The 57,671-nt window shown below is 47.4% G+C and carries 50 protein-coding genes, 1 other RNA gene and 1 riboswitch (2 of these 52 cut by a window edge); of the genes, 27 read left to right on the forward strand and 24 right to left on the reverse strand.

The genetic code is table 11. The features are described from left to right. A protein-coding gene (locus BM283_RS05970; protein WP_217646448.1) for a sigma 54-interacting transcriptional regulator crosses the window boundary here: on the reverse strand, positions 1–539 show its 5' end (the start). The gene continues 829 nt to the left of window position 1, outside the view; only the first 539 of its 1,368 coding nucleotides appear in the window; the start codon lies at positions 537–539; the stop codon falls past the left edge of the window. Between the two features lie 687 nt (positions 540–1,226). On the opposite strand from BM283_RS05970, the gene typA reads away from it, so the two are divergent. The 4 genes from typA to BM283_RS05990 all read left to right on the forward strand — a co-directional run bounded on the left by typA (position 1,227) and on the right by BM283_RS05990 (position 6,232). Continuing rightward, the gene (typA, locus tag BM283_RS05975; RefSeq protein WP_090690824.1) at positions 1,227–3,041 is read left to right on the forward strand and encodes a translational GTPase TypA; all 1,815 of its coding nucleotides are present in this window, start codon (positions 1,227–1,229) and stop codon (positions 3,039–3,041) included. 29 nt (positions 3,042–3,070) lie between these two features. Beyond that, the gene (locus tag BM283_RS05980) at positions 3,071–3,709 is read left to right on the forward strand and encodes a DsbA family protein (protein WP_090690825.1); all 639 of its coding nucleotides are present in this window, start codon (positions 3,071–3,073) and stop codon (positions 3,707–3,709) included. Positions 3,710–3,928: 219 nt separating this feature from the next. Further along, positions 3,929–4,705, forward strand: a complete 777-nt coding sequence (locus BM283_RS05985) for a tectonin domain-containing protein (protein ID WP_090690828.1) — start codon at positions 3,929–3,931, stop codon at positions 4,703–4,705. Positions 4,706–5,107: 402 nt separating this feature from the next. Beyond that, positions 5,108–6,232 carry a type III PLP-dependent enzyme gene (locus BM283_RS05990; RefSeq protein WP_090690829.1) on the forward strand — a complete coding sequence of 375 codons (1,125 nt, stop codon included), beginning with the start codon at positions 5,108–5,110 and terminating at the stop codon, positions 6,230–6,232. Positions 6,233–7,301: 1,069 nt separating this feature from the next. Here the strand turns inward: BM283_RS05990 and BM283_RS05995 are convergent. Next, a complete protein-coding gene (locus BM283_RS05995; protein WP_090690831.1) occupies positions 7,302–7,700 on the reverse strand; it encodes a M61 metallopeptidase family protein in 399 nt (132 codons plus the stop codon). Positions 7,701–8,777: 1,077 nt separating this feature from the next. On the opposite strand from BM283_RS05995, the gene BM283_RS19360 reads away from it, so the two are divergent. Together BM283_RS19360 and BM283_RS06005 are read left to right on the forward strand one after the other, a co-directional pair. Further along, positions 8,778–9,017: a hypothetical protein gene (locus BM283_RS19360; RefSeq protein ID WP_217646449.1), complete on the forward strand. Its 240-nt coding sequence runs from the start codon at positions 8,778–8,780 to the stop codon at positions 9,015–9,017. After that, a complete protein-coding gene (locus tag BM283_RS06005) occupies positions 8,972–9,994 on the forward strand; it encodes a transposase (RefSeq protein ID WP_217646450.1) in 1,023 nt (340 codons plus the stop codon). The genes BM283_RS19360 and BM283_RS06005 overlap by 46 nt, the downstream gene beginning before the upstream one ends. 605 nt (positions 9,995–10,599) lie before the next feature. Here BM283_RS06005 and BM283_RS06015 read toward each other — a convergent pair. Continuing rightward, a complete protein-coding gene (locus BM283_RS06015; protein WP_090690950.1) occupies positions 10,600–10,845 on the reverse strand; it encodes a FitA-like ribbon-helix-helix domain-containing protein in 246 nt (81 codons plus the stop codon). Between the two features lie 350 nt (positions 10,846–11,195). Here BM283_RS06015 and hslV point away from each other — a divergent pair, with 350 nt between their 5' ends. The 4 genes from hslV to glgA are packed head-to-tail and all read left to right on the forward strand — an operon-like array spanning position 11,196 to position 15,813. Continuing rightward, on the forward strand, positions 11,196–11,717 hold the full coding sequence (gene hslV / locus BM283_RS06020) for an ATP-dependent protease subunit HslV (protein WP_090690836.1): 522 nt from the start codon (positions 11,196–11,198) through the stop codon (positions 11,715–11,717). A gap of 31 nt (positions 11,718–11,748) precedes the next feature. Continuing rightward, positions 11,749–13,077, forward strand: a complete 1,329-nt coding sequence (hslU, locus tag BM283_RS06025) for an ATP-dependent protease ATPase subunit HslU (RefSeq protein WP_090690837.1) — start codon at positions 11,749–11,751, stop codon at positions 13,075–13,077. A gap of 25 nt (positions 13,078–13,102) precedes the next feature. Then, complete coding sequence (locus BM283_RS06030; RefSeq protein WP_217646452.1) at positions 13,103–14,287, forward strand: acetyl-CoA C-acyltransferase family protein; 1,185 nt, start codon at positions 13,103–13,105, stop codon at positions 14,285–14,287. A gap of 38 nt (positions 14,288–14,325) precedes the next feature. Then, positions 14,326–15,813, forward strand: a complete 1,488-nt coding sequence (glgA, locus tag BM283_RS06035) for a glycogen synthase GlgA (RefSeq protein WP_090690840.1) — start codon at positions 14,326–14,328, stop codon at positions 15,811–15,813. Positions 15,814–15,831: 18 nt separating this feature from the next. Here the strand turns inward: glgA and rsgA are convergent, their stop codons facing one another. The 3 genes from rsgA to BM283_RS06050 are packed head-to-tail and all read right to left on the reverse strand — an operon-like array spanning position 15,832 to position 18,349. Next, the gene (gene rsgA / locus BM283_RS06040; protein ID WP_254776212.1) at positions 15,832–16,749 is read right to left on the reverse strand and encodes a ribosome small subunit-dependent GTPase A; all 918 of its coding nucleotides are present in this window, start codon (positions 16,747–16,749) and stop codon (positions 15,832–15,834) included. Continuing rightward, positions 16,746–17,084 (reverse strand): 4a-hydroxytetrahydrobiopterin dehydratase, encoded by a 339-nt coding sequence (locus BM283_RS06045; protein ID WP_090690844.1) that lies wholly within the window; start codon positions 17,082–17,084, stop codon positions 16,746–16,748. The genes rsgA and BM283_RS06045 overlap by 4 nt, the downstream gene beginning before the upstream one ends. Before the next feature lie 8 nt (positions 17,085–17,092). Continuing rightward, on the reverse strand, positions 17,093–18,349 hold the full coding sequence (locus tag BM283_RS06050; RefSeq protein ID WP_090690847.1) for a M48 family metallopeptidase: 1,257 nt from the start codon (positions 18,347–18,349) through the stop codon (positions 17,093–17,095). Positions 18,350–18,645: 296 nt separating this feature from the next. Between BM283_RS06050 and orn the strand changes: the two genes are divergently transcribed. The 7 genes from orn to BM283_RS06090 all read left to right on the forward strand — a co-directional run bounded on the left by orn (position 18,646) and on the right by BM283_RS06090 (position 27,923). Further along, complete coding sequence (gene orn, locus BM283_RS06055) at positions 18,646–19,191, forward strand: oligoribonuclease (RefSeq protein ID WP_090690849.1); 546 nt, start codon at positions 18,646–18,648, stop codon at positions 19,189–19,191. Positions 19,192–19,227: 36 nt separating this feature from the next. Then, positions 19,228–21,783 (forward strand): alpha-glucan family phosphorylase, encoded by a 2,556-nt coding sequence (glgP, locus tag BM283_RS06060; protein WP_090690852.1) that lies wholly within the window; start codon positions 19,228–19,230, stop codon positions 21,781–21,783. Positions 21,784–22,543: 760 nt separating this feature from the next. Continuing rightward, the gene (coxB, locus tag BM283_RS06070) at positions 22,544–23,524 is read left to right on the forward strand and encodes a cytochrome c oxidase subunit II (protein ID WP_175492046.1); all 981 of its coding nucleotides are present in this window, start codon (positions 22,544–22,546) and stop codon (positions 23,522–23,524) included. Between the two features lie 6 nt (positions 23,525–23,530). Further along, positions 23,531–25,534, forward strand: a complete 2,004-nt coding sequence (ctaD, locus tag BM283_RS06075) for a cytochrome c oxidase subunit I (protein ID WP_090690861.1) — start codon at positions 23,531–23,533, stop codon at positions 25,532–25,534. Between the two features lie 6 nt (positions 25,535–25,540). Further along, positions 25,541–26,131: a cytochrome c oxidase subunit 3 gene (locus BM283_RS06080; RefSeq protein ID WP_090690864.1), complete on the forward strand. Its 591-nt coding sequence runs from the start codon at positions 25,541–25,543 to the stop codon at positions 26,129–26,131. Between the two features lie 59 nt (positions 26,132–26,190). Next, positions 26,191–26,589 (forward strand): hypothetical protein, encoded by a 399-nt coding sequence (locus tag BM283_RS06085; RefSeq protein ID WP_090690866.1) that lies wholly within the window; start codon positions 26,191–26,193, stop codon positions 26,587–26,589. Between the two features lie 59 nt (positions 26,590–26,648). Further along, the gene (locus BM283_RS06090; RefSeq protein ID WP_254776214.1) at positions 26,649–27,923 is read left to right on the forward strand and encodes a c-type cytochrome; all 1,275 of its coding nucleotides are present in this window, start codon (positions 26,649–26,651) and stop codon (positions 27,921–27,923) included. Positions 27,924–28,003: 80 nt separating this feature from the next. On the opposite strand, the gene BM283_RS06095 is transcribed toward BM283_RS06090, so the two are convergent. The 9 genes from BM283_RS06095 to BM283_RS06135 form a co-directional block, all read right to left on the reverse strand. Further along, complete coding sequence (locus tag BM283_RS06095) at positions 28,004–28,894, reverse strand: cation diffusion facilitator family transporter (protein ID WP_090690869.1); 891 nt, start codon at positions 28,892–28,894, stop codon at positions 28,004–28,006. Positions 28,895–29,192: 298 nt separating this feature from the next. Continuing rightward, the gene (gene panC, locus BM283_RS06100) at positions 29,193–30,029 is read right to left on the reverse strand and encodes a pantoate--beta-alanine ligase (RefSeq protein ID WP_090690871.1); all 837 of its coding nucleotides are present in this window, start codon (positions 30,027–30,029) and stop codon (positions 29,193–29,195) included. A gap of 38 nt (positions 30,030–30,067) precedes the next feature. Continuing rightward, positions 30,068–30,859 carry a 3-methyl-2-oxobutanoate hydroxymethyltransferase gene (gene panB, locus BM283_RS06105; protein WP_090690874.1) on the reverse strand — a complete coding sequence of 264 codons (792 nt, stop codon included), beginning with the start codon at positions 30,857–30,859 and terminating at the stop codon, positions 30,068–30,070. 21 nt (positions 30,860–30,880) lie between these two features. Continuing rightward, positions 30,881–31,534, reverse strand: a complete 654-nt coding sequence (locus BM283_RS06110) for a deoxynucleoside kinase (protein ID WP_090690877.1) — start codon at positions 31,532–31,534, stop codon at positions 30,881–30,883. Further along, a complete protein-coding gene (folK, locus tag BM283_RS06115) occupies positions 31,531–32,055 on the reverse strand; it encodes a 2-amino-4-hydroxy-6-hydroxymethyldihydropteridine diphosphokinase (RefSeq protein WP_090690879.1) in 525 nt (174 codons plus the stop codon). The genes BM283_RS06110 and folK overlap by 4 nt, the downstream gene beginning before the upstream one ends. 8 nt (positions 32,056–32,063) lie before the next feature. Continuing rightward, on the reverse strand, positions 32,064–33,440 hold the full coding sequence (gene pcnB / locus BM283_RS06120) for a polynucleotide adenylyltransferase PcnB (protein WP_090690881.1): 1,377 nt from the start codon (positions 33,438–33,440) through the stop codon (positions 32,064–32,066). Between the two features lie 678 nt (positions 33,441–34,118). Beyond that, an RNA gene (gene rnpB, locus BM283_RS06125) (RNase P RNA component class A) lies at positions 34,119–34,409 on the reverse strand. Between the two features lie 48 nt (positions 34,410–34,457). Further along, entirely contained in the window at positions 34,458–35,780 is a 1,323-nt protein-coding gene (locus tag BM283_RS06130; protein ID WP_090690884.1) for a TolC family outer membrane protein, read from the reverse strand. Positions 35,781–35,868: 88 nt separating this feature from the next. After that, positions 35,869–36,534 carry a protein-L-isoaspartate O-methyltransferase family protein gene (locus BM283_RS06135; protein ID WP_090690958.1) on the reverse strand — a complete coding sequence of 222 codons (666 nt, stop codon included), beginning with the start codon at positions 36,532–36,534 and terminating at the stop codon, positions 35,869–35,871. A 64-nt stretch (positions 36,535–36,598) separates the two neighbouring features. Next, a riboswitch (TPP riboswitch) is annotated at positions 36,599–36,753 on the forward strand. A gap of 30 nt (positions 36,754–36,783) precedes the next feature. Here BM283_RS06135 and thiC point away from each other — a divergent pair. Both thiC and BM283_RS06145 read left to right on the forward strand, forming a co-directional pair. Beyond that, on the forward strand, positions 36,784–38,679 hold the full coding sequence (thiC, locus tag BM283_RS06140; protein ID WP_090690885.1) for a phosphomethylpyrimidine synthase ThiC: 1,896 nt from the start codon (positions 36,784–36,786) through the stop codon (positions 38,677–38,679). Positions 38,680–38,734: 55 nt separating this feature from the next. Continuing rightward, entirely contained in the window at positions 38,735–39,556 is an 822-nt protein-coding gene (locus tag BM283_RS06145; RefSeq protein ID WP_090690888.1) for an undecaprenyl-diphosphate phosphatase, read from the forward strand. 167 nt (positions 39,557–39,723) lie between these two features. On the opposite strand, the gene BM283_RS06150 is transcribed toward BM283_RS06145, so the two are convergent. Beyond that, positions 39,724–40,176 carry a rhodanese-like domain-containing protein gene (locus BM283_RS06150; protein WP_090690890.1) on the reverse strand — a complete coding sequence of 151 codons (453 nt, stop codon included), beginning with the start codon at positions 40,174–40,176 and terminating at the stop codon, positions 39,724–39,726. A gap of 261 nt (positions 40,177–40,437) precedes the next feature. On the opposite strand from BM283_RS06150, the gene BM283_RS06155 reads away from it, so the two are divergent. Further along, positions 40,438–41,121 carry a zinc metallopeptidase gene (locus tag BM283_RS06155; RefSeq protein WP_090690893.1) on the forward strand — a complete coding sequence of 228 codons (684 nt, stop codon included), beginning with the start codon at positions 40,438–40,440 and terminating at the stop codon, positions 41,119–41,121. A gap of 154 nt (positions 41,122–41,275) precedes the next feature. After that, positions 41,276–42,298 carry an NADPH-dependent aldehyde reductase Ahr gene (locus tag BM283_RS06160; protein WP_090690894.1) on the forward strand — a complete coding sequence of 341 codons (1,023 nt, stop codon included), beginning with the start codon at positions 41,276–41,278 and terminating at the stop codon, positions 42,296–42,298. A gap of 57 nt (positions 42,299–42,355) precedes the next feature. On the opposite strand, the gene xerC is transcribed toward BM283_RS06160, so the two are convergent. Next, positions 42,356–43,261 carry a tyrosine recombinase XerC gene (gene xerC / locus BM283_RS06165; RefSeq protein WP_090690896.1) on the reverse strand — a complete coding sequence of 302 codons (906 nt, stop codon included), beginning with the start codon at positions 43,259–43,261 and terminating at the stop codon, positions 42,356–42,358. After that, complete coding sequence (locus BM283_RS06170; protein WP_090690898.1) at positions 43,242–43,937, reverse strand: DUF484 family protein; 696 nt, start codon at positions 43,935–43,937, stop codon at positions 43,242–43,244. The genes xerC and BM283_RS06170 overlap by 20 nt, the downstream gene beginning before the upstream one ends. A 777-nt stretch (positions 43,938–44,714) precedes the next feature. Between BM283_RS06170 and BM283_RS06180 the strand changes: the two genes are divergently transcribed. From BM283_RS06180 to BM283_RS06190, 3 genes are all read left to right on the forward strand, one after another. After that, a complete protein-coding gene (locus BM283_RS06180; protein WP_090690902.1) occupies positions 44,715–47,180 on the forward strand; it encodes a beta strand repeat-containing protein in 2,466 nt (821 codons plus the stop codon). Positions 47,181–47,269: 89 nt separating this feature from the next. Next, positions 47,270–48,808, forward strand: a complete 1,539-nt coding sequence (locus BM283_RS06185) for a methyltransferase regulatory domain-containing protein (RefSeq protein WP_090690905.1) — start codon at positions 47,270–47,272, stop codon at positions 48,806–48,808. A 306-nt stretch (positions 48,809–49,114) separates the two neighbouring features. Continuing rightward, positions 49,115–49,324, forward strand: coding sequence for a hypothetical protein (locus BM283_RS06190; RefSeq protein WP_090690907.1), 210 nt, complete (start codon positions 49,115–49,117; stop codon positions 49,322–49,324). A gap of 182 nt (positions 49,325–49,506) precedes the next feature. Here BM283_RS06190 and BM283_RS06195 read toward each other — a convergent pair whose 3' ends face one another. The 5 genes from BM283_RS06195 to BM283_RS06215 all read right to left on the reverse strand — a co-directional run bounded on the left by BM283_RS06195 (position 49,507) and on the right by BM283_RS06215 (position 53,410). Then, on the reverse strand, positions 49,507–50,325 hold the full coding sequence (locus BM283_RS06195; RefSeq protein ID WP_090690909.1) for a sulfite exporter TauE/SafE family protein: 819 nt from the start codon (positions 50,323–50,325) through the stop codon (positions 49,507–49,509). 7 nt (positions 50,326–50,332) lie between these two features. Beyond that, complete coding sequence (locus BM283_RS06200) at positions 50,333–52,024, reverse strand: bifunctional protein tyrosine phosphatase family protein/NAD(P)/FAD-dependent oxidoreductase (protein ID WP_090690912.1); 1,692 nt, start codon at positions 52,022–52,024, stop codon at positions 50,333–50,335. Continuing rightward, entirely contained in the window at positions 51,996–52,385 is a 390-nt protein-coding gene (locus BM283_RS06205; protein ID WP_254776219.1) for an ArsR/SmtB family transcription factor, read from the reverse strand. The genes BM283_RS06200 and BM283_RS06205 overlap by 29 nt, the downstream gene beginning before the upstream one ends. Positions 52,386–52,509: 124 nt before the next feature. Then, positions 52,510–52,953 (reverse strand): DUF6691 family protein, encoded by a 444-nt coding sequence (locus tag BM283_RS06210; protein ID WP_090690917.1) that lies wholly within the window; start codon positions 52,951–52,953, stop codon positions 52,510–52,512. A gap of 25 nt (positions 52,954–52,978) precedes the next feature. After that, positions 52,979–53,410 (reverse strand): YeeE/YedE family protein, encoded by a 432-nt coding sequence (locus BM283_RS06215; protein ID WP_090690920.1) that lies wholly within the window; start codon positions 53,408–53,410, stop codon positions 52,979–52,981. Positions 53,411–53,534: 124 nt separating this feature from the next. Here BM283_RS06215 and BM283_RS06220 point away from each other — a divergent pair, with 124 nt between their 5' ends. The 3 genes from BM283_RS06220 to BM283_RS06230 all read left to right on the forward strand — a co-directional run bounded on the left by BM283_RS06220 (position 53,535) and on the right by BM283_RS06230 (position 56,589). Further along, a complete protein-coding gene (locus BM283_RS06220) occupies positions 53,535–54,395 on the forward strand; it encodes an MBL fold metallo-hydrolase (protein WP_090690923.1) in 861 nt (286 codons plus the stop codon). A 36-nt stretch (positions 54,396–54,431) separates the two neighbouring features. Beyond that, on the forward strand, positions 54,432–56,081 hold the full coding sequence (locus BM283_RS06225; protein WP_090690927.1) for a multicopper oxidase family protein: 1,650 nt from the start codon (positions 54,432–54,434) through the stop codon (positions 56,079–56,081). 121 nt (positions 56,082–56,202) lie between these two features. Beyond that, the gene (locus tag BM283_RS06230) at positions 56,203–56,589 is read left to right on the forward strand and encodes a surface-adhesin E family protein (RefSeq protein ID WP_254776215.1); all 387 of its coding nucleotides are present in this window, start codon (positions 56,203–56,205) and stop codon (positions 56,587–56,589) included. 63 nt (positions 56,590–56,652) lie between these two features. On the opposite strand, the gene BM283_RS06235 is transcribed toward BM283_RS06230, so the two are convergent. Next, positions 56,653–57,671: the 3' portion of an aminotransferase class I/II-fold pyridoxal phosphate-dependent enzyme gene (locus BM283_RS06235; RefSeq protein WP_090690931.1), read on the reverse strand. 283 nt of this gene lie beyond the right edge of the window; only the last 1,019 of its 1,302 coding nucleotides appear in the window; its start codon lies beyond the right edge, outside the window; its stop codon occupies positions 56,653–56,655.

The following is a 57,671-nucleotide window of genomic DNA, read 5'->3' on the forward strand; positions in this document are numbered from 1 at the left end:
TTCGCACGGGGATCCAAGGCATGCACGAGATTTGCCAGCAATTCCTTGCCAGTACCACTCTCACCAAGGATCAAAACCGACGCATCGGTGAAATGGGCCACTTCCACCACTTGACGTAGAATCGCCTTCAGAACCTGGCTTTCTCCCACTAATACATTCTGCACTACGGGTGAATTCACCAGACGGTGCACCGCCCCCCAGCGTTGAAGACGAGCAATGATCTCATGGATGAGGGTATTATCTTGCGAACTCACTAAGACGTCACAAGCGCCTGCTTCCAATAGCTGCCAGACGGCATCACCCGTAATAGTCGTGTTACAACAGGCAAGCACGGCTATCTGACCATTACGGCTAAGTTCGCGTAATTGTTTGCAGATCTTTGGCGTGACCTCATTACTAAACATCACGCCTGCCATGCAGGAAAAACTATTATCATAGTCGTGTACATCGATGTCCTGTTGATGCAATCGATCAACGATTTCATCAGCAGCTTGTTTCTGATAGCCATCCATCCAGCGAAACCAGACTTTGATAGTCATCTAGTACCTCCAGTATTCAGTATTCTCGAAGAGAGAGCATGCTTAAATAAAGAGGAAAATAGAATGTTTCTAAACTAACAATTGAATTCAATCTTTCGAGTTAACGTCAGTGTATGCTATTGATCTAGAGAGGATTTTCTCTGGCTCGATGTCTCGCTCATCTCATCTCTTCTGTTATGAGTAATGCTGTCAATATTGATCATTACTCTATGCAATTAGCTTTAAGCCTCAAGATACTAATGAATAACAAATAGGCAGGCAACCCTACATTTGCATACAATTTTAATTTTTCAATGGCAGAAATATGTGAAATCAGCCATATGATCCATGCGGTTGTTCAGCAGCACCTTCTCAATTCATTATAAATAAGATAATTTCTCAGTTTTCTGGAAACTATGAAAGATTTGACTATCTAACTGGATAATCATCAATTAAGAGATTAATGATTATCCCAGCTCAAATCTCGGGCAGATAAATTAACAGTTGATAATCATTTTCAGTTTTTTGATACGCAGTTCCCTTAAGAGATGTGCAATCACTACGTGAATCGCATGCTCACTGCAAAGGGGCTAGTGGAATCGTTCAAGTTTAGGGGTCGTCACAATCACTGATTATGTCACTGATTTAGTGTATAATTATTTCTTGTTCGCATCCATTTCAAGTTAAATTCTTAGGTACTTAAACTATATGTCACGCCCACTCCGTAATATCGCTATTATTGCTCACGTTGATCATGGAAAAACCACCATGGTAGACAAATTGCTGCATCAGGCAGGAACGTTTGCCGCGCATCAGACCATTGCCGAACGCGTCATGGATTCCAACGATATTGAACGCGAGCGTGGCATCACGATTTTTTCCAAGAATTGCGCAGTCGATTATGAGGGAGTGCATATCAATATTGTAGATACACCTGGGCATGCCGATTTTGGCGGGGAAGTCGAGCGTGTGTTGTCGATGGTGGATGGGGTGTTGTTGCTGGTGGATGCCGTGGAAGGACCGATGCCGCAGACACGTTTTGTCACCAAAAAAGCGTTGGCGCTGGGGCTACGGCCGATTGTCGTCATTAACAAGATCGATCGCCCTGGTGCGCGACCGGATTGGGTGATCAACCATACCTTCGATCTGTTTGATAAACTGAATGCAACGGAAGCGCAGCTGGATTTTCCAGTCGTGTATGCCTCCGCACTCAATGGCTATGCTACCTTGGATCCGAAGCAAACCAGCCCGGATATGCGTCCGTTGTTTGAAACTATTCTCAAGCATGTGCCTGAACCTACTGGCAATCCTGACGAACCGCTGCAATTGCAAATCAATGCGCTTGATTATTCGAGCTTTGTAGGACGCATTGGCGTGGGACGCATCGCGCGCGGACGACTCAAGCCTGCTCAGGAGGTAATGGTCATGACGGGGGAGCAAACCCCCAAGAAAGCGCGCATCAACCAGGTGTTTGGTTTCCGTGGTCTGGAACGCGTGCCGCTGAGTGAAGCATTAGCAGGCGATATCGTGTTAGTGAACGGAATTGAAGAGCTCAGCATCGGCACGACCCTGGCAGATATCGATCATCCCGAAGCGTTACCAATGCCGAAGGTGGATGAGCCAACCCTGTCCATGACTTTTCAGGTCAATACTTCTCCCTTTGCGGGCAAAGAAGGAAAGTTTGTCACCAGCCGCCAGTTGCGCGAGCGTCTGGAAAAAGAACTGCTCACCAATGTAGCGCTCAAGCTGGAAGAAACGGGTGAGACTGATTCTTTCCTGGTTTCCGGGCGTGGCGAATTGCATTTGACGATCTTGTTGGAGAATATGCGGCGCGAGGGTTATGAATTAGCTGTTTCCCGCCCCCGCGTGGTGATTCGTGAAATTAATGGGGAAAAATGCGAACCTTTTGAAGTGCTCACGGTGGATGTCGATGAAGAAAACCAGGGTGCCGTGATGGAAGCGCTGGGGATGCGCCGTGGCGATTTGCTTGATATGGTATCGGATGGGCATGGCCGGGTCAGACTGGATTATCGTATCCCTGCACGGGGTCTGATTGGCTTTCAATCGGAATTCATGACCATGACACGCGGTACCGGCATGATGAGTCATGTCTTCGATGAATACGCACCGATGCGCTCGGAAATTGCAGCACGCCGAAACGGGGTACTGATTTCTGCCGAATATGGCGAAGCAGTCGCCTATGCCCTGTGGAAGCTGCAAGAGCGGGGACGCATGTTTGTCAGTCCGGGCGATCCGGTTTATGAAGGCATGGTGATCGGGATTCATAGCCGCGATAACGATCTGGTGGTCAACCCGATCAAAGGTAAGCAATTGACCAATATTCGTGCCTCCGGCCATGACGAAGCCGTGGTGCTGACACCACCGATCCAGCTCACGTTGGAATCCGCCATTGAATTCATTGCGGATGATGAATTGGCGGAAATTACGCCAAAAAGCATACGGATACGTAAACGCTTACTGCTGGAACATGAGCGTAAGAAAGCATCGCGCACCGCTGCATAAACTATCTTTTTCTTGCTCTGCTTGCCGAAATGAATGCGCGCATAGTGTGGTATATCGCTGATCCGATGTGCTCCTGGTGCTGGGGATTTTCACCCGTCATTGAAACCATCAGGCATGATTATGGCGAGCGCCTGACGATGAAGCTGGTAGTGGGCGGGCTGCGTGCCGGCACCACCGAACCGCTTACCCCCGGGAAACGGGCAGAGATACTGCAGCACTGGCATAACGTCCAGCGTATGACGGGACAACCCTTCACGTTTGAAGGGGCTCTTCCAGCGGAGTTCATTTACGATACCGAACCTGCGTGCCGTGCTGTGGTTAGCGCTATGCTCATCGATTCATTGTATACCTTTCCGTTACTCGCTGCCATTCAACATGCTTTTTACGTTGAGCTGATCGATGTGACCCAGTTGCAAACGCTGATTCAACTCGCGACAGATGTCGGTATCTCTGCCGAATCATTTTCGCAAGTGTTTACGTCGGATGTGGCTAAACAGACAACACAGGATCATTTCCGCCAAGCTATTCAATGGGGGATTCGAGGTTTTCCCACTGTTATTGGACAGGATGTTGCCGGTCTTCATTTGCTGACGAATGGCTATTGCACGATTGAAACCATGGGTCAGCGCATCGATATCTGGGTAAATACGTCTAATAGCCATAGCTGATTATTTAGTACCGAGGAGTACAGAAACACGGGTAAGGGTTGGAGTAAAGAGCCTGCTCTTTACTGTGCAGTGCTGTGCTGTGTATCGGTAGCCAGGTCTACAGGTCGATATTTTATGAACTGTAGTATGATGTGATTGAATATAGACTGATTCCTCTGCTGCACAGCTTGCCGCGTTTCGATTGATTCAGGATTGCCGAAAAACTGGGGAGGTTTGCCAATGATATCTGCTCATCGAGAAGGGCGCTTATTGCGAAGTTTGCTGATCGCATGTCTACTATGTGGTATGTATCCTTTGTTAGTTCAGGCTGAAATCTGGAGTCGTACACCCATAAACGGCATGAGGGATGTGACTGTCGCACTTAACGGCATCGTCTGGCTGACCGACAAGAACGGCGCTGTCTGGAAGTCGGATAATATCTACGCATCCTCACTCACGCAGATGGAGACGAGCGGTTTTAGCCGAATAGCTGTTGGACCGGATGGTGTGGTATGGGCAGTTAAGTCCAATGGTACCTTATGGAAATTTGCCACAGACAGCTGGAGCGAAACAGCGGCAAAAGAAATAGAAGATGTGGCTGTTGCACCCGATAGCAAAAAAGTTTGGGTGGTTGGAAAAGATGGCACGGTATGGCTTAGTAGCGATCAAGGGCAGCGCTTCATACAGATTGAGGGAAGTGATTTTAGTCGGATTTCTGTTAAATCAGAAAGTATGGTATGGGCAGTGAAATCCGATGGCACTGTGTGGAAGTTGGCCTCAGGAGGCTGGAGCGAAACAGCAGCAAACGAGATAGAAGATATTGCCATTGCACCAAATGGCTTGATCTGGTTAACCGGAAAAGATGGCACCGTATCGAGCTCATCAGATGATGGTGTCACTTTCAGTCAATATGAAGAAGTTGGTGGTTTGAAAAATATCGCTGCCAGGAACAGAGACGCATGGGCCGTCAGCTTCGATGGCACACTATGGCATAAATTCTTTTCTCCTCAGTTCTAATTCCATTTTTAATCATACCTGATAGTCTTCTGGCCAGCCTCTTGGCAGCTCGCGCAGAGCACAATAGCGAAGCGTATGGCGCTTTAGCATGCCCGGCATGGGCTAAAACTTGTTATCTGAAAGGCGATATGAGGTATGTATGTCTATAAAAAATGTATGCAATTAAATTATTGCCTGGGTTTTTGTCATCACTTAGCATAGCGATAGAATTTGATTGATAAAGAGCATTTATTTTACCTATATATATTTAGCAGCTCGAATGTTAAACTTCGTCATGGCGGTGCCATATGACTTTGCCTGTTGACACCCTATAGCCTTACGACCCTGTAAGCCGGGCGGTGAAACAGACTAAAAAGAGAAATCAGGAACGTCAAATATAAGGTTTCATAAATTGGCCTGCCGATGAAGAAAAACACGACAGCGTTGAGAAAAATCATCAGCTCCCTTGCAAAAAGGCACGGCACGCCGCTATTTTTGATTAGCGAGAGCCTGCTCATCGAGCAGGTGAAGAAGTTTCAGACGCTACTGCCAAGCGTTAAGCCGTTCTATGCGGTCAAAGCGAACAGCCATCCCTTCGTGCTGAAGATATTTGCAGAGTACGGAATCGGTTTCGACGTTGCGTCGACTCAGGAGATGAAAGCAGTGCTCGATCTCGGCGTTACACCCGATCGCATAATCTTTGCGAACACAGTCAAGCGGCCAGAGGCTTTGCAGTTTGCGGCCCAGCACGGTGTACGGTTAATGACATTCGATTCAGAATACGAGCTCAACAAGATCGCGAAACATGCGCCGGGTGCGCACGTCTTGATAAGGATAAAAGTGCCGAATGTCGGCTCGCTCGTCGAGCTGTCCTTAAAATTCGGGGCCGAGCCGGTCGATGCCATTCCTCTCCTTATCAAAGCCTTTCAAATGAAACTAAAACCGGTGGGAGTGAGTTTTCACGTTGGGTCGCAGAATACCAACGAGGAGAACTATCTCGCATCCCTTGAAATGGCGTCAATGATATTCAATGAGGCTAAGCTGAAGCAGTCGCCCTTGGAGATCCTCGACATCGGTGGCGGCTTTCCGATTCGTCATTTTGAGCAGGATAAGGATAGCTTCGCTCCTATGTCCATCCAAATAAAAAAGGAATTGAAACGCCTGTTCGGTCCGGATGTCCAGATAATCGCTGAGCCAGGCCGGGCGTTCGTTGGGCCGGCATGCTATCTGGTCATGCAGGTTGTGGGAAAATCGATTCGTGGCAACAAGCATTGGTATTATCTTGATGATGGCGTGTACGGATCATTGTCCGGCATCATCTACGATCACGCGAAATACCAGTACCGTACCTTCCGTAGAGGGGTCACACAAATCACTACCCTTGCCGGACCGACCTGTGATTCGCTGGACATCATCTCAGTGAGCGAAGATATGCCAGAATTGGAGATCGGAGATCTTGTCTATTGTGAAAATATTGGTGCCTATTCCTGGGCAACAGCCACAAACTTCAACGGCATACCACCAGCAGAAGTGGTTTCGATACCGTAGAGGTAGAAGATTGCTCATGTGCCAAGAATGTTAAATCTGATCATGGTGGCGCAATACGGCTTCGCCTATTACGCCTAGTGTGCCCGGCATGGGTTAAAACTTGTTATCTGAGAGGAGATAACCGGACTTAGTAACGACAACCGTAGTGAGGCGCAAGGGGGAAACCGCGAGGTTAACCTGAAAGAAGCGCGTAGCAAAAGCACGACCGTAAGAACACGAACAGCAGTGAGGCCGAGTGCGGGCGATGAGTGTGCTAGGGAACACGAAATCTAACCGTTACCGAAAGACGCACGAGGTAGAGCTTGACTACACCTCAGAGTCAGGCCTTACATTTGACATTTATATCATCTCCTTTCAGTTCATTTGAGTATTTGGCGCGCAATCGTGCCGCTCACATTTAAATACTTCCTTATCTGTGTCAAATGTAAGGCCTGACCCTAAAGTAAGTTCTAAAGTAAGTTGCGTTAGGTATCTTTGTTAGTGTAATTTTGTATGGATTAATCAATACATGAGTATTGCAATATCCAAAGCAAAAGCCGCTATCAAACCCAAAAGCAATCTGTCTTACCTCCTTTTGTTTTTGTTCTTCAGCATATTGGTATTGCAATAAATCCCATCGACCATCTTCTGCTAATTTAAATTTAGCATTTACAACTTTACCAGGTGGAACTGAAACTTCTTCAATACTCAGGATATTTTCAGAAAAATATGCATTCTCACTTCAAGATAAAGGCGGGAACAGTAATAGCAGTAATAGTGTTGAGATAAGATATTTCATAACATCTTTTTGATTAACTGGTTGGATCCAGAGTTAAATTTGTTAACGGCATTTAACAAGCGGGAGATCAAAAACAGGTAACCGCTTGAATCTCCATACACCCCATTTGACTATAGTTCTAAAAACACGTCGACCCTGGCTGATGGACGCAAAAACCGAATACTAAGGCTGTGACAGTAAAGTTCTTCATTGATACTCCTCCACATAGATTCGTCATTACTTCATCACTGCAAGACGATCGCTGGAATCCATGGGAAGAGTATATGCCTGGCCGAAAACCAGATATGGTCGTTACGGGAGTCTTACGCGAATCAAAAAGATATCTCCTGTTCGGTGATCTTGAACGATAAATCTAACGTTTCCATGTGCATTGTGCAATGCGTTCTCCAATTGTCTCCGCGTACTTACAGGTTCGAATTGTCTTGGATGAGTTTCGATAGCAATGATTAGATCATCTACTTCGAGTCCAGCGTGTTCACACGGCTCCCCCGGGGTAAGCTGTGTTATTTTTACTCCCAACCCACCAGGTGAATTGTTGACTGTAACTCCACACGAGTTGGTGGGCTGGATTAATTGTATTTGTGGTTTCCCCTCATCATCACTGGTCTGAGCAAAGACAGGCATCGTTGCGGTAAAGACGAACAATGATATAAAAGCAGCGACAAACATTTTTAATGATTTAGCTTTCATTGAATCTTCTCCTTAGATAATAAGTAAATTAAAAAACGTGGACTTGCTGTTTTTACCAGCAATTACTTAAGCGTTAAAACTAACGCCTTTGCCTTCGTTAAATCACACGCAAAATCAAACTTAATTTAGGTTTAACAGATCAGGTTGAGCTAAACACCTGATTTAATACATAAATTAAGTTGGAGGAAATATATATTCTCTTGATGAAAATTAAAATAAGCAGAAGCTTTAATGAGATATAAAGAAAATGTGTAAAAAACATGAGAGAGTATGCAAAAAAATGACAATTGCCCGGCAATTTCCAGCGGTCTGTGGTACAACCTTCTAATCGTTCCAACAGTTTCCGTCATTCAACCCTACCCGTTACATCACGCGCGGTTGCGTGAGAGGAAGAATCAGAGGGATTTTCTTTGAACTGATGAATCTAAATTCCGGCGTTATAGGCAGATACAAAATAAGTGTGCGTTGGCACAGCACGCCTGATTTGACTGAGACTGCCTGCTATTCTCACGACTCAGCAGTCAGATCAAGCTTGTAGCCATTGAAGATTGTAGGCGTGAAATGCCGTGGGTATACCGCGATGCATGGACTTCTAAAATTGATACTTCAAATGCTTCTAGATTGGTTTATATACTGTCCCAGATTGGAAAACTCATTAAAACCGAGAAGCTTGAGCAAAGATTAGTCGAGTTAGAAAGGCGACTATTGAAATGAGCATTAAAAAGCGATTGTAAAAATTAGAGTCTCAAGTGGAGCTTTAAGCAGATAGAAAACTCATAAGTTTCATCATTCTTAGCCCTTTTCAAAAGGGCAGTACACCTCAGGGTCTACCATCGTATTTTGCAGGATGACACACCACAGAACCATAGATTAATATAGTAATATGGATAGGGATGTGTCTCTTGGGGTCAGCGGCAGGGATTCTGTTTCGCCAGGCTTGAAATGCCGTCCCCGTCCTCCTGCGTCATCCATCCGGTGTGTCGTCCGGGATGGTGCCGATTCTTTTGATTGTGGCTCTGTATGTAGACGAGACCGACGGATGATTTATCGGTTTAGTCGTAATCATACGGAGACTCCATGATCATAAATAATACCTCACAAATATATGTCAGCATTGATATTGGATGCCGCCAACACAGTGTGGCGATAGGTTTACCTAATGGTGATGTACTGGACGAATTTGATATTCTGCATCGCCCGGAAGGTTTCACACCATTCTTTGAGCGCATTGAGCATCATCACCGCTGCCATGGCGGTACAGTAGTAGGGCCATGGAAGGCCACAATGGCTATGCTCGCCTTTTGGACATCCTGGTGAGGGTGCGCGGTTATCAATTCTACAACATCAATAACCTGAAACTGGCTCGTTTTAAGGAAATTTTTCCGGCTGCGGCCAAGAATGACCGCATTGATGCCTGTAAAGGCCTGGAACTATTCCAGCTACGAGATCACCTGCCGTTGGCCAAAGAGGTTCTTCAGGAAATCATGCCGGCACCACGGGAAAACGACATGCTCAAACGGTTAAGCCGCCGCCGTCGCGCTTTGGTGGATGAAAAGAGCCGTGTACAAAGTCGCTTTCAGGGCGATCTTCATGCAGTGTGCCCCGGTCTGTTGGATATCACCAAAGATGCTGATAATCTCTGGTTCTTGCGCTTTATCACCCGCGTTGACGAATTGACCAGGCTGTCGCGTCTGCGCCTATCTGCTTTGCTGAAGATTCCTGGCGTGGGCCGCAAGTTCGCTGCGGAAATTCGTGCATGGCAATCGCATGCATCATTTAGTCATGAAGTGGAATGGGTGAGCGAAATGATCATTGAAGATGCCCGGCGCATCCTGGCACTCAAACACGATATCCAGGCGTTGGAGTCGCGTTGCAAGACATTAATGCAAGCATCCCAAGCTGCCAAGTTAATGGATCGTATTCCGGGGTTCGCTGTGATCTGTGCCTCAGAGTTGGCGGGTGAGATTGTCACCATTGACCGGTTTGCCGGTGAACGCAGTCTGGCGCTTTATCTGGGGATGGCCAACCTTGATAACAGCTCAGGGAAGTTTCGAGGCTCAAAAGCACCGAAACATGTCAACACACGAGCTAAAGGTGCGATGATGGCCGCTGTAGACAAGCATCGAAAATGCGTACCTGAATCACAGCGTTATTATGAAAAAAAACGGATTGAGGGAAAATCACATAATCAGGCAATTCGTGCGCTTGGCCGGCAGCTTTGCCGCATTATATTCAAAATGCTGAAGCAAAATCGTGTCTATGAGATGCGTACAAAAATCAACGAAAATACTTGAAAATTCCAGCGGGATGTTCAAGCCTTACATTTGATATTCCTATTTTCTCTTTTCTGCCTGTTTGACTACCCAGCTGACGGTCACGTAGTTCACACCAAAATGTTTACTAACTTGGGCCCACGTATACTGGTAGTGCCCACTACAATGTGCTTGAACCATGCTTTAGTCACGGATCTTATATCGATCAGGAAAGTACGTGTCATGGTTAAACCTACATTTGAGCTGTCAATGCAGTGGCGTGATGGGGAAATGCTTGTAGCAGCTTTGCATCCATTGTATATAAGGTTGTGCCTAGTTTCATAGCAAGGGCTATGAACTCGCAATCATAGGCTGAGCAGCCAGTCTCACGCACGAATCTAGTACGCTATGAGAATCAACTTCAAACTCTAAGCTCTGAAGATGGTTTTCTGCTTCTGCCTGAATATCTCTGGCTTGTTCGTAACTTAAATAACGCCGGCGTATGTATCCAGCTAGAATATTGCGAAACTCGCTGTGTCATAGTACAGGAGCAGCTCATTCAGGTTCATGTTGAAGCAGCGTTTCCGCAAGATGTGTGAAGTCACCTGGTAAATAAAGATAAGCCATGATGTTGGTATTTACCACAATCATGGCCGTCCTTCGCGTTTGAGTGAATCAATATCCTGTGGCTGAAATTTATCCTTTGGCAGGCTGTTTCGAAGCACTCTTGCTCGTGCCAAACGCTCTTCTACTGAGATTCGCTCCGGGAGCAATACCGTTTCAAGGCATACAATCACTTCATTATTCAGGCTATGTCGGTGCGCTTCAGCTGATGCCTTGAGGCGCTTATATAATTCATCAGGAATATTCTTTAGTGTTAGTGTCGTAGGCATAATCATGATTAGAAACCGTTTGGGAACCAGTATGGTTATATATGATTTCTCTATCAATTTTCTTGCGTCCAAATAGAAGAATCAAGCTGTCTTTGACATTCTTGCCCCACCTTTATGTAGGCGATAACCATTGACCGCATTGCACTATGTAATCACTTTAGAGGCGGCGGAAAATCGGATTCAGGTTGTAAAACTCATGAGGCTTTTTCAATCTATTGATAAACAAGTTTTATTAATTTTTTAAAATAGTTGATTATTTTTGCAAAAGTAACCGATTCTCATTATTTCAACTACGTGTCACTTTTGAATCAGCGTTATAATTGTTCTTTTTCAGAAATAGATTAGGACACATGACCACCATAGTATCCGTACGACGGGGCAAACAAGTTGCATTGGGGGGCGATGGGCAGGTAACGCTCGGTACGGTCGTTGCCAAAGCCAGCGCGCGCAAGGTGCGTAGGCTTCATCATGGCAGGATTTTGGCAGGGTTTGCGGGCGGAACCGCGGATGCATTTACCTTGTTTGAGCGTTTTGAAGGCAAGCTGGAAAAACATCAAGGCCATCTCATGCGTTCTGCGGTTGAACTCGCCAAGGATTGGCGTACCGATCGTATTTTGCGGCGCCTGGAGGCAATGCTGGTGGTCGCTGATGGAGAGGCCACTCTGATCATCACTGGAGCTGGCGATGTGATCGAGCCAGAAATGAGCTTGGCCGCCATCGGCAGCGGGGGAGCCTATGCCCAGGCAGCGGCGCGGGCGCTGTTGGAAAATACCGATTTGCCTGCCAGAGAGGTTGTTGCCAAAGCACTGACCATCGCGGGTGATATTGATATTTATACCAATCAGGTTCACGTTATTGAGTCGCTCGATTAATTTGATTTACTCCTTCTGAGAAGCTATTACTATGTCACAAATGACCCCACAGGAAATTGTTCACGAATTGGACAAACATATCATCGGCCAAGTTAGTGCCAAGCGCGCCGTTGCGATTGCGCTCAGGAACCGCTGGCGCAGACAGCAAGTGGGTGATCCGCTGCGACAGGAAATCACGCCCAAGAATATCCTGATGATTGGTCCGACCGGCGTCGGTAAAACAGAAATTGCGAGACGGCTGGCAAAGCTTGCAGATGCGCCATTTATCAAGGTGGAAGCGACTAAGTTTACTGAGGTAGGATATGTGGGGCGCGATGTCGATTCCATCATTCGTGATTTAGTGGAATCCGCTATCAAGCAGGGACGTGAACGGGAAATCAGAAAAATGTACCCGCTGGCGGAAGATCGTGCTGAAGACCGGATTCTCGATGTATTATTGCCACCCGCGCGCGATCTCGATTTTCGAGCAGAGAGCGAGGAAAGCAGCGTAACCCGGCAAAAATTCCGCAAAAAATTGCGCGAAGGGGAACTGGATGACAAGGAAATAGAAATCGAGGTCGCTATCCCCCAGGCGAGCATGGAAATTTTCGCACCTCCAGGAATGGAAGAGCTCACTTCACAGATTCAGGGGATGTTCCAGACGATCGGGGGCGGGAGAAAGAAAACGCGTAAACTCATGATACGTGAAGCCAAAAAAATCCTGGTTGAAGAAGAGGCGGCACGGCTTATCAATGACGAAGAACTGAAGCTGCGTGCGGTGCAGAACGTCGAGCAGAATGGCATTGTGTTTCTTGATGAAATCGACAAGATCACCAGCCGCTCTGAAACGTCAGGCGCTGATGTGTCGCGGCAGGGGGTGCAGCGTGACTTATTGCCGCTGGTGGAAGGGACCACAGTTTCCACCAAGTATGGCATGATCAAAACCGATCACATCCTGTTCATTGCCAGCGGCGCATTTCATCTCTCCAAGCCTTCCGATTTGATTCCTGAGTTGCAGGGGCGTTTCCCCATTCGGGTTGAATTGGGAAGTCTGAGCGCGGGCGATTTCGAACAGATTCTCACCAATACCGATGCTTGCCTGACCAGGCAATATCAAGCATTGCTGAAAACAGAAGGGATCGAGTTGAGTTTTGCCGAGGATGCCATCAAGCGATTGGCGGAAATTGCTTATTTTGTCAATGAGAAAACCGAGAATATCGGGGCCAGAAGGCTGCATACCGTCATAGAGAAACTGCTGGAAGAAATTTCTTTCAATGCGAGCAAGCGCAGCGGCGAAGCGATCGTTATTGATGCGGTTTATGTGGATTCGCGTCTTAAAGATCTCTCTCAAAGTGAGGATTTGGCCAGATATGTACTTTAGAAGCCTCTAATAAAAAGGACGGCTCGTGCCAGCACATGAAGTTGTGATACTGAGTGGTATACGCACTGCAATCGGAGATTATGGCGGGGCGTTGAAGAGTGTCGCTCCTGCTATGTTAGCGGCGAAGGTGGTAGGCGAAGCTGTTGCACGCGCGCGTGTTGATCCTGCTGAGGTTGGTCACCTGGTGTTTGGTCAGGTGATCCACACGGAGGCACGCGATATGTATCTCGCTCGTGTAGCAGCTCTGCAGGGCGGCTTGCCGCAATCCACTGCAGCTCTGACCTTGAACCGGGTTTGTGGCAGCGGTTTGCAGGCCATTTTATCCGCTGCTCATCTGATCTTGTCAGGCGATACTGGGATAGCGGTTGCGGGTGGCGTTGAATCGATGAGTCGAGCAGGTTATCTGTTACCGGCGCTGCGCTGGGGTCAGCGCATGAAAGACAGCCAAGCGGTAGATATGATGATCGGCGCTTTGACTGATCCGTTCGATCAAGTTCATATGGGTGTGACCGCGGAAAATATCGCTAAGAAATGGGGAATCAGCCGCGAAGAGCAGGATCAAGTTGCCATGGAAAGCCATCGGCGTGCAATCGCTGCCATCAAGCAAGGTTACTTCAAAACGCAGATTCTGCCTATCGAAATTCCCAGCCGAGCGGGCGTGACGCTGTTCGATACCGATGAACATCCACGCGAGCAAATTAGCCTGGAAAGACTGGCTGGGCTTCCCAGCGTCTTTGAGGAAAATGGCACCGTCACCGCAGGCAACGCCTCCGGTATCAATGATGGTGCAGCCGCGATGGTGCTCATGCATACGCGAACAGCTGAGCAAAAGAATCTGCATCCGTTGGCGCGTCTCGTTGCTCATGGTTATGCGGGCGTTGATCCAAGCTATATGGGAGTCGGCCCGGTCCCTGCTGTCAAGCAGGCACTGAAGCGTGCAGGACTCAAGCTTGCCGATATGGACGTGATTGAATCGAACGAAGCGTTTGCTGTGCAAGCCTGTGCCGTTGCGCGCGAACTCGGATTTGATTCCGCCAAAACGAATCCCAATGGCGGGGCAGTCGCATTTGGGCACCCGATTGGCGCAACCGGTTGTATTTTATCCATCAAGGCGATCTACGAATTGCATCGTACAGGCGGACGCTATGCGCTGGTAACGCTGTGTATAGGCGGTGGGCAAGGGATTGCTGCGATTTTTGAACGGCTTTAATAGTATAGCCTATCCATGTAACCGTTTATTGAGCAAACATGTCCCCTTCTTCCCGCCATGATCTACAAGTATTATTTATTACACCAGAAGTCTATCCATTGTGTAAAACTGGTGGCCTGGGTGACGTCAGCGCCGCATTACCGATTGCTTTGCGTGAATTGAACGTAGATATACGCTTGTTATTGCCTGGCTATCCCGCCGTTATGTCAGGGCTCAAATACAAACGGAAAGTTGCCACCTTCAATGATCTCCACCATTTTCCACCTACTACGTTATGGTCAGCTAAACTGGCAGTCAACCATTCGGAGAATATACCGGTGTACATCATCGACTGCCCTGCGTTGTATCAACGTGAAGGCGGAATTTATCTCGATACCGCCGAGCAAAGTTGGTCGGACAATGTCTTGCGTTTTGGCTTGCTCTCAAAAATGGGGGCTATTCTATCAAGTGATGTGAGTCCGCTGACTTGGTTTCCTGACATCGCCCATTGCAATGATTGGCAAAGTGGACTCACGCCTGCTTACCTTCATTTTCATCCGGGGAAAAAAGCGGCTAGCATGATGACTATCCATAATCTTGCCTTTCAGGGCTGTTTTCCGCCAGAAACAGTGGCTCAATTGGGGTTACCCGCTGCCAGTTATAATGTGAACGGTGTGGAATATTACGGTAATCTATCGTTTATGAAGGCTGGGCTTTATTATGCTGATCGTATTTCGACAGTCAGCCCCAGTTATGCCCGCGAAATCCAGCAGGCACCGCTTGGGTTTGGTTTGCAAGGATTACTGGCGGCCCGCAGCCAGCATATTGCTGGCATCGTCAACGGTATTGATACGATGGAATGGGATCCTGCTACTGATCCTCATCTCAACAAAAACTATTCCAGCAATAACCTGGCTGCCAAAAAGGTGAACAAGCTTGCGATACAGCAGATAATGGGGCTGGAGGTCGACAGTGATATTTTGCTGTTTGCCGCTATCAGCCGCTTTACCGAACAAAAGGGTTATGATCTCATTCTGCAGATCGCACCGCAGCTCGTGCAGATCCCCGCCCAACTGGTATTGCTGGGAAGTGGAAATGCCATGCTGGAAGAGCAGTTGGTCAGACTGACAGAGACTTATCCCGGCAAAATAGCTGCGCACATTGGGTTTAACGAAGCGCTATCTCACCTGGTCGAGGGAGGGGCAGACAGCTTCCTGATGCCGTCGCGTTTTGAACCTTGTGGTCTGAATCAGATGTATAGCCAGCGTTACGGCACACCTCCGCTGGTCCATGCTACCGGCGGGTTGATTGATACTGTGGTGGATTGTACTGCGGCTACCCTGGCAGATGGCAGTGCAAGTGGTTTCCAATTCCATGGTATGACGCCGGAGGCGTTTCTGGCCGGTATTCAGCGCGTGGTAATAGCCTACCGGAATAAGCGGGTTTGGCGGCAGCTACAGAAAAATGGCATGAGTAAGGATTTTAGCTGGCGGGCGAGTGCGATGGCATATCGTGAAATTTATCAGTCATTGCTGGCCCCAGTTTGATGGCATGGGAAGCGACTGTTACCACGCCTTCTGCTTTTCTGCGGCTGCCATCAGTTTTTGGTAGGTCGCTAGACGCCGCGCATGAATGTTTCCTTCCTGAGCTGCGAGCAATAACGCGCAATTCGGTTCTGTCATGTGCCGGCAATTGCTGAAGCGGCATTGCCCAAGATAGGGGTGGAATTCAACGAAACCGCCAGCCAGCTCACTGTTATCAATATGATGTAAGCCAAATTCCTGCAGACCGGGCGAGTCAATGATGGCACTTTTCAAATCAAGATGATAAAGGCGCGTGTGTGTCGTGGTATGACGCCCGCTATCGAGGGCAGTGGAAATTTCCATCGTGGTGCGTTTGGCACCCGGCATCAATGCGTTGATGATGGTTGATTTCCCCATACCGGACTGGCCAGTCAGCACACTGGTGTGACCCTGCAGATAAGGTCGAAGCGGTTCGATATTTTGAGTAGCACTGATAGTCAAAACCGGGTAGCCCAGCGAACTATAAAACGATAACCTAGCCGCTGCTGTGCGGGCCTGTTCGAGCAAATCAGCTTTGTTGAGTACGATGAGTGCTTTGATCCGCTGATTCTCAGCTGCGATCAGACAACGATCGATTAATTCTTCGCTGAAAGTCGGTACCACAGCCACTACAATGATAAGCTGAGTGACGTTGGCGGCAATCAGTTTCTGACGAAACGCATCGCTGCGATAGAGCAAGCTTGAGCGTGATAATACAGTTTCTATCACGCCTTGGCCCGAAGTGGTAGGAAGGATTTTAACCTGATCCCCGCAGGCAATGCCGCCTTTTTTGCCGCGCATAACGCACGTTAACAATGCTCCATCGCTTGTTTGGACGCCATACTGCCTGCCGTAGCTAGCAATGACCTGACCTATCACTGATTGAGTAAGTGTTGTCTTAGTAGAAGACTTTGATCTCAAATTTTGAATAGCCAATCAATTTTGGCAGCACAAATAAAATCATTTTCCGACAATCCATTGATCGCATGCGTCATGTATTCGACCTGACACTTGTTATAGCCTACTGTCATGTCGGGGTGGTGATCCTCACGGTGGGAAAGCCATGCCACCGCATTCACAAATGCCATGGTTTGATAGTAGTTTTTGAATTCAAAGGTTTTGCTGATTTTATTAGTCATCAGCGACCATCCTTCCAGCTGTTGCATTAATTTATTTGCTTCCTCTGCAGTAAGAGGGGGCACCCCCCCTTCGCAGGGTTTGCATTGCTTGTTCGTTAGCTCACAGATATCAGCCATAAATACCTCTATACGGAAATAAATTTCTTGAGATGGGCAACCCGAATCGCAGCGGGAGGATGGGAGTCATAAAAAGTGGAATGGACTGGATCAGGGGTGAGCGTTGCTGCATTATCCTGATAAAGCTTCACTAACGCATGAATCAAATCAGCAGCTGAAGCATGTTGTGCTGCATATTCATCTGCTTCAAATTCATGTTTGCGCGAATATAAGCTGGACAGCGGTTGCAGTAAAAAGGTAAAGACGGGCATCACGAGAAAAAATAGTAGCACCGCCATTGCGTTGGAAGGAACGGATGGAACAGTCACACCTAATCCTTGATAGAACCAGTTCTGCTGCATCAAATAACCTAATAGCCACAAAAAGGCCAGACTGACGATGAATGACCAGACAATGCGTTTGATGATGTGGTGGCGTTTGAAATGGCCAAGCTCGTGGGCGAGGATCGCTTCTATTTCTGATGGTGCCAGGCGTGACAACAATGTATCGAAAAATACAATTCGTTTCGTTTTGCCAAAGCCGGTAAAATAGGCATTACCATGACTGCTGCGGCGTGATCCGTCCATGACAAATAAACCACTTGATTCAAAACCGCACTTATACAAAAGCTGCTCGATCCGCGCTTTGAGAGAAGCGTCTTGTAATGGCGAGAATTTGTTGAACAGCGGCGCGATCCAGGTTGGATAAATAGCCAGGAGGAAGAGATTGAAAGCGACCCATGCCAGCCAGGCATAAAACCACCAGCTATCACCCATTTTCTCCATCAGCCATAACATGACGAACAATAAGGGAATACCCAGCACAATGCCTAATGTATATTGTTTGATCAGATCAGCAAAAAACATAGCCGGTGTCATCTTGTTGAAGCCAAATTGCTGTTCAATAACAAAAGTCCGGTAATAACTGAATGGAATTTCAATCACACTGAGCAGTAAAACCGTGCTGATAATGAGCGCCATGCCATGAGGGATCGGATCGGTAAACCAGTTCGCCCAGAAACTTGCAAGGACATTGAGTCCCCCTCCCAGCGTGAGCATCAATAATAGAAGAACATGGATAAAGGTGCCGGGAAAACTGAGACGGGTTCTAGCGCAAGTATAATCAGCCGCTTTTTGATGAGCGGCAAGATCAATTTGTGAGGCAAAATCTTGCGGAACCTGGTTGCGATAAGCGCGGATATGACGGATATGGCGGATCGCTAACCATAGTTGAGTAACAGTGGTCAGTAATAATACAGTAATAAATACAGCAGTAAAAGTTTGCATAGTCAAAATAGCATAGAAAATATAATCGATTAACACTCAAACTTTGTGAAAACGAGCGCAGCGAGTTTCGCTAAAACGAGCGCAGTACTTTTAGCTAAAACGAGCACAGCACACTTTGCTGAAACATGCACCAAACAAGTTTTGACAAAATAAAAGAAAAGTCACAATAAAAAACGCAATTATTGGAACACAGCCGTGCTGATTTGTTCACAAATACTTACCCTTCACTAAACATTAAGTGACGGATAGTTTTCAATATGACAAAATCAATCTCTCAAAATTCAAGAAAATGCATTATGGCACAAGATAGCAATAACCTCATCTGGATCGATATGGAAATGACCGGTCTGAATCCTGATAGCGATCGTATTATTGAAATCGCTCTGGTCGTGACCGACTCACAACTCAATGTGGTAGCCGAAGCTCCGGTATTAGTGGTGTCACAACCGGTCGCTATACTGGACGGTATGGATAAATGGAATCAATCGACTCATGCTAAATCTGGACTGATTGATAAAGTTAAAGCTTCCAAGATGACAGAAATGCAAGCTGAGGAAATTATGCTCGCTTTTTTGCAAAATCATGTTCCGCCTGCAACCTCGCCAATGTGTGGGAATTCGATTTGCCAGGATCGACGCTTCCTTGCTCGCGCCATGCCACAGCTGGAAGCGTATTTCCATTACCGTAATCTGGATGTCAGCACGATTAAGGAGTTGGCGAGACGCTGGAAACCTGAAATCATGGCTGGGTTGAATAAAGAAAGTAAGCACGAAGCGCTAGCAGATATTTATGATTCAATCAAAGAATTAAAATATTATCGTGAACATTTTATCGGCGCTTGATAGTCTCAGTATTTATCTCGGCAAGGAGAGCATTCAATGATTAATAAAACAACCTTTACTGTCACCGTTAATCCCAAAATACCGGCTCGGCTATCGCGCATGGAAGAATTAGCCAATAATCTTAGATATAGCTGGGACCGTGAGACACGTAGTTTGTTTTCTCGTATTGATCCCCGTTTGTGGGGAGCAGCCGGGCATAATCCTAAGGCTTTTCTCAGGCGAGTCGATGAGTCGTTACTGCACAAGGCTGCATCTGAACGAACATTTCTATCCAGTTATAACAGCGTGCTGTCATCTTATGATGCGTATCATGCCGAACCCTTACAGTACGACCATATCGAAGGCTTCAGCCCACCTGACCGGATTGCTTATTTTTGCTTTGAATTTGGTTTTCATGAAAGCCTTCCAGTTTATTCTGGCGGGCTCGGTATCCTGGCTGGAGACCACTGCAAGGCAGCAAGCGATTTGCGTTTACCACTTGTTGCAGTCGGATTGTTATACCGCCAAGGCTATTTCTTCCAGACCATCGACGCCCAAGGTATTCAGCAAGCCATTTATACTGATTCAGATTTTGAAGTTCTGCCGGTGAAGCCGGCTTTACATGATGATGGCTCAGAAGTCCATATACAAATAGCCTTGCCGGGACGTAACGTAATGGTAAAAGTCTGGCGGGCCATCATCGGCCACGTCAACTTGTATTTGCTGGATACGGATTTACCGGAGAACCCTGAACATGACCGCTTGATCACCCATCAGCTTTATGGCGGAGATAAAAATATGCGGATCGAGCAGGAAATCCTTTTAGGGATTGGTGGAGTCCGTGCGTTACAGAAAATGGGGATTAAACCAACCGTGTGGCATAGTAATGAAGGGCATGCAGCCTTTATGATGCTGGAACGGGCACGCAATCTGGTGCAGCAGGGACTGGATTTTGCCAGTGCAATGGAGACAGTAGCAGTCAATACCATCTTTACCACGCATACCGCTGTACCTGCAGGACATGATCACTTCTCCAGAGCTATCATGCATGACTATTTTGCTGAATTTTGTCATGACTTGAAGATCTCCTGGGAAGAATTTATGGCATTGGGACATATGCCAGGCAGTGATGACTTCAACATGACCACGTTGGCTATCCATATGTCACGCACGCATAATGGAGTTAGCAAGATACATGGCGATGTCTCCGCCCGTATTTGTCGCGATCTCTGGCCCCAAATTGAGCCAGAGGAAAATCCTATTACTTATATTACCAATGGCGTGCATGTTCCCACTTTTTTAGCGCAGGAGTGGTCAAATCTATTTTATCGATATCTGGGCTATGAATGGCGCGATAAAATGTGTGACATTGAATTCTGGTCACGTATTGATAAAATTCCTGATCATTTGTTCTGGAGTGCGCGGCAGACATTAAAATCACAAATGTTCTACGGTATTCGTGCCCGCCTGACCGAGCAGAATAGACGCAATCGCGGCTCGGAGACGCACCTTGATCGGCTCCTGGAATTGGTTGATCCTATCAATCCCAATGTATTGGTATTGGGCTTTGCGCGTCGCTTTGCAACCTATAAGCGTGCAACCTTGTTATTCGAGAATCTCGACTGGTTAAGAAAAATCCTGCTTGACCCAGAGCGACCTATATTACTCGTTTTTGCCGGCAAGGCCCATCCCGCGGATATTCCTGGCCAGGATTTGATTCGAAGAGTTAGCCAGGTAGCACGACTGCCGGAATTTGAAGGGCGGATATTGCTGGTTGAAGGCTATGATATGCGTCTTGCCAGAAGGCTGGTGGCTGGCGTGGATGTTTGGATCAATAATCCTATTTACCCGCTTGAAGCAAGCGGCACTTCCGGCATGAAAGCAGGGATCAATGGTACAATCAATTTGAGTGTGCTCGATGGCTGGTGGGAAGAAGGCTTTGACGGAAAAAATGGCTGGGCCGTTAAACCAGCTTCGGATGATACTGAAGCTGATGTGCGTGATAGAGATGAGAGTCAAGCATTCTACGAAATTCTGCAGGACCAGGTCATTCCCATGTATTACCACCGAGGAAAGTTCGGTTATTCTGCGGAATGGGTCAAAATGGCCAAATATTCCATGGCTTCTCTGCTGCCGCGCTACAACGCAACGCGCATGGTAAATGAATATATCAATAAATTTTATGCTCGTGCTCATGCACAAGGTGAGCATTATGCTCAAGATAATTTTGCGAATGCCAAAAAAGTCGCTGCCTGGAAGGCGAAAGTCAGTGCAGCTTGGGGAGGTGTTTCGCTACGGCGGCAGGATACGCCGTGTAAGCGGATTGACTTCAGCAATGCCCTACATTTCAAATTGGCGGCTAAATTAAACGGTTTGCAACCTGACGATGTGGTGGTGGAACTGCTTATTTGTCAAGAGAATAAGAAAGTGAGGTTAAACAGCTACCAGCATGTTCGTTTCAAGTTTGTGGGAATAAACGAAATGCAGGAACACTTGTTTGAACTGAATTATGTGCCTGAGTTATGTGGTAAAAAGGAATACTATCTACGCATGCATCCTTATCATCCACTGCTGACTCATCCGCTGGAGATGGGCATGATGGTATGGGTATAAAAATTTTGTGTGAAGCGCTATTCTGCAAAATGGTCCGCTTAGAGATTGTGAAAAAAGGCGGAGCAAGCATTTAAAGCACGGGACGGGCGGAGTGCAGCTATCAGAGAACGAGCCTGATGAGCTTCGATAAAACTAAATTTTAGCGAGTCTGTGAGGCGGGAGAGATGGGAGTGCCGTCCAATACAGCGATTGAAGGATGCAATAAATTTATTCACATCTTTCAGGTCAGTGTCAGTGATATTGACATCATGTTTACACCACATGGGCCTCGCCTGATCTCTCATCCCCTCATATTATTCCATTTCTAAAGCAAACCTGACTTTGTCGGCTTCTCCTTGCTGTGATTTATACAGTTTGCTGCTCACCTTCGCCTCATGTTTGATGAGAAATGAAACGAGCGTCCCTTGCTATCATTTGATTTGCGATAGCGCAAATTTCTTCTCCTGATTTAAGAAATCCAGCTTAATTTATGCATCAAGTATCACTGTGAGAGGAAAATTGCATGCAATTGCATTATTGCCTGCTTTATTTGTTACCGATTAGCATTAAAAAAAGCTAGATTGGTATACTCAACTGATCCTCCTCCGATAACGAACAGAGCATGGAGGTGAAATGTTAAGCTGCTCTAATACTGAAAGTTCTTTCTAATGATTGATATGTACGGGTAATTATCTCTCATCCTATTAAAAACAAGGGAATAGGCATGGTGCTTTTAGCTCGCATAATGATAACGACATTCAGCATGATGGCGTTCATTCCCATGTTGATCCTTCCCACAGAAGCGGTGGAGGCAGCTGAAGCACCCTTGAATTACTTTTTATATAGTGATGGGCCGGCTGCCAAGCCAACCATGTATCTTGGCTGGGTGCTTACGGGTTTGTCGCTAGCCATTTGCCTCATTATTACCCTACTTCTGCTAGCAGCCTTGATCCGTAAACGACCCAAAATGGATCAGCGTGCCATCGGTAATGAGGGTAAAGGGATACACTGGATATACATAGGCACAGGAATTTCTACCCTCATTCTATTCGGGCTGGTAATTTATTCGTTCATGGTTGTGAACAAAGTTGCCAAACCTTCGCAGCCAACGATGCTTGCCTTTACCGTTACAGGGTATGGGTGGTGGTGGAAGATCGAATATGAACATGATGATCCTGCGCAGCGATTTGTTACTGCAAATGAACTGCATATTCCTGTGGGGCAACCTGTTCGTATCAAGCTCAAGAGTGCAGATGTTATTCATGCTTTCTGGGTACCGAAGCTTGCTGGAAAAACACAAATGGTACCAGGCCTGATCAATCAGCAATGGCTTCAGGCAGACAGACCTGGCATCTATAGCGGGCAATGCGTTCAGTTTTGTGGTGTGGGCCATGCACATATGGGGCTGGAAGTTGTAGCAGAAAGGGCTGAGGATTTTGAGAAATGGCTGGTGGCACAACAACAAATGGCGGCATCTTCTGCGATATCAAATGAAAAGCCAGGATACGAGCTGTTCATGGAACGATGTGCTGGCTGCCATACCATCCGGGGAACCGATGCTCAGGGTAAACATGCCCCTGATCTGACTCATCTTAACTCACGTCATCGGATCGCAGCCGGGTTGTTAATGAATACGCCTGATCAGTTGATGGAATGGATCATGCATGCCCAGAAACTTAAGCCAGGATCACGCATGCCAAGCTTTGCTTTATCAGAACAGGAGGCTTCAGTGCTTGCGTCATTTTTATCGACATTGGATTAGAGGAATATGGCGATCTCTAATAGGACACATCGTCGCGGGAATGAGCACTTCGAACGTGTTCCGGAGTTAGGTCGTGCCCCTATCGGCTCGGAAGAAGAGGCGCGCCTGGCGAATATCTGGAAATCAGAGCCAGGTTGGCGCGGGTGGCTTTCTACGGTGGATCATAAGACGATTGGCCTGCGTTATCTTGTTACTGCATTTATATTTCTGCTGATTGGCGGGATTGAGGCACTCATGATTCGAGCGCAACTCGCTCTACCCAATCAGACTTTATTAGCACCGGAACAATATAACCAATTATTCACGATGCATGGCATCACGATGATTTTTCTTTATGCCTTACCCATATTGTCTGGATTTTCCAATTATCTGTGGCCACTATTGTTAGGTTCTCGGGACATGGCTTTCCCGCGTCTTAATGCGCTTTCTTACTGGATCTTCCTGTTTGCAGGTATTTTCATGTACATGAGTTTCCCGCTGGGGCTGGCACCCAATGCAGGTTGGTTTAATTATGTGCCTGTTTCCGGCCCTATCTATAACACCGGCCCTAATATCGATGTGTTTGCGCTGGGTATGGTGCTGTTGGGAATTTCCACGACGGTTGGATCAGTGAATTTTGTTGTCACACTGTTCAGAATGCGTGCGCCTGGCATGACAATTAATAAAGTGCCCATTCTGGTCTGGGGTACACTCGCGGCATCAGTCGCTAATCTTATGACTATCCCGGCAGTTAGCCTCGCGTTTTTTCTATTATGGATGGATCGTCAGTTTGGCACCCAATTTTTTGATGTGGCCAATGGAGGTAAGCCACTGCTGTGGCAGCATCTATTCTGGATTTTTGGTCATCCGTGGGTGTATGCCATCGTTCTTCCTGCCATGGGCATCGTGTCTGATGCGCTGCCAACTTTTTGTCGGCGGCCTCTGGTTGGCTATACCGCGGTGGCGCTGGCTACTATGGCAACCATGTTGATAGGCTTTTTAGTATGGATGCATCACATGTTTGCCACGGGCTTGCCCACTGTTTCCTTATCCTTATTTGGTGCGGCTAGCATGGCTATCTCAATCCCGAGCGCGGTTGCTGTGTTTGCCTGGATCGCCACTATCTGGACGGGAAGACCGGTATTCCAAACACCATTTTTGTTTTTTGCCGGCTTTGTCATTCTGTTTGTGATCGGTGGCCTGTCCGGTGTCATGGTGGCGGCGATCTCGCTTAATTGGCAACTTAACGAAACATACTTTGTGGTGGCTCACCTGCACTATGTTTTGCTGGGTATTAATGTATTTCCGGTAATAGGCGGGATTTACTATTGGTTTCCCAAATTCACTGGCCGCATGATGAATGAGAAATTAGGCAAATGGAACTTCTGGGTCATGTTCATTGGTTTTAATCTAGGATTTTTCCCAATGCATATCGCTGGTCTGCTCGGCATGCCGCGACGTATCTATACTTACTCATCCCGCATGGGATGGGATAGTGTTAATCTGATTACATCCATTGGCTCCTTTATCCTGGCAATTGGAATCCTTCTATTTATTATCAATGTCATTATTAGCCTTAAGCGCGGAAAGAAGGCGAGTTCAAATCCTTGGGATGCTGCCACGCTCGAGTGGTCGATGTCTTCGCCACCACCTGCTTATAATTTTGCGGTTATCCCTGCTGTCGCAAGCCGCCATCCATTATGGGAAGATCGGTTAGAAGAAGAGGGCGCCAGACGATCCAATCTGGCTGAAGGCTATATATTGATGAAGGGGCATGAAACATTAAGTACCTCGCCTATCGATGCGAGACCGTTAGTCATCTTTAAAATGCCGGGGGATTCCTATACGCCATTTTTTGTGGGATTGCTTGTGTCATTGCTATTCCTCGGTCTGCTGCTTCATTGGTGGATCTTCACCGGTTTAATGGCGACAGCAAGCTGTATTGCCTTAATTATTTGGATGTGGCCGCAAAAAACGCTGGCACAACGCACAGTATCAGGCACTGCTCATCCTTTGCAAGGAGATTCATAAATTAACATGGACACATTCGATCATTACGCTTTGCCAGTTGGAAGTGCCGGCAAACTCTCAGCAGGGTGGTGGGGTGTTTGGGCATTGATTGTGACGGAAGGGGCTTTGTTTGGGTACCTCCTGTTTGTATATTTTTATCTCGCGACTCAAACTGATGAGCAATGGCCTCCGGAAGGGCTGCCCAGCCTGATCGTACCAACTATAAACACCGTTATTTTACTTGTTAGCAGTGCTTTTGTTTGGGCGAGCGAACGTTGCATTCGACTAAGGCAAATTAATCGGAGCATCGGAATAATGATGCTGGCAATCATATTGGGCATCTGCTTTGTAATGGTCCAACTCACGGAATGGAGCAATAAAGCTTATGCTTTAACATCGAATTTATATGGGTCCTTATATTTCACGATTACCGGATTTCATTTATGCCATGTAATTGTCGGGATTGTGGTTTTAATGTTATTGCTGATTTGGCTATCGCTAGGTTATTTTGATGATAAGCGTCATGCTGCGGTCACAATTGGTGGTGTTTATTGGCACTTTGTCGATGCGGTTTGGTTGTTTGTATTTACTACGTTATACCTCTCTCCCTATTTATAGGAGATGAAAAGTTCTAGTAGGAGCAAGATAGCGCGATTAACCTGAAAATATTGAGGCTTATGAATCCATACAAAACATTACTAGCGTTATTTGGTGCGCCCGCGGCATGGACTGTGCAGATGCTTTTATGCGAATCACTTACATCATTCGCCTGTTATCCACATCAGGCTCCACTTTCTGCTCCTCAGTGGGCCAATCTGCCGCTGATACTGATGATAATTTGTGTGGTCTGCTTGTCGTTCAGCCTGATCTCTGGCTATGTCGCATGGCATTTATGGCAGCAAGCTCACCGCTCAATAGCGGAGGCTGGCTCAAGCAACCAGGCTATTAAAGTTAGTGGCGGACAGTCCCAATTTTTAGCAATGCTCGGAGTCATGTCTAGCTTCATTTTTATCGTAGCGATTTTATTTACCAGTTGCGCTATTTTATTAGTACCGCTTTGTAGCGAGTGGACTTGATTCAGATGATATCAATAACCTCGTTCTCTCATATCATTAATAAAATTTCAGGCAAACTGATGCGCCATTGCTGGATTTTTTATGCAGTCGGTCTGATCGCTGCAAGTGTTCAGGCTGCTGATCCTGAGATGATTGCACGGGGTGCCTATCTTGCCAAAGTCGCTGACTGTGAAAGCTGTCACACCGCAGGTTCTGGTCATGCTCCTTTCAGCGGCGGTTTGCCCATTAATTCACCCTTCGGCGTAATTTATTCGACTAATATTACACCCGATCCTACCACCGGTATTGGCCAATATAGTTATGAAGAGTTTAGCAGGGCGGTTAGAGAAGGGGTGGCAAAAGGCGGGAAGCGCCTTTATCCAGCGATGCCTTATCCTTCGTTTGCTGCCACGCAAGACAGGGATATTCAGGCCTTGTACGCTTATTTCATGGAAGGGGTAAAACCAGTTCATCATATTCCACCCCAGACTGAACTCCCTTTCCCCTTCAATCAGCGCTGGACGTTGAGATTCTGGGCGATGATATTTGCCACGCAAAAACCGTACGAACCGCGTGCCGATCGTGATGAGAGATGGAATCGCGGTGCGTATTTAGTGCAGGCACTCGGGCACTGTGGCGCATGCCATACCCCACGCGGTCTGGCATACCAGGAAAAAGCCTATTCAGAATGGTCGCCCGATTATTTAAGTGGCTCAGTAATCGAGAATTGGTCGACAGCGGATCTGACCGGTAATCCAGCATCTGGTTTGGGCAGATGGTCTGAAGCAGAAATTTCTACCTTCCTGGAAACAGGTCATAGCCGATTAGGGATTGCATTTGGCAGCATGGTAACCGTGATTGAAAACAGCCTGCAACATTTACTGAAAGAGGATCTGGATGCGATTGCCCATTATCTTAAATCACTTCCAGCTGGAAGGAAGGGCAGATCATATTACCAGCCGCTAACTACACAGAACGAGCTCATCCTAACCGGATTAGAGACAGGGGTCGATAAATTTGAGCACCCTGGCGCAGGGGTGTATGCAGGATTTTGCGCCAAATGCCATGAAGATAATGGAATGGGCAGGCTGCCAAGAATTTCACGGTTAAGTGGCAATTCGATGGTTCTTTCCGAAAATCCTGTTTCTATTATTCGTCAAGTACTGGAAGGAGGGAAAGGTCCCTTAACGAAAAAAGGGCCTAAACCCAAAAAAATGCCGGGTTTTGCCAAAAAATTATCTGATCGTGAGATCGCAGATGTCTTGACCTTTGTGCGCAATAGCTGGGGTAATACAGCCCCTCCAGTGATACCTCGTGAAGTATCTATCGTACGAAAGGAAATGTTGCAAGAATAATCCGCCAGGAATAAATCTGCCAGGCAGGCAATGATCGCGCGAGGATAAGCACAGTGATATCCTGGTCATCTAACACATACTCAGCAGTCTTCGGAGCGTACGACACGCGCAGGGGTTTCAGGTTGCAACGTCACGTGATCTATGCCGTAATGCTGCAATAGCATATGACGCAGATCGTCCAGAATATCGTCCCATTGGTTAAGATCAAGCAGCACCACGTGGGCGGATAGTGCGAATCGCTGCGATGTCAATGACCAGATATGCAGGTCATGTACCGACAACACTCCTGGCCTGGCTGCCATCTCAGTGCCAATGGCTGTCAGCGACAACCCCAGTGGGACACCTTCCATCAGACCGTGCAGCACTTCGCGTAACAGACGCAAAGTGGAATACAGGATAAACGCGACAATGAGCAGCGATAGCAGCGGGTCGATTACGGTCCAACCGGTGAAGATGATCACCAGCCCAGACAATATGGCGACGATAGAGGCTAGCAGGTCGCTCAAAACGTGTAACGCAGCGGCACGTTGATTCAGGTCAGTCTCACTATGCCCTAGCAGGTACAGTACGAGCACATTGAGTGCCAGGCCAATAAACGCCACAGTAGACACGACCTCTCCTTGCACGGGCAGTGGTTGTTGCAGCCGTTCAATGGCGTTGATGATCACAATACTCACCATTATCAGTATTAATAGGCCATTGATTAAAGCTGCAAGGAACTCTGCGCGGCCTAGCCCATAAGAATGGCGTGGCGTCGGGCGACGTTGCGCCAGCCAGGCTCCAAGTGAGGCGATCAGCAGCGCACTGGTGTCGGTTAACATATGCCCGGCATCGCTTAGTAATGCCAGCGAATTCGCCCACCAGCCCACGCTGGCTTCTATCGCTGCGTAGATGAGCGTAATGCCGGCAGCGAAATAGAGGCGATGCTGGCTATTGTGGAGATGAGGTTGCTGGTGGTTGGGATGTCTCATGCTATTTCGCTGTACGGCAAGTGATCATGCAACTTAATACCTGGTACGCTACCGTAGTCAGCGGGAAGTTTGGCAGTGATTTCATATTGCAGCATATTAACGTTCTCTTTACTGGGTGATTGTTAAGAGACATTTATTCCATTTCTAAATCAAACCTGGTTTGGTTGGCTTCACCTTGCCGTTTTATTGTTACTGTCTGCGGCCGCCTTCGTGTCAGGTTTAATTTGAAAATGGAATTGTTTCTGTTTTCGTTTACTAGCACTTCGTCTCGCTTGATGGCTTGTTCAGACTTTCCCGGCTATGAGGTAAGCGCAATCTCCAGATTATCGATTAAGCGGGTCTGGCCCAGCCAGCCTGCGCCGAGGATGACCAGATCCGTGTCGCTGGTATTGGCTGGTAGCAGTGTTTTACGCTGTTGCAAGGCAATATAGTCGACCTTCCATCCCTGCTTGGCGAGCTCACATTTTGCCCACTCTTCTAATAGCCGGAGATTATGATCGCCTTGTTCTATTTTTTGTTTCACATGAAACAGTGTGCGAAACAAATGACTGGCTTGCTGTCTTTGGGACTTGCTCAGATAGCTGTTGCGTGAACTTAACGCAAGACCATCTTCTGCGCGCACTGTTTCACCCGCCATAATCTCGATAGGTAAATTCAATTGCTGCCCCATCTTTTGCATCAGATGCAGTTGCTGATAATCTTTTTTGCCAAATATGGCGATATGTGGCTGGACGATATTAAACAGTTTTAGCACAATAATTGCTACACCTCGAAAAAAACCAGGGCGGAATTGCCCTTCCAGCGTATCAGCTACGGCCGGGAGCAGTAGTTGAAATTCCTGAGGAGTTGGATAAAGTTCTTTTTCGTCAGGTAAAAACACGATTTCCACCCCGAGCTGCTCCAAAAGCTGACAATCAGTTGTTTGGGTGCGTGGATATCGATCAAAATCTTCGTGCGGGGCAAATTGTAGCCGATTAACGAAAATACTGACGACGGTACAGCCTGCATGCTGCTGCGCCAGTTGAACCAATGACAAATGACCCTGATGCAAATTGCCCATGGTCGGTACTAATGCTATGGACGATTCACGTTTAAGGCGGGTTCGCAACGATGCAATATTACTAATGATTTCCACGGCCAGTGCTTTTGCTTTAGAAGAAATGATATGAGTGATTAGAAAGTATGTTCTGCTGCGGGGAATTTTCCTGCCTTGACTTCTTGTACATAATGTTCGATCGCGGTTTGGATGCTTTCAGTGCCTATCATGAAATTTTTGACAAACCGGGGTTTATTGCCTCGATAAATGCCCAGCATATCATGCAATACGAGTACCTGAGCAGAGCAATTGGCTCCTGCGCCGATACCGATAGTGGGAATAGACAACTCCCGGCTAATTCTAGCAGCTAAAGCTGCTGGAATCGTTTCCATAAGCAACATGCCTACCCCTGCTTCCTGTAGTAGCATAGCGTCATTCAGAAGTTGTTCAGCTTCGTTGGTGGTTCGTCCCTGGACTTTGTAGCCGCCCAACTGATGAACCGACTGTGGCATCAAGCCGATATGAGCACAGACAGGAATGCCGCGCTGAGTAAGAAAGTCGATGGTGTCAGTCATAATTTGACCACCTTCAATCTTGACCATCTGTGCGCCTGCGGCCATGAGTCTGGTTGCATTCATGAAAGTTTCTTCAGGTGACACCTGGGAAGTGCCAAAAGGCATGTCAACCATGATGAAGGCTTTGTTTGATCCGCGCACCACGCACTGAGTATGATAGATCATATCATCCAGCGTGACGGGTAATGTGGTAGTATGGCCCTGCATGACATTGCCTAGTGAATCACCTACCAAAATAATATCGACGCCGGCATTTTCCAGTATGGCTGCAAAGGTCGCATCATAGCAAGTCAGTGCAGCGATCTTATTGCCTGCTGCATGCATTTTTTGTAAGGTATCTCGAGTTATTCTCATGACGGTTTAGTCCATAATGACTTATAGATATTCTCTCAGGCCACAGTTGAAATATTCCCGCGCACCTCTCATCTGATTAAGACGCTGGAGTAACAAGTTGAAGTCGGCCGTGTTGTTGGCAAAATTGAGATTCTCGCTATTGACGATGATGACAGGTGTTTTTTCATATTGATGAAAAAACTGTGTGTAGCTACTCGATAACTTATATAGATAATCTTCGGATATATTTTTCTCATAAGTACTGCCACGACGCTTGATACGTTCTAACAGTTTTTCTGGTGAAGCCTGAAGATAAATGACGAGATCAGGAGAAGGTGCTTGGGGCTGTATTTGAGAATAAATTTTCTGATAGAGATCATATTCGGATTTGTTCAGTGTCATACGAGCAAATAATTGATCTTTCTCCAATAAAAAATCACTGATCATTGGTTTTGAAAGAACGTCTGCCTGCGTCACATACCGGAATTGATCAATACGTTGCAGTAAAAAGAATAGCTGCGTAGGTAATGCGTAGCGCGAGCGGTCGCTATAAAATTTTTCGAGGAAAGGGTTTTCTTCCGGGCGTTCCAGCATTAAGGTACATTCCAGATGGTCTGCCATATTCTGGGCAAGACTGGTTTTGCCAGCGCCAATTGGGCCTTCAATAGCAATGTAGTGATATTTTTCAAGTATCATGATGATGAAATATATTCAAGTCGTTGTTGTGTACATGCGACCAGTAGCTCGCTAACCAACCCCTGGCCAGGAATTTTACAACCACGTTCGATTTCCATAAGTGGCTGTAATACGAATGCGCGTTCATGCAAGCGGGGATGTGGCAAGACCAGACCTTCCTCATGACATTGCAGATCATCATATAACAATAAATCAAGATCGAGAGTGCGCGGCGCATTGGGATAAGTTCGAATACGCCCGCAACGCCGTTCAATTTCAAGTAAAGCCATAAGGAGGACCCGCGGCATAAGCATTGTTTCGATGTGGACAACTGCATTAATGAAATCAGGCTGATCAACTGCCCCCATCGCTGCGCTGCGGTATAGGGAGGATTGCCTTATCAAGCGGGAGTCAGGAAGCTCTGTTAGCAGTGAAATGGCTCGTCTGATTTGAAATAAAGGGTTGTCCAAATTGCTGCCTAGTCCGATAAAGGCCTGACTGGCTGATTGAGTCGGAATGGATGGTATCAGATCATTTTCCATGATAGCCGCTAAATTGGTGACGTCGCTTTTTTATGGTCTGTTGTTCCGGCTGATTTGCGTCGACGGTTTCTTTTGCGTCGTTTGGGTGCCGTTTCCTTTAACAGCATCGCTTCGCGTGTAGCGGTATCAGCATGCTGGAAAATTTTCCACCACTGTCCTACTTCCATATCGAGCTCGCCACTTTCACAGCGTAATATAAGAAAATCATATGCCGCACGGAAACGCGGATGTTCAAGTAAGCGGAATGGCTTATGTCCTGCTCGCATCAGAAATCGTGGCTGTAATGTCCAGATATCATAAATGATGGAATCCAGCCGCCGTGGAAGAGCGAGCTGCTGACGTTGTAATGTTAATATTTCAACCATAGCCAAATGCAGTGCAGGCATAGATTTTTCTCCAGCAGCCTGGTGTTTATTCCAGGCTGCCAGCACTTCATGCCAGAGTAGCGTTGCAAACAAGAAGCCTGGTGAGATGGGTTTGCCCTCCTGCACGCGCTTATCGGTATTCTCAAGTGCCAAAGTAATAAAGCGTTCACCTAGGGGTTGCTCAAGAATGACATCCAGCATGGGAAGTAAACCATGATGAAGTCCGCGCATACGTAAATCCAAAACGCAAGCAAGCGAGTGGCCAGACATTAATAGTTTTAGCATTTCATCGAATAATCGGGCTGCTGGCACATTCTGCAACAGGGGTGCCAAATCGCCTATGGGCACTGCCGTCTCTTCATCAAGCTGGATATCAAGTTTGGCAGCCAGCCGAACTGCTCGTAACATGCGCACCGGATCTTCCCGATAACGTTGGGTAGGCTCGCCAATGATGCGCAAGCGTTTTGCCTCGATATCCTCATAGCCGTTGAGATAATCAAGAATTTCTTCGGTAGCGGGATTATAAAACAACGCATTAACTGTAAAATCCCGCCGCATCACGTCTTCTTCTTGACTGCCAAAAATATTGTCCTGCAGTAAACGCCCATGTTGATCAGCATGGCTCTCAGCATTTATTTCCATACTGCCATTAATAGGGTAATTGGCACGAAAAGTGGACACTTCCACAATCTCGCTGCCATAAGTGACGTGTACCAGTCGAAAACGTCGCCCAATGATACGAGAACGGCGGAACAACGCACGTACTTCCTCGGGAGTCGCATTGGTTGCGACATCAAAGTCCTTGGGCTCCAGTCCCAGCAATAAATCACGAATGGCGCCCCCGACGACAAATGCAGAAAACCCGGCTTGTTGTAACCCTACAGTTACCTTTAATGCACCTGGACTAATTTGATTGCGGCTAATGCAATGTTCCTTGCGAAGTATCGTGCGCAACACTGGGACAGCGTTGGCAGTAGATGAATTGCGCGTGAAAATACGTTGAAAGAATTTATGGATCATTGCAAGATGCTGAAAGGATCAGTCACGGATTCTCCTGAAATCTGTAATGGGATGAGCGTGTAATGGAACGATTCTCAGGCGAGGCAAATTCTTTCCTGCAGCTAGGCGCATTGCCGCATTCTCTGCTAATGCGATGCATCCTATCTGCCTTAGCGATTTTACTATGCGGGCAAGTGAAAAGTTTTTAAAGCTATCTTTATCTGTCATGGGATGGGTTTGCCAACCAAGCGTTCAACTGCAATGCTAGGATTATACACTTGGTGATGTATTCAGATTAAGTGGTTCATTTTATTTAAATTAACCACACTCGTCATGGGTCGAATACCCCGATTTTAAGGATGGGTTATCAACAAAACGAGAGCAGAAGTCAAATGAGAGTTTTAACGAAAACGGAGAGAAATGCAATGTTCGGAAGAATGAGTGTGGTTGGCGAGCAACAACACCGATGAATCGAATCAAAGGGATGCTAAAATTAAAATAGGCATAATATTCATGCCATTGTTAGAAATCCGTTGGGCGATCCAGGATAACTCGATCATAGAGCGGCTGAAAGCGAATAACAGCAGAATAAGCACAAAAAATTAAAGTAATCTAGTAATAGTGATGGTAATGCTAAGCGGATATATAAGCAAATGAGCGATTAATTGATAGCAATTAAGTTATTATGAGAAATGAAATTGGGGAAGCTGACCGATAAGCCGGATTCTGTCGTGGACAGTCATTCCTCTAGGTGCCCAGTTACCTGGGTACTCAAGCAACCTACCCGCAGGCTCAGCGAGCCGCATCATAGCCTGCCTATTTGGTCTTGCTCCGGATGGAGGTTACCGCGTTTCACCGTAACTTAATACGCTCGTCTCTGTGGCCCTGTTCCTCGCCTCACAACGGCCGGCCGTTAACCGGCATCCTGCTCTGTGGAGTCCGGACTTTCCTCTCCCTGTTTGCACAGGCAGCGACTGTCTGGTCAGCTTCTAGATATATTTTATCAAGTTCTTGTATAAGGAATGATAAAACTTTATCCTATAACAGTCCGTTGATTTCCTTTAATACTTCTTCATCGAGTTCCCCAACTTCGGCTTTGAGGCGTAATTGCGACATCAAATAGCTGTAATATGCTTGCGCCAAATCTCTGCGTGCGGCAAAGTATTGCTGTTGAGCATTTAAAACATCCACTTCTACCCTGACACCCACTTCCCTTCCTAGTATGGTGGAATCCAACTGGCTCTTGCTGGTTGTAAGTGCCTGCTTTTGAGCTTTGATCAAGGCAATACCATTGGTTACATTCAGAAATTGCTGACGTACCTGCAAACCAATGGTGCGCTTAGTATTTTCCAAATCCTGACGTGCCTTATCCCGATTGGCTAATGCTTCACGAATGCGAGATTGCACAGAAAGCCCTTGGAAGATAGGAACATTAAGCTGCAGACCTACTGATTTCGATTCTAAATTGATACCAACCCCGGTAATGGCCCCCCCAACGCCTTGCTGATTACTGTACTGAGCGACCAGATCAAGCGTTGGATAATGTCCCGCCCTTGCTTTTTTGATATCCTGCTCGGCCAGATCAAAGGTGAACTGCTGTATTTTGAGGGAAAAGTTTTTCTGCTCAGCCAAGGCTACCCACTCTTCCATGTTCTCGTAGGGGAGGGTAAGCGGAGCTGATACTATCTTGTCTATGCTGGTACTGATTAACTGGTCTGGAAATCGGTTGATGATTCCTTGCAGGGCGCGCTTGTTAACTTCGAGCGTGTTTCTAGCCACAATTTCTTGCGAGACCGTCAAATCATGACGAGCTTGTGCTTCATGCGTGTCTACAATCGTGGCAATACCCACTTCAAAGTTGCGCTTGGCTTGCTCCAGTTGTTCACTGATGGCTTTTTTCTGGCTTTCCACGACCTCAAGATTGGCCTGGGCAATAAGCACATCAAAATATGCCTGTGATACGCGCAATATCAAATCCTGGGCAGCCAGAACAAATCTGGCATCAGCTTGTGCAACCTGGTTTTTCGATTGCTCATAGATAATAAAATTTTCAATGCGAAAAAGCGGCTGCGTGGCTGCAAGGACGATCCCTCGATTTTTAATCACTCTTTCTGGACCGAAGTTAGTATCGATATACTGATTCTGACCTGTTCCAGTGAAATTAATGTTAGGAAGCAATCCTGCCCTGCCTTGCGGCAGTTTCTCCTGCGCTGCGATATAGGCAGCCCGCTCGGCACCATATTGCGCATCCTGCTCCAGCGCTTCACGGTAAATATTCATGAGGCTCGCTGCTTGCGCGGGTGTTTGCAGGATGATGCCGATAGCAACAAGCATAACGACCAGGTGCCACGGATTTTTCATGAGTACTTTTAGCAAAATCCTTCCAGACAGTGAGCGATATTAATCCACTTCTCTGTGAAAAGTAAGCTAATGTATTGGATCGAATGCATTAAAAAGTAAATCGTTGAGGTTGCAGGGCGTTTCTCAGGGAGGCTGTGCAAGTTTCAAACAGTATATTTGTCTCGTAGACGTTGGGCGCTACACAGGTGATCAGCATGGCTTCCATCAAAGGTTCTTCGCCGACAATCGCAAACAGACGCCCCCCAGGATTAAGGTTTTTCTGGAAAGCTTCAGGTAATATGGGTGTGGATGCGGTAAGGACGATGACATCATAAGGGCCGTGCTGAGGCCATCCCTGGGCTGCATCCCCTTGTTCCAGGATGACATTAGTAATGCCATGGGTCTGGAGATTCATTTTTGCTATACTGCAAAGTGTTGGCACAATTTCAACACTATACACTTGGGCGCCCAGCTCTGCCAGTAATGCTGTCATGTAGCCGCTGCCGCTGCCTACTTCGAGAATTTTGTCGGTTTTTTTGATACGTAATTCCTGGAGGATTCGCGCCTCCATTTTGGGTGTCAGCATAACTGCACCATGATCTAAAGGGATTTCCATATCTGCGAAAGCAAGTGAACGATAGGCTGCCGGCACGAATTCTTCGCGCCGCACTTTGTAAAGTAAATTGAGAATGGTTAAATCCAGAACATTCCAAGTTCGGATTTGTTGTTCCACCATATTGAAGCGGTTTTGTTCGAGATTGGTGTCGAGTTTCATAATCATTATTTTTATGGATGAAATAATCAGGCTTGCAATTATTTCATATTTCTATTAGTTTCACAGCTTCAGCTAGGGGTCCGCACTTGGAGATTAAATTGTGGTGCGCAATAAACTTGTTAGCAACATCTATTTTTTTCAGGCTCCAAGTGTCGGTGAGACAGTCCCTTAATACCTGATGCGGATAATGCCGCCGTAGGGAAGCTAGGGATATCCGCTTGCTCCTTACGGTATTTTGAGGAGCATAATATGAATACAATTATTTCAGAGTTAGGAAAATTTACCAGCGAAACGGCGCACGTGGATGAAGCTGCGATCAAGCCATTGCCCAATTCGCGCAAGATTTACGTAGAGGGTACTCGTCCTGACATTCAAGTCCCTATGCGGGAGATCAGTCAATCGGATACAGCCATCAGCAGTGGCACAGAAAAAAATCCTCCCATTTATGTGTACGATACTTCTGGGCCCTATACGGATCCTGCGGTTAAAATCGATATTCGTGCGGGATTATCTCCCTTGCGGGAAAAATGGATCGATGAGCGTGATGATACTGAACGGCTTTCAGGGTTGACATCAGCTTATAGCCGGGAGCGTTTGAATAATCCGAAGCTCTCACAAATGCGTTTCAATCTCCAACGTCCGCCGCGACGCGCCAAGACAGGCATTAATGTGACCCAGATGCACTATGCCCGCCGTGGCATGATTACTCCTGAAATGGAATATATTGCGATCCGGGAAAATCAGCGACGGGAAATGATGGAGGCGCAAGGCAATGAATTACTCGTTCGCCAGCATACTGGCCACGATTTTGGTGCGGCGATCCCGCGCTTAATTACTCCCGAGTTTGTGCGCGATGAAGTCGCACGTGGACGGGCCATTATTCCCGCCAATATCAATCACCCGGAATCCGAGCCGATGATCATCGGGCGTAATTTTTTAGTCAAAATCAACGCCAATATCGGAAATTCTGCGCTGGGTTCCAGCATTCAGGAAGAAGTCGAGAAAATGACCTGGGCAATCCGCTGGGGAGGGGATACGGTCATGGATCTTTCCACTGGTAAAAATATCCATGAAACGCGCGAGTGGATTATTCGTAACAGCCCGGTACCGATCGGTACGGTACCTATTTATCAGGCATTGGAAAAAGTTGATGGCAAAGCAGAAGAACTGACGTGGGAAATATTCCGCGATACTTTGCTTGAGCAGGCGGAACAAGGGGTGGATTATTTTACCATTCATGCTGGAGTGCGTTTACCGTTTATTCCCATGACCGCCAAACGTATGACTGGCATTGTTTCACGTGGCGGTTCGATTATGGCTAAATGGTGTCTTGCGCATCACCAGGAAAGTTTTCTTTATACTCATTTTGAGGAAATCTGCGACATTATGAAGGCCTATGACGTCAGTTTCTCGCTGGGTGACGGACTCCGGCCGGGCTCGATTTATGATGCCAATGATGAAGCACAATTTGCTGAATTGAAAACATTGGGTGAATTGACGCAGATTGCCTGGAAACAAGATGTGCAGGTGATGATCGAAGGGCCGGGTCATGTCCCTATGCATTTGATCAAAGAAAATATGGATCTGCAGCTTAAATATTGTCAGGAAGCTCCTTTTTATACCTTGGGACCGCTTACGACCGATATCGCGCCAGGCTATGATCATATTACTTCTGCCATTGGTGCCGCTATGATCGGCTGGTATGGTACCGCCATGCTATGTTATGTGACGCCTAAGGAGCACTTGGGGTTGCCTGATAAAGATGATGTCAAGGACGGTATCATTGCGTATAAGATTGCAGCCCATGCGGCTGACCTGGCTAAGGGGCATCCTGGCGCACAGATTCGTGATAATGCGCTTTCCAAGGCGCGCTTCGAGTTCCGCTGGAATGATCAATTCAATCTCAGCCTGGACCCGGATAAAGCCAAGCAATTCCATGATGAAACACTGCCGCAGGAAGGAGCTAAACTTGCTCATTTCTGTTCGATGTGTGGTCCCAATTTCTGCTCAATGAAGATTACTCAGGATGTACGCGACTATGCAGCGCAACAAGGCATTAGCGAGGATGATGCGCTAAAAAAAGGCATGGAACAGAAATCTACCGAGTTTAAAGAAAAAGGCGCGGAGATTTACAGTAAATTATGATGGTTTTTTCGTATCGTTTATGGTTATTTTTTAAATCTTTGAACCAAAGGCCGACATGGATTGGCCGATACTGATCAAAGCGCTGATTCTTGGAATTGTTGAGGGGTTGACTGAGTTCCTGCCGATTTCTTCCACAGGCCATTTGATCCTGATGGGTGATTTGCTTGATTTTAATGATGACAAGGCCAAGGTCTTTACTGTAGCCATTCAATTGGGCGCGATACTGGCAGTATGCTGGGAATATCGCGCCCGACTGACAGCAATCGTAACCAGTATAGGTTCAAAAGAGTCGAATCGTTTCCTGTTAAATTTATTGATTGCTTTTTTGCCCGCTGCCATCCTCGGTTTTTTATTTATCAAGACGATCAAATCTTACTTATTTCATCCCTTACCGGTTGCCATGGCGTTGATCATCGGGGGCATATTAATTTTATGGGCAGAACGCCGTGATCATATCGTTGATGTTAAGCAGGTAGAGGATATGGATTGGAAACATGCGCTGAAAATTGGCTGTGCCCAGTGCCTTGCCTTGATTCCAGGCACTTCCCGTTCAGGGGCCACGATTATTGGTGGTTTATTTTTTGGCTTATCACGTAAGGCAGCAGCCGAATTCTCCTTTTTTCTGGCGATCCCGATTATGTTTGCCGCTACCTTCTACGATGTGTATAAAAGTCGCGATCTGCTGCAAATGGAAGATTTGAGTATGTTTGCGGTTGGTTTTATGGCTTCGTTTGTAAGTGCATGGCTCGCGATCCGTGGATTGCTGCGCTATATCAGCCATCATGATTTCGCTCTCTTCGCATGGTATCGCATCGGATTCGGCATCATAATCCTGATAACGGCTTACACCGGACTTATTGCCTGGTCAACAGGTTAATTTACATGTAGGGTGCAATAAGTGCAGAGCATCGCACCAGATTTACTGCATAATGCCCGCAGCTTATTGCACCCTACGGTCTGGTTAATCAGGTAGTAGCGGTCTCCAGCCGCTTGAGCAAGCGCCTGAACGGCGCTTCTACTGAAGAATAAGCACCGATCGAAACATTAACTTTGTACCCAAGGCAGATCCGCCGCCTTCCAACCGCCTTTACGACCGCGGTGGCCCGTTTCATCCTTATCGCCTTCAAAGCCTTCCAGGATATTGTAGCAATTAGGAAAATCTGACTGAGTGGCGACAGTGGCTGCATAATCTGAACGTCCGCCGCTACGGCAAAGAAACATGATCACATCGTCTTGCTGTACTTTTTCAGCAACCTGATCAATAAAATTTGGATTAGGTTGCATGCCTGGGTAAGTCTTCAGCTCGACTTCGATGGCGCCAGGAATGCGACCAACCCAGTCCAGTTCGGCTTTACAGCGAACATCAATCAACTTGGCATTGGGAGTTGCTTGTAACAGTGTGAATGCTTCGGCAGGCAATAAAGCCCCTTTGTAAGGTAAATCCATCTCCTCAGCCCGTTCATGTGCTTTTTCCAATATTTTGCTTGCGTTTTCCATGTGTCTATTTCAATCGGTAAAAGGAGAAGTGTAATCAAAGTGAAGCGCTGAGGCAAAAAAAGCCATGAATAATAATCTGAACTGATGCTATCCAAGCGAATCTCATATAATTTTACTTCTCAATCAAACCAGATTTTGTCGGCTTGTCTCTGTCATATTATTGATAGTGTCTGCGGCTCGCTTTCGCGTGAGGTTGGATTTGAAAATGAAATAATGTATTGTACAAATTAACTTTCTTTGTTGGTATTCTGAAAAAACACTATGTTCTATCTGATATTGGTTATCCTGCTGGTTATTTTAGTGGTCGGACCTTCTTATTGGGTGAAACACATCATGGAGAAGTATAGCCAGCCGGATGATCGTTATGCTTGTACGGGTGCGGAACTGGCTCGCACCTTGCTCGATCGGGCAAATTTACAACAAGTTAGGATCGAGACTACAGAACTGGGTGATCATTATGATCCCTTGGAAAAGGTGGTTCGCCTTACTTCGGATAAATTCAATGGTCGATCGCTCACCGCGATTACGGTAGCGGCGCATGAAGTAGGGCATGCTGTTCAGGATCGGGATGATTACTTGCCGTTAAAAATGCGCACCAGGCTGGTGAGACTGGCTGCACCAGCGGAAAAAATGGGAGCGAGTATCCTCATGTTGGCGCCGCTTGTAGTCGCATTAGTCCGTGTACCCCTGGCCGGTGCATTATTTTTGGTTGGCGGGTTGTTAACGTTAGCGACTTCAACGTTAGTACATCTGCTTACCCTTCCGATGGAAATGAATGCAAGTTTTGTGCGTGCTCTACCGCTTTTGGAGCAAGGAAATTATCTCAAACAAGGTGATGCACCGCATGCCCGCAGATTACTTAAAGCGGCTGCCTGGACTTATGTTTCCGCTTCGCTTATGACATTACTCAATATCGCACGCTGGTGGGCGATTATTCGGAGGTAGCGATAGGGTAGAGGTGCCGCCGTAGAGATAAATGCATGACGTCAACTATAGAATCTCAGAGTGATGGCAGCAAATGTTATGATGTACGGACTTGCCTGATAAGTATGCTAATGGCTTCTTTAACGATGCGATCTGAAATCAAGAGAGGATAGTGATGACTAATAATATCAGCGGATGGGCTGCGCTCGATGCCAAGCAGAAACTCGAGCCGTTTACTTATGATGCTGGGCCGCTAGGATTGGAAGAAATTGAGGTTGCGGTCGAATTCTGCGGTTTATGCCATTCTGATCTTTCCATTATTAATAATGATTGGGGATTATCGAAATACCCGGTTATTCCGGGGCATGAAGTCGTGGGCCGGATTGTGGCAGTCGGTGATCACGTCAAAGAACTGAAGATCGGGCAGCGCGTTGGTATTGGCTGGAATGTCAATAGTTGTATGCATTGTCATGAATGCTTGACCGGTCACCATAATCTTTGCCTGCAAGCGGCACCGACCATTATCGGCCATTATGGCGGCTTTGCAGAGCGCGTGCGCTCCCATTGGCTGTGGGCCATTCCGTTACCCAATGCGCTCGAAATATCTTCTGCCGGGCCGCTGTTGTGTGGTGGCATTACTGTTTTTGCCCCGCTGCTGATCCATGGCATCAAACCGACAGACCGGGTGGGTGTTGTTGGGATTGGCGGGCTCGGTCATCTTGCGTTGCAATTCGCCCGTGCCTGGGGGTGCGAAGTGACGGCATTTACTTCGAATCTATCAAAAGCAGAAGAAACCCGGGCATTTGGCGCCCATCACGTTGTTTCCAGTCGTAACAACGCGGAAATCCGCAAGGTAGCTAATTCGCTTGATTTCCTGATGGTTACTGTCAATGTGCCGCTCGACTGGACATTGCTGCTCAAAACGCTGAAACCGAATGGTCGTATGCACGTGGTAGGTGCCGTGCTGGAGCCGATGCCTATTCCGGCATTTGAGTTGATCATGGGACAGAAGAGCGTGTCAGGTTCACCCACCGGCGGACCAGCTATGTTGGCAACCATGCTGGATTTTGCCGCCCGACACCATATTGCACCACAAGTCGAGCATTTCCCGCTGAATAAAGTCAATGATGCTATCGGGCATCTGGCAGCAGGTAAGGCAAGGTATCGGATCGTGCTGGATCATGTGGGTCCATTCTGAGCTAAGCCCAATGCCAATTCTGCCGCGGATACGTTTTTCAACCACTTGTGATGATGGTTATTTTTTCCTTTTGGCGCGAGGATGGGTGTTATCGTAGATCATTGCAAGATGTTGAAAATCGAGGTGGGTATAAACTTGAGTGGTGCTAATGCTGGCATGGCCCAACATTTCCTGTACTGCCCGTAAATCTCCGCTCGATTGCAGCATATGCGAAGCAAACGAATGGCGTAAGGCGTGAGGAAAGGTGTGAGTGCTGAGATTCTGCTGGTTGGCGCGAGTCTGGAGGCGATACTCGACTGCACGAGGGCTGATTCGTTTGCCGCGGAGCGATAGAAAGAGTGCAGTTTCTCCAGGCGCCAGCATCGCTGCGCGTTGCTTCAGCCATGCTTGTAGCGCTTGCAAGGCATAACTGCCGACCGGCACCACCCGAGTCTTGTTCCCTTTTCCTCGAACCCGCACCGTGCCCTCAGTAAAATCGATATCTTCGGGTTTGAGCTGCGTTAATTCTGTCAACCTTAAGCCAGAAGAATAAAATAACTCGAGCATGGCACGATCCCGAATACTGAGCTGATCTTCCTGCTCGAAAGCCATCAGTTTGACTGTTTCATCTGGAGAAAGCGCGTGTGGCAAGTTTTTGGGGGATTTGGGGACTCGCATGCCATTGCAGGGGTTATCGACATAGCCATGATGACGGATTAAATAGCGATAGAAGCCTCGCCAGGCAGAGAGCATTCTTGCAAGACTCCGGCCGGAGAGGCCCTCTCCATGAAGTTTGACGATGAAGTGCCGGATATTATGAGCGCGCAGCTGATTTAAAGAGGTTGCTTCAGATAATTGCAGCAGAATAGCCAGATCTCTTGCATAACTTTTTTCTGTCAATGCGGACAGTCTGCGCTCATTGGTCAGATGGGCGAGATAAGCGCTGACCAGGACGGTTTTCTCTTCAGGAGCGTGGGAGTTCATGTACCTGTGCTTCAATATTCCAACACCCCAGGCGAATGAGCGCACCTGCAATGAGCTCGCTTAACCTTTCCAGATAAAGCGTGCCCATATCAGGATAAAACCGTTCCAGCTCTGGACTACCGATGACCAGTAACCCAAAGGTATGTTTCCTGCGTAGCGGGAGGAGGGAGAAGGACTGTAACTGAGGTGTTTCATCTCCAAACCATTGCTTGATCTCGTCTGTTAAATGCGGACCACAGTAAGGCTTTGCCATGCTTTCAACAGCGGTGCGCACGGTCTCACTGACTGGCGTGAATTCAGGGCGCTGCTGATTGTCAGGGGAATCTTTCAAAAACCACAAGCGAACAATGACTTGTTGGATGGAAAAATTTTCACGCAGACTGTCATTTAACCTGTTCAGCATTTCTTCGAGCGAATTGGATTCCATCAAAGCAACCGACAATTGGTGCATTTTTTCACCAATCATGTCGTTATTTTCTCCGATGCTGATGAGTTCATGCAGTTTCTCTTGCAGCAAGCGGTTTTTTTCCCGTAACGAAACCATCTGGCGTTCATTGATCGAAATCACCCGATTCTCGTAAGGATGAGGAATCCTGACATCTGCCAGCATTTCAGCATATTCGACAAAAAACTGCGGGTTTTTCCGCAGATAGTGCGCAACATTTTCTGGTTTCATAATGACATCCTGATCAATTCCGGTTCATAGGGCAAAAATGGGGATATTAGCGTATAAATTCATAAACTGTGTAAGCACTTTTACATCTTTCTCATCATTCCAGATGGCCATAGAAGAAAATGATTGGTCTATGGGCTCACAAGAGTTGCCCCTACAACAAACGATCGAGGTAAGCATACAAATGAAGATTTGCTGCTGGCAGCAAATTATTAATATGAAAAAAATCACTTCTTTTTCAACCAGACAGATATAAAAAATAACAATAACATCAGGTCGAGCATACGCAGATAGTGGCAAAATGCGGCCTGTTAAAGTTAATCCTTTCAGAGAGTTGGGTTGCTCATTAAAAGTGGCTCTGACTGAAAACGCAAGCATTTTTCCTGCAATGTGCCAATTAAAAGATGTAAATGACCGATTTTTCCTTCCCTAATCATTCTTCCAGCAGGGTGTTATTTTTTTTACTATGTTAGGTTAATCCAGTAGGTTGTTATTTTTTACTATATTAGGTCAACAATGTTGCAGATTAACAACACAATCCCCTCAAGAAGATTTGATCACTTGCGTACAATAGTTTTTTTCGGCAGAATCGTCCAAACTTGTCAACTGTGGCGATTTCTGGCGGCGGGACCATTGTCGTGAAATAGCAATCAGGCAAACAGAAACGCGAAATCTGACATTTAACAGGTTGCAAGGACTATTTGTTTCATATTCAGCAATTTCGTGACATATGGTTTTTTGTCTAAGTTTTTTTAACTTTATTTAAAAGGAACACGTGTTATGGCTATTTCCTCCCAACAAAAGGAAGATATACTGGCGCTGACGGTAGCTACATTTAATGCTGCTCCGAGTGCAAAAATAATGCAGGAACTGGCTAGTGCGGTTGAGTCTGGCATGACCAATCAACAGCTGGCTGATATTCTGGTGGCAACCGATGAATTTAAGGAAGGGGTTCTGAAGGGCGCCGTGACCAATGAAGAAATTACAGCCAACCTGCTGAAAAATTTCGGTCTGGCAGCAGGCAATACTGACGCGAAAAGCCCGGATGCTCAAGCAGAGGCCTTTTTCATGAACCGCCTCGAATCAGGCGCAAGCTTAGGATCTATCCTGCTGGAAGCAAGTACGTATCTTACAGGCACCCCTGCTGAAGAATTCAAGCCTACCGCTGATCTGTTCCAGAACAAGGTTACGGTGGCTGATGTTTATTCCAAAGAGGGAAAAGGTGAAACTCTGGATGCAATGCAAAATGTGCTGATAGGCGTAACACCGACGTTTCCTACGACAAAAGCTGAAGCTGAAGGATTCATCGCTGGAAAAGGTACTGACCCTGACAACACTTTCCATCTTACTACCGGTGTGGATAACCCTCGAACCACTACTGGCAACGATGAAATCAATGGTGTGGTTGATACAGCAGCTAATGGTGGTACGCTGACCAATGGTGATAATATAAACGGCGGTGCTGGTTTCGATACCGCTAACCTGGTTGTTGCTAATGGTGCTGCATGGCCTGCAGGCGCGACCATCAAAGACGTTGAAAAAATCGTCTTTAAAAATGTCAATCCTGGGGCTACTAATCTAAACCTGTCGAATGTGACGGGTGCTACGGAGTTGTGGAACTCTGGCGCCATTAAAGGATCGGTTCTGAATTTGACAAACATTCAAAGCAACGCTGCTATCGGATCCCTGAATGTGGAGGGGGGCGCTACACTGAACGCTACCTTCAAAGATGGCGCAATTGGTGCAGGTGGAACGCTCACGCTGTCTACTGTCTCTTCCGGTAACAGCGCAACGGATCGTGTAAATGTAGCTGTTGGACATGCGACCACAGCCAATAGCGCAAAAGATGTGTCGCTGTCCGTGATTGCAGAAGGCAAAAATTTTGTGCAATTTGCTGACGGAGGCGGAGGAAAATCTATTGGTGGGCTGAGTACGATTAAAGTAGCCGGCGGCGGTTCAGTGGATATTGTGGCTCCAGGCGGCGAGTTCAACAATGTGACCACGGTAGATGCTACAAGTAACGGCGGTGGCGTTACACTCGATCTGACTACCAACAACAAGGATGTTACATTTACTGGTGGTGCGGGTAATGACACGCTCATTCTGGGAAATTTCACTACTGCCGATACCATTGATGGTGGTGGCTCGGTAGATAAAGATGGCAAGAGCAGTGATAATGACACGCTTATCGCCACGCTGGCCAACTTGCAAGCTTTCAACAAGGCAGGTTCAGTGAAAAATGTGGAAACCCTTGGCATCAATTTAGGTGGTCCGCTGGCTGCGAACGCAACCGTGAATGGCGAGTTGTTCGGTATCAGCAACATTACTTTTAATGATGCGCTTAATCTGAATGGCAAATCTCTGATTCTGTCTAATCTGGCTAATAACACCAATGTGACCTTTAAGGGTTCCGCAGGCGCAGGCGGTGGTACAATTGGCGTAGATGTCAAAGGCGCTGTTGCCGGTGCCGACAATACTGCGACGCTGACTTTTGGTAAAGGCGCTGATCTCAATACCAATAAAGTGACGGTCAATGCCGGTGGCGTGGAAACCATCACTATCGCAACCGACGCGACGTCTGGCGCTGGCGCGAGACTCAATAAACTGGCTGATACTGCCCTGACTACGCTGAAGGTGACCGGCTCGGATGGGATCGCTATTGGCGATCTGACTGCCAGCAAAAATATCACCACTATTGATGCGACCGGTGTAGTGAAGGATGCTGTCGGTGCCGTAGGCGGTGTATTTGTATCTGTTGCTCAAAATGATAAATCTGTGACTTTTACAGGTGGTCAAGGTGGCGATGCTTACATTGCCTCGGCTAAGGGTGACGTCGTTACTGGCGGTCTGGGCAGTGACGTGATCACTTTGGGTGCGGGTGCTGACAAGTTGATTTATAATGCTGCGGCAGAATCCGATGGCCAATCTGGTCCCAACGGCAGCGTGGACGTTATCGGTAATAATACGCCTGCTGGCAATTTTGACGTGGCTGCGGATTCCATTCAATTTGCTGCCGCCCTGCAAACAGGTACTGCCAGCTTTATCGGTAACGCGGCCTTTACCAACACTGGCGCTACACAAGTTAGCTTTACTAATGTGGCCGATGCTAACCCGTTCGCAGGTGGAAACCAAGCGGGTGGTGCGGTGAAAGTTGACCTTGATGGTAATGGTACGGCGGACATGACGATTAACCTGGTTGGTGTGACCGAAGGCGAATTCGGTGCGTCCAACTTCAGTTTCGCCTGATAGAGCAGGCGGGGGCACGCCTCTGCTTCTCTAACACAAAAACCCTGCCAGCCGTAAGGCTGGCAGGGTTTTTTAATTGAATAGAAAATATGAATAAAGATTGGTCACAAGGGTATTTCACTGAAATCGGCTACACGTTTGGTTACTATCGCGAGATTTCACCTGTTTTCATCCGTTTTTGCCTGTTGCTGCAAGGTGTAATGCCACCCGAGTCAGCCACACCAAATTATTGTGAACTTGGCATCGGGCAGGGGTTGTCACTCAATCTGCATGGTGCGACGACACCCGGGCGCTTCTTTGGAACGGACTTCAATCCTGAACATGCGGCATTTGCCCAAAATCTGGCGAGAGCTGCCGCCTTGCCGCTCGATATTCGCGATGAAAGCTTTGAGGAGTTTTTGCACGCCGATCTGCCACCAATGGATTACATCGCTCTGCATGGTATCTGGACCTGGGTGAGCACTGAAAATCACCAGCAGATCGTTAATTTTGCGCGTAAATTCCTGAAGCCGGGTGGTGTACTCTACCTGAGCTATAACTGTTTTCCTGGCTGGGCGCCAGCTGCGCCGCTGCGTCAATTGTTCGCACTGCATGACCGTTTCGCTAGTCGTGCGCAAGGTGCGTTCGCGCGCATGGATTCTGCCATTCAGTTTTCAGAGCGTTTACTGGATGCCAATTCGGCCTACGCACGCGCAGTGCCAGGCGTTAAGGAACGGCTGACCAAGATCAAGGAGCAAAATCGAAACTATATCGCGCATGAGTTTTTTAACCGCGATTGGAACGTCATGTATTTCGCGGATGTGGCCGAGCGTCTGGCAGATGCCAAACTTGAATTCGCCGCTTCAGCCACCCCGCTCAATGCAATTGATGCCATCAACCTCAGCCCGGAAGCACAGGAGATGATGAGGGAAGTGATTCATCCTGTGCTCAAGGAGCAGATGCGTGATTACTTCACTTTTGCTCAGTTCCGTAAAGATATTTTTATGAGAGGGGTGTGCCGCTTGACGGATCAGGAAAAAAGCCAGCATTTGCTGAATACACGTTTCGTCTTAATGAGCTGGCCGGAAGATATTCCGCGCAAGATTACGGGAAACTGGGTCGAGGGAAATTTGCAACCGGAAATCTATAATCCTCTTCTGGCTGTCTTGGCCGAGCGTGAGTTCGCACCCAAGACCCTCCGTAGTCTGTGTGCCGCAATGGCTGATATAGCGAACGCTCAACAAGTACTGCAAGCAGTGACCATTCTGGTGGGGATGGGGCATTTGGCTCCCTGTCAAGATGAGGAAACGGTAAAGAAGGTGCGTATGGACAGCGATCATCTCAACAATGTGATTCTTAACCGTGCGGTGTTCAGCCGTGACATTGCTTATCTGGCTGCTCCTGTGACAGGTGGGGCGGTATCAGTGAACCGCATGCAACAGCTTTTCCTGCTGGCCAAAGAACGAAAAATAGTTGACCCCGCGGCGTTCATTTGGCAGATTTTCAAGGACAACAATGAACGCATCGTCAAAGAAGGACAGGTCATCGAAAATGATGAGGAAAGTTTAAAAGAAATCAAAGCGAGCTATGCGAACTTTGCCACCAAGGCGATGCCATTACTTAAAGCAATGGGATCTTGCACTGAATAATTGAAATAGAAAGCTTCGATCGATTTAGTGTGGCGCTTCACCTAATTGCATACCTGGCAGAGAATGTTGCAAATGCTAGGTGCCAATGTTGCAGTGATACAAGAAGATATGCGGGTGCTAAAAGTTATTCCATTTCTAACTCAAATCTGGTTTTGTCGGCTTCTCCTTGCCATCTTATTTTCATGATCTAACGACCTGCCTTCGCGTGGTATTGGAGTTGGAGATGGAATTACCTGCTTTGCCTTGCCTTATAAGACACGATTTCTCAACTTTGCTTTTGCAAAAGTATTGGTGTAAGCTGATTATATGAAGTTTCCTGTATTCAACAAGGAGCAGCGAGAAGGTTTAGCTAAAGTATCGGATAATGTGGCGACTGCATCGGTTGTTTCAGCCTTACTGGGTGGTTTGATTGATAAGAAGGTAACGATCTTCGCTGTGTTGGCACTGATATTTCTGGCAAGTATGTTCTTGATTGTTTCCTTTATTCTGCGTAAAGGAGCAGATGATGGCGATTGAATCTATCATTGGACTGGCAGTATTTGCAGCTATTATGTTATTAGTAGCATGGTACGCTGATAAGCATCGCTCAAGCAAATAGATGATCCGGTTTTATAAACACGCTTGCAAGATGTGCCGACGTGACAAGGTGCATCGTTCGAATGTAAGTATTAACAGATATCTGCACTGCAAAACTAAAGTCATATAGCCCAAATCACTTTGGTAATCATACCTGCTGCAATACCGCCAGCCAGGATAGCGAAGCCTTGCTGTAACCGGGGGCCGGCAAGACGCTCGGCAAACATTCTACCGAGCAGCATGCCTGCGATCGTGCCAGTACAAAAGAATAAGGCTATGGGCCATTGCATCGCGCCAATGATTATCGCTGAAATGACGCCCGTGGTAGCAATCAGAGCGGTGATTGCCAGTGAGGTCGCCATTATGGACAATATGGGAAGATTAGTGATTTTCCTGAGGGCGGGTACGATCACGAATCCTCCTCCTACGCCCAGCAGGCCTGACAAGAAACCTGCTGTGGTGCCTGACAATGCTAATGCTCTGAAACATGGTATGGTCCAAATTAAACGTCCGCTGGCTTCATCTATCTGACAAGGAGAAGCGGAATGTTGTGTGCTCATCTCACTTTTACCTTCATGCATGCTTTGGCGAAACATATGCTGGGCAACAAAGAGCAGTACCCCGGCAAACAGTAAGGTCAAGGATATATCGGGTAAATGCTGTGCTAGCCATATCCCGGCGGGTGAGATGAGCGCGCCTATCAAAGCAATAAAAGTCGCTGCCCGGTATCTGACTCTTTTTTGTCTGAACGCCAGCCATGCACCGATGGCTCCCGACAAGCTGACCGCCAGCAAACTAATGGGAGCAGCTTGTGCAACCGTCAGGTCCAGGCTGAACATGAGCAATGGCACTGCGATGATGGTGCCACCTGCCCCTGTCAGCGCAAGCACAATGCCGGTAAATGAACCGAGCAGAATGCTGATTAAGCTAGTAGCGTCCACTGGCTGCTCAGCTTACATTGGTTGAGCGGGTTAGCCACTCACGGCCTTTCAGCATGCCGTTCCAATACAGCCAAGGGAACACTTTGGCTTTGAGAAACCAGGCAAATTGCCTTGGGACAGTCGGATCAAGCGGAAAAGTAGGGAGCAATTTTCCGCCAAAACCAAATTCGGCCAGAATCACCTTGCCCTTTTCCACGGTTAGGGGACAGGCACCATAGCCGTCGTAAACATCGGGAAGCTCTTTGCCTTCTCTGGCTGCCAGCAGATTATCAGCTACGATCACGATTTGCTTTCTGGCTGCCGCTGCTGTTTTGGCGTTGGGCGAGGAGCAGGCATCTCCGAGTGAGAAAATATTGGAGTAACGCACATGCTGCAAAGTGATAGGATTGACTTCACAGAAGCCCGCTGTATCTGCCAAAGGACTGTTACTCAGAAAATCCGGCGCGACCTGGGGCGGCGTGACATGCAACATATCAAATGGTTTGTCTACGCGTGAGACTTTGCCTTCGCTGTCTTTGATTTCAAAGGTGGCAATTTTGTTGGCGCCATCGACTTTGATCAGATTAGAGTTGAAGACCAGTTTGGCATGATAGCGCTGCACATATTTCATCAATGGCGGCACAAAATCAGCGACCCCAAACAGTACTGCAGCGGCGCTATCGAATTCGACTTCAATATTATCCAGCACACCCTGGTGCTGCCAGTAATCGCATGAAAGATACATGGCTTTCTGTGGTGCACCCGCGCATTTGATCGGCATAGGGGGCTGGGTAAACAATGCCTTACCTCTTTTGAGAGTTTGCGTCAGCGACCAGGTATAAGGCGCCAGCTCGAATTGATAGTTGGAAGTCACCCCATTTTTGCCGAGCGTTTGCTGGATACCTTCGATTTTTTCCCATGCTAGACGAATCCCGGGACAAACAATCAATTGGTGATAACCGATTGAGCGACCGTCCTCCAGATGGACCAGATTGTGGTCTGGATCGAAACCGCTCGCTGCTGCCTGAACCCATTCAGCTTTGGGTGGAATGACATCCACCATGTTCCTTACCGTATCCGTAATGTCATAAGCGCCTCCACCAACCAGGGTCCAGGCCGGCTGATAATAATGCTTATCACTGGGTTCAATGATAGCAATGCGTAAGGAAGGTTGGCGATGTAACAAACTCGCAGTAACGCCGATGCCTGCAGCGCCTCCTCCTATCACAACGATATCAAACGCATTGCCCCAATTGCAGGCAGGAACTGCTGGCTGTCTTTTTTCCGCTGAGGGAGAGGATAGCTGAGCCGTCTCAGGAGCTTCACCTGTCCAGCTGCAGGCGGCAGTAACCGATTCTGCTTCGCCTGCCGGTTTTTCCTGTTTTTGCCTGGCCATTTGATACAATGCTTTGGGCCGACTGCCGCTTTTGCAGAAAGCGAGCACGGGCCCCGGTAATTCAACCAGCAGTTTGTTGAATGCCTCGCTTTTTTCGGTCGAAGCTGCCCCGATCTCGACCGGTAGATAAACAAATTGAAGGCCAAGCGAGCGTGCTGCCTGTTGCAGTTGTGCGCTGGTAGGCTGCGCTTCCCCGCCCTCATAATCGGGGCGGTTGCAGATAACTGATTGATAACCTGCTGCAGCGATTTCTGGCAGATCATCCAGACTGATCTGGCCGGAAACAGACAATTTTTCATCCAGTTTGGTCGTGATTATACTCATTTTTTTCTCCTCCAGAAGGGATTGGTTTTTTCAGCTTAAGATGACTGCTTTTTTTCTGAGGGTGAGGACTGTGATCGGTGCAATAAAGGTCATACAGCGTTTGCATAATGTGTAATGCTGCCTGACTGGCGAGGCAGTAATAGATATATTTGCCCTTGCGTTCAGTATTGACCAGCTTTTCTTCACGCAGCACGGTAAGCTGCTGTGACAGGGTCGGTTGCCGGATTCCGAGCGACTGCTCTAGTTCACCCACATTTTTTTCACCTTGTGCGAGCTGGCAAAGAATGAGTAAACGATCTTCATTGGCCAGTGCTTTCAGCAAGGCGCATGCCTGTGCAGCGGATGCCCGATTGGACAGCATGTCAGTCAAACCAGTAGAGTCAGCTATTTCTTTTTTGATTAATGGATTGCTCAGCATAAAAAGTGTTCAAATTTTCTTGTTTAAAAGGGGTTGCAAAAATGTTTTGTGTGAAGTAGACAGCAGCCTATCCATCTTGTTGCTTGGCCTGGCGGGCACGGTATCGTTCCACTAACTCAAAAATAGCCATACCCAGCAACATCGCTGCGACAAATACCATACCGTGCAGACTGCCTGATCCAACCAGCACCAGACCAGGGCCTGGGCAGATGCCAGCTATACCCCAACCGATACCAAACGCCAAGCTACCTAACACCAGCTGTTTATCGATCACGCGAGAGGTGGGCAGCAAAATGGATGAGCCCAGGAAGGTTCTGCCGTGGCGGCGTGCTAAGGCAAAAGCAACGATACCAACACTGATTGCACCCAGCATGACAAAGGCCAGGGATGGGTCCCAGGAGCCAGTCATATCAAGAAATGCCAGGACTTTGGCTGGATTTGCCATCTGCGACCAAATCAACCCAATGCCAAAGATCAAACCCGAGAGTAATGCGATGAATATCGTGCTCATAGGGAACTCCTTTTCAATGGCGCAATCAGCTCAGTAGATGTCTGGTGAGGTAAACCGTGACGACGCCTGCCGTGATGAATGTGAGCGTGGCCACGATCGAACGGGGCGACATGCGTGATAACCCGCATACACCATGACCGCTGGTGCAGCCTGAGGCATAACGAGTACCCAGCCCCACGATCAACCCTGCCAGAGCCATTATTAGGTAGCTGGTGTCTATTTGAATCGGGGGTAGTTCATTAAACAACTGCCAGATAATAGGTGCCAGGATGAGCCCGAAAACAAAAGCAAATCGCCAGCCGATATCACCTGGCTGTCGCCTGAATAAACCTCCGACAATACCGGAGATGCCAGCAATCCGGCCGGCAAGCAATAACAGGATCGCAGTCGCAATCCCAATCACCATGCCGCCAGCCAGCGCAGATGCAGGTGTGAAATGTATCCAATCAATGGTCATGAGAATTCTCCATGATTTATCTTTATATATAATAATAATTGATAATATGTTAATAAATATATTATAGTCAATTTAGTGAATTTATTTGAGCTGAGAAAAGAAGAAGAAAGAAGAGGAGAGAACCATGCAACCAAACATCCAAGCATTCTTTGACCCGGCTACTTGGACGGTGACTTACGTGGTGTTTGATGAGCGAGGCGGAAGTTGTGCCATTATTGATCCTGTGCTCGATTACGATCCAAAAGCAGGTAGAACGAAAACGGCTTCTGCCGATAAGTTGATTGCATTCATTCATGTGCAGCATTTGACTGTGGAGTGGATTCTCGAAACGCATGCACATGCTGATCACCTCTCATCTGCAGATTACCTGAAAGGAAAGCTCGGAGGAAAAACAGCGATAGGCAATCACATCCCGGTGGTGCAGCAGACTTTCAAGAAGCTATTCAATATGGAAGCCACATTTGCCCCGGATGGGTCGCAATTCGATCATTTGCTGGCGGATGGCGAATCATTCGGTGTGGGCAAATTAACTGCCAAAGCCATTTCAGTTTCGGGACATACGCCAGCCGACATGGCTTATCAGTTTGAAGATGCTATTTTTATCGGTGATACCTTATTCATGCCGGATATAGGTACCGCTCGTGCTGATTTTCCGGGAGGAGACGCACGTCAGCTTTATCATTCCATCCGTAAATTACTGGATTTTCCACCAGATACAAGATTGTTCATGTGTCATGATTACCCACCCAAAGGTCGTGATGTTCAGTGGCAAAGTACAGTAGCGGAAGAACGTGCGCACAATATTCATGTTCATGATGGGATCAGCGAAGAGGAATTTGTTGCGATGCGCACTGCGCGTGATGCGACCCTGGAGATGCCGGTGCTGATGCTGCCATCCGTACAGTTCAATGTACGCGCAGGCCAAATGCCTCCTGCAGAAGATAACGGGATGGCTTATTTTAAAATCCCGATCAATGTCATTTGAGCATTTTCAATATAAATTAAGGTAGAGGGAGAAACCATGGCACAATTTGATAGCAAAAGACGACAATTTCTGCAGTTTGCTGCCTTTGGCACGATGGCGGCAGCGTGGCCGGGCTTTATTCTGGCGGAAGCGGCAAAGATGAATAATGCGCCCGGTAGTGCGTTCAAGCCTGATGTGGAAATCGAGCTGACTGCTAGGCCCGATACTGTTTCCCTCAAATCCGGTGCAGCCACCAGGGTATTCAAATATCACGCCCAATTAATTAAAGGCCCCACTACTACGTTAACCAACATGCCAAGCTATCTTGGCCCCACGCTGAATTTTATGCGTGGCCAGAAAGTTCGTATCATTGCCTATAACGATTTGCCTGAACCGACGGTTGCGCATTGGCACGGCTTGCACGTACCGCAGAAGATGGATGGACATCCGATGTATGCCATCAATCGGGGTGAGCGTTATATTTATGAATTTGAAATCAAAAATCCTGCTGGCACTAACTGGTATCACGCACATACCCATGAAAAGACTGCCACCCAGGTTTATCAGGGACTGGCAGGATTGATCACTGTAAGCGATGAGCAGGAACAGAAACTGGCGCTGCCCAGTGGTGAATACGATCTCCCTTTGGTGATTCAGGATCGGCGTTTCACTGTGGATAATCAGCTGCAATATCTTCAGCATGGCCGGCATGAGCGCATATTGGGTTTTCTGGGTGATACTATTTTGATCAATGGCCAGATTAATCGTACCATTGCGGTTAAAACCCGCGCGTATCGCCTGCGCTTGCTGAATGCTTCGAATTCGAGGATTTACAAACTCGGCTGGGAAGATGGGACACCCTTGACGGCTATCGGCACCGATGGCGCGTTGCTCGAGAAGCCCGAAACCTTTCCGTATATCATGCTGGCGCCGGCTGAACGGGTTGAATTATGGGTTGACTTCAGTGGCCGTGAGGTTGGCTCCGATCTCATCTTGCAAAGTCTCGAATATCATGGCGTCATGCCGCATATGGGTGGCGGAATGAGAGGCGGGATGGGTATGATGAGGGGTGGGCTCGCGCAAGGAAGTAAATTTCCGTTGGTAAAATTCCATATTGCTGAGAAAACCAGCGAATCACCGCAATTACCGGCGCAGCTGGCCAAATTCCAGCGTTTGACTGACCGTGATGTGGCCAACTCCGACAAACCCATTCAGATTGGCTTGAGCATGAGGCATATGTCGCCTGTACTTAATGGTAGATCATTTGAAATGCTGGCAGTGGCTGAGGATGAAAAAATCCCGGTCAATACCATCCAGAAAATCAGGATTTACCAGGAAGAACATGGCATGCACGGAGGAGGTAGAAGGGGAATGGGTAGAATGGAGGATGATGCGGATGGTATGGAGGGGAGAGGGGGCAGGAGAGGTGGCAGAGGCGGGATGATGGAGATGGCGCACCCGATTCATCTGCACGAGCAGCAGTTCCAGATACTTTCCCGTTCAATCAAGGATTCGCATGGCAGTGGCTATGCTACTGTCAAGGATGGTTTCATCAATAGTGGCTGGAAAGATACCGTGCTGGTCATGCCTGGTGAAGAAGTCACGATTATCAAGCCATTTCTGGATTACACCGGTCTTTATCTTTATCACTGCCATAACCTGGAGCATGAAGATATGGGGATGATGCGGAATTTTTTGGTGAGCTGAATCATTCAAACTAACTGTGAACCAAATGACAGCGAGGTAAGAAGTTCCTCTGATAAAATAGAGCGTACTATTCAACTCCTGTCCGCGAACTGCTTCAGCGCGGCATTAAAATCAAATAGACATGATGAGAAAAATATTATTGCTGGTTCTTCTTGTATCTCTCCTAACGCCTGCGCAGGCAGAATGGATAAGGATGGATGGGGGCGCAAAGCAAGGGGGGGCTCATTATTTTGATCCAGGAAGCATGCAAAAGGACGGCCATTTCAGAAGAATCTGGGTTTTATCCAGTTATGATCAGAAGCAGTCAGGTGGATATCAGTCAGTCAAAAGCCTCTATGAGCTTGACTGTAAGCAAGGAAAAGCCCGCTCTTATACCATGCTGCTTTATTCAGATCCCAAAGCGGAAACCAGTGTAATCGGTGCTCAGCATGATCCATCAAACGACTGGTTTAGTTATCCCGCCAATTCTCCTCTTAGCCATATCGCTAAGACAGTTTGCGAAAAATAATGTTGTCTATTCTTTTGCCATTCAGAGTCAGCTTCATTACGGAGGAAATCCAGGTTGGGATGGCTATGGGCGAGAACGCGAATGGGCCAGAAAATTTTTCAAAACGCTGAGGAGGTAATCGATATCGCCAGTAGTGTGGTTGACATTAATTTGGAAACGGATTTCTTCGTCTCCTTTGGGAACGACTGGGTAATTTAAACCGGTCGCTAAGATGCCATTCTGGAATAGATAGTCGATCAGAAGGGCTGTTTGCTGGGTGTCACGCACGACCAGCGGAGTTACCGGGTGTTCGCCAGGAATAGTTTCGAATCCCAGTTCAGTTAAGCCATTTTCAAAGCGTGCTGTCAGCTCGCGTAATCGTGCTAAACGTGCCAGTCCTTCCTTGCTTTCCAATATCTCCACAGAGGCTGTGGCAGCCAGTGCCTCGGATGGGGTGATCGGATTTGAATACACATAAAAAGGGGAGATTTGCCGCAGATAATCAATTACAGGGGGGCTGGCAACGATATAACCGCCATTGACTCCCAAAGCCTTGCCCAGCGTGGCAATGAGGATGTCGACTTGGCTTCTTGTGTATTCTTCGGTTCCCCGTCCAGTTTGGCCAAACGCGCCTACGCCATGTGAATCGTCAGCAACAGTAATGATACCTCCGGCAAAGTTCTGCTCATATTTCCGGCAGATCGCGACAATTTTATCCAGTGGCGCATAATCACCACGCATACTGAAGATGCCGTCAGTGATGACCAGCACGCGCTTGATCTCAGACGCGCCGGCAGCATTTCTGCCAGAACGATAAGTACTGAGAATGCGTTCGAGTTCTGCCATATCGAGATGTGGGTAAATCTCTTTTTTGGCTGGATGGGACAAACGAATGGCATTGATGATGGAGTTGTGATTCAGTTGATCGCTCACTACCAGCGTATGCTCATCGATTAACGCGGGCAGTACTCCCATTACAGTTGCATAAGCCGCACTGTAAATCATGGCGGACGCCCGCCCGTGAAACGCCGCCAGACGCTTTTCAAGGTCAACATGCGGCTGGTATGTGCCGGAGATAAAACGAACAGCACCAGGGCCGGTAC

Origin of the sequence: Nitrosomonas sp. Nm34, assembly GCF_900113925.1 — a bacterium.
In the GTDB taxonomy this organism is placed as follows: domain Bacteria; phylum Pseudomonadota; class Gammaproteobacteria; order Burkholderiales; family Nitrosomonadaceae; genus Nitrosomonas.

Bases quoted from the DNA above. Each gene is read 5' to 3' on its own strand.
- typA (WP_090690824.1), top strand. From the start codon at position 1,227: ATGTCACGCCCACTCCGTAATATCGCTATTATTGCTCACGTTGATCAT.
- BM283_RS05980 (WP_090690825.1), top strand. From the start codon at position 3,071: ATGAATGCGCGCATAGTGTGGTATATCGCTGATCCGATGTGCTCCTGG.
- BM283_RS05985 (WP_090690828.1), top strand. From the start codon at position 3,929: ATGATATCTGCTCATCGAGAAGGGCGCTTATTGCGAAGTTTGCTGATC.
- BM283_RS05990 (WP_090690829.1), top strand. From the start codon at position 5,108: ATGAAGAAAAACACGACAGCGTTGAGAAAAATCATCAGCTCCCTTGCA.
- BM283_RS05995 (WP_090690831.1), bottom strand. From the start codon at position 7,700: ATGAAAGCTAAATCATTAAAAATGTTTGTCGCTGCTTTTATATCATTG.
- BM283_RS19360 (WP_217646449.1), top strand. From the start codon at position 8,778: ATGATCATAAATAATACCTCACAAATATATGTCAGCATTGATATTGGA.
- BM283_RS06005 (WP_217646450.1), top strand. From the start codon at position 8,972: ATGGAAGGCCACAATGGCTATGCTCGCCTTTTGGACATCCTGGTGAGG.
- BM283_RS06015 (WP_090690950.1), bottom strand. From the start codon at position 10,845: ATGCCTACGACACTAACACTAAAGAATATTCCTGATGAATTATATAAG.
- hslV (WP_090690836.1), top strand. From the start codon at position 11,196: ATGACCACCATAGTATCCGTACGACGGGGCAAACAAGTTGCATTGGGG.
- hslU (WP_090690837.1), top strand. From the start codon at position 11,749: ATGTCACAAATGACCCCACAGGAAATTGTTCACGAATTGGACAAACAT.
- glgA (WP_090690840.1), top strand. From the start codon at position 14,326: ATGTCCCCTTCTTCCCGCCATGATCTACAAGTATTATTTATTACACCA.
- BM283_RS06045 (WP_090690844.1), bottom strand. From the start codon at position 17,084: ATGGCTGATATCTGTGAGCTAACGAACAAGCAATGCAAACCCTGCGAA.
- BM283_RS06050 (WP_090690847.1), bottom strand. From the start codon at position 18,349: ATGCAAACTTTTACTGCTGTATTTATTACTGTATTATTACTGACCACT.
- orn (WP_090690849.1), top strand. From the start codon at position 18,646: ATGGCACAAGATAGCAATAACCTCATCTGGATCGATATGGAAATGACC.
- glgP (WP_090690852.1), top strand. From the start codon at position 19,228: ATGATTAATAAAACAACCTTTACTGTCACCGTTAATCCCAAAATACCG.
- coxB (WP_175492046.1), top strand. From the start codon at position 22,544: ATGTTGATCCTTCCCACAGAAGCGGTGGAGGCAGCTGAAGCACCCTTG.
- ctaD (WP_090690861.1), top strand. From the start codon at position 23,531: ATGGCGATCTCTAATAGGACACATCGTCGCGGGAATGAGCACTTCGAA.
- BM283_RS06080 (WP_090690864.1), top strand. From the start codon at position 25,541: ATGGACACATTCGATCATTACGCTTTGCCAGTTGGAAGTGCCGGCAAA.
- BM283_RS06085 (WP_090690866.1), top strand. From the start codon at position 26,191: ATGAATCCATACAAAACATTACTAGCGTTATTTGGTGCGCCCGCGGCA.
- BM283_RS06090 (WP_254776214.1), top strand. From the start codon at position 26,649: ATGCGCCATTGCTGGATTTTTTATGCAGTCGGTCTGATCGCTGCAAGT.
- BM283_RS06095 (WP_090690869.1), bottom strand. From the start codon at position 28,894: ATGAGACATCCCAACCACCAGCAACCTCATCTCCACAATAGCCAGCAT.
- panB (WP_090690874.1), bottom strand. From the start codon at position 30,859: ATGAGAATAACTCGAGATACCTTACAAAAAATGCATGCAGCAGGCAAT.
- BM283_RS06110 (WP_090690877.1), bottom strand. From the start codon at position 31,534: ATGATACTTGAAAAATATCACTACATTGCTATTGAAGGCCCAATTGGC.
- folK (WP_090690879.1), bottom strand. From the start codon at position 32,055: ATGGAAAATGATCTGATACCATCCATTCCGACTCAATCAGCCAGTCAG.
- pcnB (WP_090690881.1), bottom strand. From the start codon at position 33,440: ATGATCCATAAATTCTTTCAACGTATTTTCACGCGCAATTCATCTACT.
- BM283_RS06130 (WP_090690884.1), bottom strand. From the start codon at position 35,780: ATGAAAAATCCGTGGCACCTGGTCGTTATGCTTGTTGCTATCGGCATC.
- BM283_RS06135 (WP_090690958.1), bottom strand. From the start codon at position 36,534: ATGAAACTCGACACCAATCTCGAACAAAACCGCTTCAATATGGTGGAA.
- thiC (WP_090690885.1), top strand. From the start codon at position 36,784: ATGAATACAATTATTTCAGAGTTAGGAAAATTTACCAGCGAAACGGCG.
- BM283_RS06145 (WP_090690888.1), top strand. From the start codon at position 38,735: ATGGATTGGCCGATACTGATCAAAGCGCTGATTCTTGGAATTGTTGAG.
- BM283_RS06150 (WP_090690890.1), bottom strand. From the start codon at position 40,176: ATGGAAAACGCAAGCAAAATATTGGAAAAAGCACATGAACGGGCTGAG.
- BM283_RS06155 (WP_090690893.1), top strand. From the start codon at position 40,438: ATGTTCTATCTGATATTGGTTATCCTGCTGGTTATTTTAGTGGTCGGA.
- BM283_RS06160 (WP_090690894.1), top strand. From the start codon at position 41,276: ATGACTAATAATATCAGCGGATGGGCTGCGCTCGATGCCAAGCAGAAA.
- xerC (WP_090690896.1), bottom strand. From the start codon at position 43,261: ATGAACTCCCACGCTCCTGAAGAGAAAACCGTCCTGGTCAGCGCTTAT.
- BM283_RS06170 (WP_090690898.1), bottom strand. From the start codon at position 43,937: ATGAAACCAGAAAATGTTGCGCACTATCTGCGGAAAAACCCGCAGTTT.
- BM283_RS06180 (WP_090690902.1), top strand. From the start codon at position 44,715: ATGGCTATTTCCTCCCAACAAAAGGAAGATATACTGGCGCTGACGGTA.
- BM283_RS06185 (WP_090690905.1), top strand. From the start codon at position 47,270: ATGAATAAAGATTGGTCACAAGGGTATTTCACTGAAATCGGCTACACG.
- BM283_RS06190 (WP_090690907.1), top strand. From the start codon at position 49,115: ATGAAGTTTCCTGTATTCAACAAGGAGCAGCGAGAAGGTTTAGCTAAA.
- BM283_RS06200 (WP_090690912.1), bottom strand. From the start codon at position 52,024: ATGAGTATAATCACGACCAAACTGGATGAAAAATTGTCTGTTTCCGGC.
- BM283_RS06205 (WP_254776219.1), bottom strand. From the start codon at position 52,385: ATGCTGTCCAATCGGGCATCCGCTGCACAGGCATGCGCCTTGCTGAAA.
- BM283_RS06210 (WP_090690917.1), bottom strand. From the start codon at position 52,953: ATGAGCACGATATTCATCGCATTACTCTCGGGTTTGATCTTTGGCATT.
- BM283_RS06215 (WP_090690920.1), bottom strand. From the start codon at position 53,410: ATGACCATTGATTGGATACATTTCACACCTGCATCTGCGCTGGCTGGC.
- BM283_RS06220 (WP_090690923.1), top strand. From the start codon at position 53,535: ATGCAACCAAACATCCAAGCATTCTTTGACCCGGCTACTTGGACGGTG.
- BM283_RS06225 (WP_090690927.1), top strand. From the start codon at position 54,432: ATGGCACAATTTGATAGCAAAAGACGACAATTTCTGCAGTTTGCTGCC.
- BM283_RS06230 (WP_254776215.1), top strand. From the start codon at position 56,203: ATGATGAGAAAAATATTATTGCTGGTTCTTCTTGTATCTCTCCTAACG.